This window comes from Nocardia sp. JW2, assembly GCF_051843015.1.
Lineage (GTDB): Bacteria > Actinomycetota > Actinomycetes > Mycobacteriales > Mycobacteriaceae > Nocardia > Nocardia coubleae.
The window spans coordinates 1-57,671 of sequence record NZ_JBPXLK010000012.1 but is presented as its reverse complement, the minus strand read 5'-3'; the positions used below and the strand labels follow the sequence as shown (position 1 = coordinate 57,671).

General features: G+C 68.1%; 51 protein-coding genes, 1 pseudogene and 1 riboswitch (1 of these 53 running past the window's edge). Of the genes and pseudogenes, 34 read left to right on the top strand and 18 right to left on the bottom strand.

Translation table 11 applies throughout. The features are described from left to right. A protein-coding gene (locus tag ACSVDM_RS18275; RefSeq protein ID WP_439266458.1) for a TetR/AcrR family transcriptional regulator crosses the window boundary here: on the bottom strand, positions 1–358 show its 5' portion. 320 nt of this gene lie to the left of the window's left edge; the window shows 358 of its 678 coding nt (coding positions 1–358); it begins with the start codon at positions 356–358; its stop codon lies off the left edge, out of view. Positions 359–506: 148 nt separating this feature from the next. Between ACSVDM_RS18275 and ACSVDM_RS18270 the strand changes: the two genes are divergently transcribed. Next, positions 507–1,769, top strand: a complete 1,263-nt coding sequence (locus tag ACSVDM_RS18270; RefSeq protein WP_439266705.1) for a lipase family protein — start codon at positions 507–509, stop codon at positions 1,767–1,769. On the opposite strand, the gene ACSVDM_RS18265 is transcribed toward ACSVDM_RS18270, so the two are convergent. Together ACSVDM_RS18265 and ACSVDM_RS18260 are read right to left on the bottom strand one after the other, a co-directional pair. Further along, entirely contained in the window at positions 1,770–2,198 is a 429-nt protein-coding gene (locus tag ACSVDM_RS18265; protein WP_439266456.1) for an ATP-binding protein, read from the bottom strand. 251 nt (positions 2,199–2,449) lie between these two features. Beyond that, on the bottom strand, positions 2,450–2,779 hold the full coding sequence (locus tag ACSVDM_RS18260; RefSeq protein WP_439266454.1) for a hypothetical protein: 330 nt from the start codon (positions 2,777–2,779) through the stop codon (positions 2,450–2,452). Positions 2,780–2,855: 76 nt separating this feature from the next. Here ACSVDM_RS18260 and ACSVDM_RS18255 point away from each other — a divergent pair, with 76 nt between their 5' ends. Then, positions 2,856–3,902, top strand: a complete 1,047-nt coding sequence (locus ACSVDM_RS18255; RefSeq protein ID WP_439266452.1) for a fused (3R)-hydroxyacyl-ACP dehydratase subunits HadA/HadB — start codon at positions 2,856–2,858, stop codon at positions 3,900–3,902. A gap of 12 nt (positions 3,903–3,914) precedes the next feature. Here the strand turns inward: ACSVDM_RS18255 and ACSVDM_RS18250 are convergent, their stop codons facing one another. Then, on the bottom strand, positions 3,915–4,343 hold the full coding sequence (locus tag ACSVDM_RS18250; RefSeq protein ID WP_439266450.1) for a hypothetical protein: 429 nt from the start codon (positions 4,341–4,343) through the stop codon (positions 3,915–3,917). A 250-nt stretch (positions 4,344–4,593) separates the two neighbouring features. On the opposite strand from ACSVDM_RS18250, the gene ACSVDM_RS18245 reads away from it, so the two are divergent. Beyond that, positions 4,594–5,328, top strand: coding sequence for a TetR/AcrR family transcriptional regulator (locus tag ACSVDM_RS18245; protein WP_439266704.1), 735 nt, complete (start codon positions 4,594–4,596; stop codon positions 5,326–5,328). 41 nt (positions 5,329–5,369) lie between these two features. Here ACSVDM_RS18245 and ACSVDM_RS18240 read toward each other — a convergent pair whose 3' ends face one another. Beyond that, entirely contained in the window at positions 5,370–5,756 is a 387-nt protein-coding gene (locus tag ACSVDM_RS18240) for a winged helix-turn-helix transcriptional regulator (RefSeq protein WP_439266448.1), read from the bottom strand. Positions 5,757–6,251: 495 nt separating this feature from the next. Here ACSVDM_RS18240 and ACSVDM_RS18235 point away from each other — a divergent pair, with 495 nt between their 5' ends. The 3 genes from ACSVDM_RS18235 (at position 6,252) to ACSVDM_RS18225 (ending at position 7,959) form a co-directional block, all read left to right on the top strand. Next, positions 6,252–6,572 carry a hypothetical protein gene (locus ACSVDM_RS18235; protein ID WP_439266446.1) on the top strand — a complete coding sequence of 107 codons (321 nt, stop codon included), beginning with the start codon at positions 6,252–6,254 and terminating at the stop codon, positions 6,570–6,572. Between the two features lie 64 nt (positions 6,573–6,636). After that, positions 6,637–7,083 carry a PaaI family thioesterase gene (locus ACSVDM_RS18230; protein ID WP_439266444.1) on the top strand — a complete coding sequence of 149 codons (447 nt, stop codon included), beginning with the start codon at positions 6,637–6,639 and terminating at the stop codon, positions 7,081–7,083. 66 nt (positions 7,084–7,149) lie between these two features. After that, positions 7,150–7,959: an alpha/beta fold hydrolase gene (locus ACSVDM_RS18225; protein WP_439266442.1), complete on the top strand. Its 810-nt coding sequence runs from the start codon at positions 7,150–7,152 to the stop codon at positions 7,957–7,959. Here the strand turns inward: ACSVDM_RS18225 and ACSVDM_RS18220 are convergent. Then, a complete protein-coding gene (locus tag ACSVDM_RS18220; RefSeq protein WP_439266441.1) occupies positions 7,956–8,441 on the bottom strand; it encodes a MarR family winged helix-turn-helix transcriptional regulator in 486 nt (161 codons plus the stop codon). The genes ACSVDM_RS18225 and ACSVDM_RS18220 overlap by 4 nt on opposite strands. 62 nt (positions 8,442–8,503) lie before the next feature. On the opposite strand from ACSVDM_RS18220, the gene ACSVDM_RS18215 reads away from it, so the two are divergent. Next, entirely contained in the window at positions 8,504–9,013 is a 510-nt protein-coding gene (locus ACSVDM_RS18215; RefSeq protein WP_439266439.1) for an SgcJ/EcaC family oxidoreductase, read from the top strand. A 22-nt stretch (positions 9,014–9,035) separates the two neighbouring features. On the opposite strand, the gene ACSVDM_RS18210 is transcribed toward ACSVDM_RS18215, so the two are convergent. Both ACSVDM_RS18210 and ACSVDM_RS18205 read right to left on the bottom strand, forming a co-directional pair. Beyond that, a complete protein-coding gene (locus ACSVDM_RS18210) occupies positions 9,036–9,719 on the bottom strand; it encodes a response regulator (RefSeq protein WP_439266437.1) in 684 nt (227 codons plus the stop codon). After that, a complete protein-coding gene (locus ACSVDM_RS18205; RefSeq protein WP_439266435.1) occupies positions 9,716–10,942 on the bottom strand; it encodes a sensor histidine kinase in 1,227 nt (408 codons plus the stop codon). Before ACSVDM_RS18205 ends, ACSVDM_RS18210 begins: the two co-directional genes overlap by 4 nt. A gap of 260 nt (positions 10,943–11,202) precedes the next feature. On the opposite strand from ACSVDM_RS18205, the gene ACSVDM_RS18200 reads away from it, so the two are divergent. Further along, positions 11,203–12,678, top strand: a complete 1,476-nt coding sequence (locus tag ACSVDM_RS18200) for an MFS transporter (protein WP_439266434.1) — start codon at positions 11,203–11,205, stop codon at positions 12,676–12,678. A 27-nt stretch (positions 12,679–12,705) separates the two neighbouring features. Continuing rightward, positions 12,706–13,899, top strand: coding sequence for an FAD-dependent monooxygenase (locus tag ACSVDM_RS18195; protein ID WP_439266432.1), 1,194 nt, complete (start codon positions 12,706–12,708; stop codon positions 13,897–13,899). 81 nt (positions 13,900–13,980) lie between these two features. Here ACSVDM_RS18195 and ACSVDM_RS18190 read toward each other — a convergent pair whose 3' ends face one another. After that, positions 13,981–14,910: an oxidoreductase gene (locus tag ACSVDM_RS18190; RefSeq protein WP_439266430.1), complete on the bottom strand. Its 930-nt coding sequence runs from the start codon at positions 14,908–14,910 to the stop codon at positions 13,981–13,983. 62 nt (positions 14,911–14,972) lie between these two features. On the opposite strand from ACSVDM_RS18190, the gene ACSVDM_RS18185 reads away from it, so the two are divergent. From ACSVDM_RS18185 to ACSVDM_RS18175, 3 genes are all read left to right on the top strand, one after another. Further along, the gene (locus tag ACSVDM_RS18185) at positions 14,973–15,560 is read left to right on the top strand and encodes a TetR/AcrR family transcriptional regulator (RefSeq protein WP_439266428.1); all 588 of its coding nucleotides are present in this window, start codon (positions 14,973–14,975) and stop codon (positions 15,558–15,560) included. Between the two features lie 160 nt (positions 15,561–15,720). Further along, the gene (locus tag ACSVDM_RS18180) at positions 15,721–17,055 is read left to right on the top strand and encodes an MFS transporter (RefSeq protein WP_439266702.1); all 1,335 of its coding nucleotides are present in this window, start codon (positions 15,721–15,723) and stop codon (positions 17,053–17,055) included. A 17-nt stretch (positions 17,056–17,072) separates the two neighbouring features. Further along, complete coding sequence (locus ACSVDM_RS18175) at positions 17,073–17,594, top strand: VOC family protein (protein ID WP_439266427.1); 522 nt, start codon at positions 17,073–17,075, stop codon at positions 17,592–17,594. A gap of 36 nt (positions 17,595–17,630) precedes the next feature. On the opposite strand, the gene ACSVDM_RS18170 is transcribed toward ACSVDM_RS18175, so the two are convergent. Beyond that, entirely contained in the window at positions 17,631–18,518 is an 888-nt protein-coding gene (locus ACSVDM_RS18170; RefSeq protein ID WP_439266425.1) for a M48 family metalloprotease, read from the bottom strand. A 90-nt stretch (positions 18,519–18,608) separates the two neighbouring features. Continuing rightward, a riboswitch (guanidine-III (ykkC-III) riboswitch) is annotated at positions 18,609–18,675 on the top strand. A 10-nt stretch (positions 18,676–18,685) separates the two neighbouring features. Between ACSVDM_RS18170 and ACSVDM_RS18165 the strand changes: the two genes are divergently transcribed. The 5 genes from ACSVDM_RS18165 (at position 18,686) to ACSVDM_RS18145 (ending at position 25,567) form a co-directional block, all read left to right on the top strand. Beyond that, on the top strand, positions 18,686–19,000 hold the full coding sequence (locus tag ACSVDM_RS18165) for a DMT family transporter (protein ID WP_439266423.1): 315 nt from the start codon (positions 18,686–18,688) through the stop codon (positions 18,998–19,000). 233 nt (positions 19,001–19,233) lie between these two features. Then, positions 19,234–21,792 (top strand): hypothetical protein, encoded by a 2,559-nt coding sequence (locus ACSVDM_RS18160; RefSeq protein WP_439266421.1) that lies wholly within the window; start codon positions 19,234–19,236, stop codon positions 21,790–21,792. A 28-nt stretch (positions 21,793–21,820) separates the two neighbouring features. After that, the gene (locus tag ACSVDM_RS18155; RefSeq protein ID WP_439266419.1) at positions 21,821–22,267 is read left to right on the top strand and encodes a hypothetical protein; all 447 of its coding nucleotides are present in this window, start codon (positions 21,821–21,823) and stop codon (positions 22,265–22,267) included. Positions 22,268–22,283: 16 nt separating this feature from the next. Then, on the top strand, positions 22,284–24,854 hold the full coding sequence (locus tag ACSVDM_RS18150) for an Hsp70 family protein (protein ID WP_439266417.1): 2,571 nt from the start codon (positions 22,284–22,286) through the stop codon (positions 24,852–24,854). An 11-nt stretch (positions 24,855–24,865) separates the two neighbouring features. Next, complete coding sequence (locus tag ACSVDM_RS18145) at positions 24,866–25,567, top strand: hypothetical protein (RefSeq protein ID WP_439266415.1); 702 nt, start codon at positions 24,866–24,868, stop codon at positions 25,565–25,567. Between the two features lie 13 nt (positions 25,568–25,580). Here the strand turns inward: ACSVDM_RS18145 and ACSVDM_RS18140 are convergent, their stop codons facing one another. After that, the gene (locus tag ACSVDM_RS18140; protein ID WP_439266413.1) at positions 25,581–26,861 is read right to left on the bottom strand and encodes a DoxX family protein; all 1,281 of its coding nucleotides are present in this window, start codon (positions 26,859–26,861) and stop codon (positions 25,581–25,583) included. After that, a complete protein-coding gene (locus ACSVDM_RS18135; RefSeq protein ID WP_439266411.1) occupies positions 26,858–27,370 on the bottom strand; it encodes a M15 family metallopeptidase in 513 nt (170 codons plus the stop codon). The genes ACSVDM_RS18140 and ACSVDM_RS18135 overlap by 4 nt, the downstream gene beginning before the upstream one ends. 154 nt (positions 27,371–27,524) lie before the next feature. Here ACSVDM_RS18135 and ACSVDM_RS18130 point away from each other — a divergent pair, with 154 nt between their 5' ends. Both ACSVDM_RS18130 and ACSVDM_RS18125 read left to right on the top strand, forming a co-directional pair. Then, entirely contained in the window at positions 27,525–28,199 is a 675-nt protein-coding gene (locus ACSVDM_RS18130; protein WP_439266410.1) for a response regulator transcription factor, read from the top strand. Further along, positions 28,192–29,265 (top strand): sensor histidine kinase, encoded by a 1,074-nt coding sequence (locus ACSVDM_RS18125; RefSeq protein WP_439266408.1) that lies wholly within the window; start codon positions 28,192–28,194, stop codon positions 29,263–29,265. Before ACSVDM_RS18130 ends, ACSVDM_RS18125 begins: the two co-directional genes overlap by 8 nt. 16 nt (positions 29,266–29,281) lie before the next feature. On the opposite strand, the gene ACSVDM_RS18120 is transcribed toward ACSVDM_RS18125, so the two are convergent. Continuing rightward, entirely contained in the window at positions 29,282–29,884 is a 603-nt protein-coding gene (locus tag ACSVDM_RS18120) for a TetR/AcrR family transcriptional regulator (protein WP_439266406.1), read from the bottom strand. 105 nt (positions 29,885–29,989) lie between these two features. Then, complete coding sequence (locus tag ACSVDM_RS18115; protein ID WP_439266405.1) at positions 29,990–30,382, bottom strand: DoxX family protein; 393 nt, start codon at positions 30,380–30,382, stop codon at positions 29,990–29,992. 181 nt (positions 30,383–30,563) lie between these two features. Here ACSVDM_RS18115 and ACSVDM_RS18110 point away from each other — a divergent pair, with 181 nt between their 5' ends. Next, positions 30,564–31,643 carry an NADP-dependent oxidoreductase gene (locus ACSVDM_RS18110; protein ID WP_439266403.1) on the top strand — a complete coding sequence of 360 codons (1,080 nt, stop codon included), beginning with the start codon at positions 30,564–30,566 and terminating at the stop codon, positions 31,641–31,643. Positions 31,644–31,760: 117 nt separating this feature from the next. Further along, positions 31,761–32,579, top strand: coding sequence for an RNA polymerase sigma-70 factor (locus ACSVDM_RS18105; RefSeq protein WP_439266699.1), 819 nt, complete (start codon positions 31,761–31,763; stop codon positions 32,577–32,579). A 145-nt stretch (positions 32,580–32,724) separates the two neighbouring features. On the opposite strand, the gene ACSVDM_RS18100 is transcribed toward ACSVDM_RS18105, so the two are convergent. After that, positions 32,725–33,438 carry a helix-turn-helix domain-containing protein gene (locus ACSVDM_RS18100; RefSeq protein WP_439266401.1) on the bottom strand — a complete coding sequence of 238 codons (714 nt, stop codon included), beginning with the start codon at positions 33,436–33,438 and terminating at the stop codon, positions 32,725–32,727. 189 nt (positions 33,439–33,627) lie between these two features. Between ACSVDM_RS18100 and ACSVDM_RS18095 the strand changes: the two genes are divergently transcribed. Continuing rightward, positions 33,628–34,449 (top strand): alpha/beta fold hydrolase, encoded by an 822-nt coding sequence (locus tag ACSVDM_RS18095; RefSeq protein ID WP_439266399.1) that lies wholly within the window; start codon positions 33,628–33,630, stop codon positions 34,447–34,449. 91 nt (positions 34,450–34,540) lie between these two features. Here the strand turns inward: ACSVDM_RS18095 and ACSVDM_RS18090 are convergent. Beyond that, a pseudogene (locus ACSVDM_RS18090) lies at positions 34,541–34,630 on the bottom strand (peptidase inhibitor family I36 protein); the annotation flags it as partial. A gap of 181 nt (positions 34,631–34,811) precedes the next feature. Here ACSVDM_RS18090 and ACSVDM_RS18085 point away from each other — a divergent pair. Next, positions 34,812–35,153, top strand: coding sequence for a carbohydrate-binding module family 14 protein (locus ACSVDM_RS18085; protein WP_439266398.1), 342 nt, complete (start codon positions 34,812–34,814; stop codon positions 35,151–35,153). Here ACSVDM_RS18085 and ACSVDM_RS18080 read toward each other — a convergent pair. Continuing rightward, a complete protein-coding gene (locus ACSVDM_RS18080) occupies positions 35,120–35,902 on the bottom strand; it encodes an ABC transporter ATP-binding protein (protein WP_439266397.1) in 783 nt (260 codons plus the stop codon). The genes ACSVDM_RS18085 and ACSVDM_RS18080 overlap by 34 nt on opposite strands. Further along, entirely contained in the window at positions 35,899–36,570 is a 672-nt protein-coding gene (locus ACSVDM_RS18075) for a FadR/GntR family transcriptional regulator (protein WP_439266396.1), read from the bottom strand. The genes ACSVDM_RS18080 and ACSVDM_RS18075 overlap by 4 nt, the downstream gene beginning before the upstream one ends. A 262-nt stretch (positions 36,571–36,832) precedes the next feature. Here ACSVDM_RS18075 and ACSVDM_RS18070 point away from each other — a divergent pair, with 262 nt between their 5' ends. From ACSVDM_RS18070 to ACSVDM_RS18020, 11 genes are all read left to right on the top strand, one after another. Continuing rightward, entirely contained in the window at positions 36,833–38,479 is a 1,647-nt protein-coding gene (locus ACSVDM_RS18070; protein ID WP_439266696.1) for a 2-isopropylmalate synthase, read from the top strand. A gap of 118 nt (positions 38,480–38,597) precedes the next feature. Continuing rightward, positions 38,598–39,521 carry a LysR family transcriptional regulator gene (locus ACSVDM_RS18065; RefSeq protein ID WP_067498605.1) on the top strand — a complete coding sequence of 308 codons (924 nt, stop codon included), beginning with the start codon at positions 38,598–38,600 and terminating at the stop codon, positions 39,519–39,521. A gap of 87 nt (positions 39,522–39,608) precedes the next feature. After that, positions 39,609–41,273 (top strand): AMP-dependent synthetase/ligase, encoded by a 1,665-nt coding sequence (locus ACSVDM_RS18060; protein ID WP_439266394.1) that lies wholly within the window; start codon positions 39,609–39,611, stop codon positions 41,271–41,273. A gap of 142 nt (positions 41,274–41,415) precedes the next feature. Next, positions 41,416–42,666 (top strand): NAD(P)/FAD-dependent oxidoreductase, encoded by a 1,251-nt coding sequence (locus tag ACSVDM_RS18055; protein ID WP_439266392.1) that lies wholly within the window; start codon positions 41,416–41,418, stop codon positions 42,664–42,666. Further along, entirely contained in the window at positions 42,663–43,271 is a 609-nt protein-coding gene (locus ACSVDM_RS18050; protein ID WP_439266391.1) for an SGNH/GDSL hydrolase family protein, read from the top strand. Before ACSVDM_RS18055 ends, ACSVDM_RS18050 begins: the two co-directional genes overlap by 4 nt. Positions 43,272–43,284: 13 nt before the next feature. Beyond that, positions 43,285–49,944, top strand: a complete 6,660-nt coding sequence (locus ACSVDM_RS18045) for an SDR family NAD(P)-dependent oxidoreductase (protein WP_439266390.1) — start codon at positions 43,285–43,287, stop codon at positions 49,942–49,944. 317 nt (positions 49,945–50,261) lie between these two features. Beyond that, positions 50,262–52,244, top strand: a complete 1,983-nt coding sequence (locus ACSVDM_RS18040; RefSeq protein WP_439266388.1) for a beta-ketoacyl synthase — start codon at positions 50,262–50,264, stop codon at positions 52,242–52,244. Continuing rightward, the gene (locus tag ACSVDM_RS18035; protein ID WP_439266386.1) at positions 52,244–53,812 is read left to right on the top strand and encodes a PfaD family polyunsaturated fatty acid/polyketide biosynthesis protein; all 1,569 of its coding nucleotides are present in this window, start codon (positions 52,244–52,246) and stop codon (positions 53,810–53,812) included. Before ACSVDM_RS18040 ends, ACSVDM_RS18035 begins: the two co-directional genes overlap by 1 nt. Further along, on the top strand, positions 53,809–55,503 hold the full coding sequence (gene accD / locus ACSVDM_RS18030; protein WP_439266385.1) for an acetyl-CoA carboxylase, carboxyltransferase subunit beta: 1,695 nt from the start codon (positions 53,809–53,811) through the stop codon (positions 55,501–55,503). Before ACSVDM_RS18035 ends, accD begins: the two co-directional genes overlap by 4 nt. A gap of 80 nt (positions 55,504–55,583) precedes the next feature. Continuing rightward, positions 55,584–56,120, top strand: coding sequence for an acetyl-CoA carboxylase biotin carboxyl carrier protein (locus ACSVDM_RS18025; RefSeq protein WP_439266384.1), 537 nt, complete (start codon positions 55,584–55,586; stop codon positions 56,118–56,120). Continuing rightward, complete coding sequence (locus tag ACSVDM_RS18020) at positions 56,117–57,481, top strand: acetyl-CoA carboxylase biotin carboxylase subunit (protein WP_439266383.1); 1,365 nt, start codon at positions 56,117–56,119, stop codon at positions 57,479–57,481. Before ACSVDM_RS18025 ends, ACSVDM_RS18020 begins: the two co-directional genes overlap by 4 nt. The last annotated feature ends 190 nt before the right edge of the window (positions 57,482–57,671 follow it).

The window sequence follows — 57,671 nt, the reverse complement described above, 5'->3', positions numbered from 1 at the left end:
CGATGGCGACGCGGGGGTCGTCGACCAGCGCGTGCGCGAAGGCGCTGAGGGTCTCGACGACGACGGCATCGCGATCGCCCTGCGCGCGAGCGAGCGCGGCGGCGACGTCGGCTTGCAATCGCTCGCTGACCTGCTGCAGCAGGGCGAGGTAGCAGGCCTCCTTGCTGTCGAACAGCTCGTAGAACGCCTTGTTGCCGACCAGCGCGGTCTGGCAGATCTGCTCGATGGAGGTGTTGGGGTATCCGTTGGCGGCGATCAGCTCGAACGCGGCGTGCAGGATCTGCTCGCGCCTGCGGGCTCGGCGCTGCTCGGCGTCGAGGCCCTGGATTCGCCGTGGCCGCTTTTCGATCGATGTCACGCAGATCAGCGTATCGAATGCGAAATTGCAACAAGAACTCTTGTTAACAACAAGATGGCGTGTTGTAATCGGCGTCACCTACCGAAGTGAGGATTCGATGAAGAACCCGAGAGTTGCGCGGAGATGGGCGGTGGCCCCGCTGGCAGCGATGTGTCTGGCGGTATCGGGCACCACGGTCGCCGCGGCCGATCCGTATCCGAGTTTTCCGCCGGATCAGAATCAGCTGCCGCAATTGCCCACCGAGCCCCAGCTCTACGATCTGTTGCCGATTCCGGTCCCCGCTGAGGACCCGTGGTACGACGACCCGGCGGACCTGAGTTCTTACGCCCCGGGGCAGATCATCCGTTCCCGCACGGTGCAGACCCGGCTGCTCGGTCTACCCTTCCCTGTCCACACCGAACAGCTGCTGTACCGCAGCAACGATGTGCACGACAATCCGATCGCCACGGCAACTTCGGTGATCATTCCCGGTATTCCCTGGTCGGGCAGCCCGCGTCCGGTGCTGTCGTTCCAGGAGGCGATCGACTCGACCGACTCGTCGTGCAATCCGTCCTACACGCTGCGAACCGGGACGATGAAAGAGGCCGCGCTCGCGGTCTATTGGCTGGCCCAGGGTTTCGCGATCAACGTCCCGGACTTCGACGGCAAGTTCAACACCTTCAACACCTACGACGAAGGCAAGATGGTGCTCGACAGCCTGCGCGCCATGAAGAATTCGGCGCTGGGGCTGGCCGATTCCGGCATCGCGCTCTACGGCTACTCCGGTGGTGGCTCGGGGTCGATCCGCGCCGCCGAACTGCGCCGGACCTACGCGCCCGACGTGCGGCTGCTCGGTACCGCCGTCGGCGGCTTCCCTGCTGATCTGCGGGCCCAGGCCCGTTTCGCCGTGGCGGCACAGCCCGGGCTCACCGGTATCAGCAACTTCACCATGTGGCTCGGATTCGCCGCGCTGTCACGGGAATTCCCCGATGCGTTCGACGCCGAGGAGCTGCTGACCCCGGAGGGTCAAGCGATTGTCGCGGACATGGGCAAACGCTGTGTCTACACGATCGCGGCGGCCGGCGCGTACCGGCCGATCAGTGCCTACTTCAAGCCGGGAAAATCGCTCGACGCCACCCCCGAGGTCATGCGGATTCTCGCGGAACAGAGTCTCGGCCACCACATTCCGGACAGCCCGATCTTCTGGTGGCACGGCATCTGGGACGAGCTGATCCCCGCCGACGTCGTTCTACCGACGGTCCAGGACTACTGGAACCGCGGCGCCGACCTGCGGTTCTACACCATGCCCCTGCCCGAACACCTCGTCAACGCCACGGCGGGCTGGCCACCGGCGGTGGCCTGGACCAGTGCCGTACTACGCGGACTTCCCCCCGGCGACCGCTTCAAGGCCGACATCCCGCTGCCCAGATGATCACGCCGCCGGGCGGATGTCGTTGGCGAAGGTGAGTTCGGCCTGGATGGTTTTGTGCCCGTCGTAGCGGCTACAAGACCAGGTGTCGGCGAGGTTGCCGACCAGGAGAAGTCCGAGACCGCCGGTGTGGTCGGGGGCGCGCGGGTGCGGTTCACCGGGGCCGGTGTCGTCTACTTCGATGCGCACACGGTCGCGCACGTGGTCCAGCGATAGCCGGGCACGCCGGGGCGGGAGCCCGTGGCGGCGGGCGTTGCTCGCGAGTTCGTCGAATACCTGGATCGTGTCCGCGGCTGAGGTTTCGGGTAATGGTGCGAGGAATTCGCGCACCATTACCCGCGTGCTCGCGGGTGTGAGGGAGTCCAAGTCGACTTCCAGGTCCTCGTGGTGGACCGTGTCGCGGCGCCGGGCTTCCAGTACCGGTCTCGTCATGACCCTTCCTCCTGCCTCGTGGCTCGTTACAGCACGGCTACCCGGCTGGGGCATTGCGAAACGGTGGCTGGCCGAAACGAATTCCACCAGAAGAATTTTGAATCGACGAGTATGGCCTGACCGGCTCCGGAGATAGATCCGGACGGGCGATGACCAGCGAATGTCGGGGTTCTCACTTCTATGTGCGTCCGGTCGAGCCAACCTCTTAGCTTCGAGGGTATGACCGAAAAGGTGATTCCCAGATTGATGGCTCAGTCGATCGAGCCGGTGGGCGACTTCTTGGGGTGCGCGACTTCCTCGTGACCGATCCTGGTGGGAACACCATTCAGGTCGCACAGCCGATCGGTCCGGATCAGCGGCATCGCCCGTTGCCGAAGGAGACATTCGATCGGGCCGTCCACATGGGGTCGCTCTTCGCTGATTCCAAGCAGGATCCGGCGCTGGCGCGGGAACTGTTGGCTCGCGCCAGCGGAATCGGGACCGATGGGCCGGAGCTGGGTGATGCGCGTCGGCGAATAGCGGAGCTCGAAGGAGGCCTGTGACTCGTCACCGGTTGAACGTGGCGGGGCTGTCTTCGGCATATTCGCTCCGAAAGCTGTCGACACTCCGGGCTCCGGTGGCACCGCCGACGCGGCAGCGGACACTACTCTGCTCGCTATGGCGATGACCAGCGCGAAGATCGGGGGAGCGGCGGTCGTCGCCCTCCACCCGTCGACAATGGTGGGGTGCACCTATCGCTGCGACGACCGGTATGTCGTGGGGCGAGAAGAGATCCGGCAATTCGCGCGCGCGGTCCAGGACAGTCATCCGGTGCATCGGTCGGAAGCCGCCGGCATGGAGTTCGGTTACGGTGGGCTGATCGCGCCACTCACCTTCTTCGCGATTCCCGCGTTTCGGGCGCAACGAGCGATGTTCGACACGGTGGCCGGTGGATACGATCTGAGCCGGATCATGCAGACCGATCAGGTTGTCAACTACCACAAGCCGATTCGTCCTGGTGACGCATTGACCTGCGATGTGGGTTTCGAGTCGTTTCGCGGAGCCTTCGGCAGCGAACTCTTCGAATTCAAGACCGAGATCACGGACCAGTACGACTGCCCGCTGATCACTTCGCGGACAAGTTTCGTCGGACGAGCCGAGGCCGGCGCCCCGAGGTCTCACTCGGCCGATGACCTTGTGATGCGCGGTTTTCACCACAGACCGTCGGGTGCTGGACTCCGTCCACGGGTACACAGAGGATCTGATCCTCGGCCGAAATCGGAGGGCGCATGCGGCGGCCGAACGCGTCGCTTCGAGTCCGTCGCGGAGGGTGAGAAGCTACCACCGCGGGTCTTTTCTCTCACGCTCGGAGATCTGGTCAATTATGCCGGTGTGGCGGGTGATCCGAATCCGATCCACTGGCACCCGCAAGCCGCGCGAGCGGTGAACCTGGACGCTCCGGTTGCTCACGGCATGCTGACCGTCGGTCTGGGAGCGGGTTATCTCACCTCGTGGCTGGGTGATCCCGGCGCTGTCCTCGAATACGCGGTCCGGTTCACCAGCCCGGTCTATGTGACCAGCGCCGGAGCGCGCGTCGAGTTCTCGGGGACCGTGAGGTCGGTCGATCCTCGGCAGCGGACAGCGGTCGTGGCGATCGTCGCCACGTGCCAGGGGCGGAAGATCTTCGGACGAGCAACGGCGAAGGTCCGACTCTCGTCGACCTGACAACCGGATCGACTACGCGGTCTGTTGCGGCGGAGGAGTGAGATCGCTCGGCGGACTGGATGGTTGAATCGCCATGCCCGGCCAGGAAATCCCGCGAACTCCACCCTGGCCGCGAGCCACGCGGATCCCTTCGGCGGTGATCCGAGGGCGATAGACCGTGGTCCGGTGACCGAATGCCGGGTCGAGATCGACGGAGTCGAACAGACCCATCCTCGTCAACCACTGCGACGCGCGAACTACCTCGCTCTCGGTGAGGGACTCGCCCGGCCAACCGACCGACGCCCCGACGACGAAGGCGCCGAGGGCTCGCCCGGCGTTGTCGGAAAGGTCTTCGTTGTGTGCCCATTTCAGCACCGCCTCACGCACAGCCCACTGCCGGTCGGAGTAACCGGGCGTCGTCCGCGCCGTACTGTCCATCCGCAGCATCGCGGGCTTGTCCATCACGTCACTCCTCAATTCCCGAACCGAGTGGCTCGTGCCCGCGACCTCTGATCGCCGTCAATACTCCTGAGCGCTGCCGTTTACAAGATAAACATATGGCGGTTTATCTTGTAAACCGGTGTATCGACTACCGCGTGACGGGGTACGTTGAGTCGAGCCGGAACATCCCGGTATCCTGGGGTTATAGTGGCGTGCTGGAAGACCAGGGCCCGAGGATTTTGACAGGAGCTCCGCCCTGAGCGAGGACACGATCGACTCGGGCGCCGAGCTGCGCGACAACAGTCCACGCGACGGAGGTACTCGGCGCGCCCCGCGACTGGACCGGGTACTGATCCTGGAATCCGCGATCGCGCTGATCGATGAGGAAGGCCTGGGGCACCTCACGATGCGCCGCCTCGGTTCCTGGCTCGGCGTGGAAGCGATGGCCCTGTACCGATACGTGTCCGGGCGTGACGACCTGCTGGCCGGGGTGGTCGATCACCTCGTCGACCAGCTCTACGAACAGAATCTGATGGAGCCCGACGGTGCGGGTGGCAGCTGGCAGGGTTATCTGCAGCGCCTCGCGCACGGCGTGCGCCGCGTCGCCATCGAGCACCCCGAGGTGTTCCCGTTGATGGCATCGAGCCCGCCCCAGGCGCCGTGGCTGTGTCCGCCGTTGCGCAGCCTGAACTGGATGGAGTCCTTCCTCGACACCATGCTTCGCTACGGGTTCGACGACCGTCAGGCGGTGCAGGCCTACCGGTCCTTCGCCACGTTCCTGCTTGGCCACCTCCTGCTCGAGGTGGCGACCAAGGGGGTCGAGCTGAGCCCGATCACCACCGCCGAGCCCGGGCAGCACGAATCCTCGGATCTGGCCGACTACCCGAACGTGCACCGCCTGCAGCGCCACCTGGCGGCCGACCGCGCGGCCGACGAGTTCGAAGAATCCCTCGAGGCGTTACTCGACCGCCTCGAAGCGATGCGCCGCGCCCGACCACGCCCCTGAGCGGCGGGCTCGACGCGGCCGGTGGTCACCGCCGACGGCGATCAGAGCAACCCGTCGTGGCTGGGTGGTTGGCCCGATTCGAATTCCTCGGCTCCGAGCCGGCGGGCCCAGCTGTGTGACCATGCCTTCAGCGGGGCGAGCGCGTAGAGCAGTTCCACGCCGATCGGGGTGAGGGCGTATTTGCCCGCGTCGGTGGTGTAGACGACTTCGACGGTGACGAGTTCGCGCAGTCTCGTGCTCAGCACGCTCGAGGAAATGTCGGGCAACGCGCGGCGGAGGTCGCGAAATCCGAGCGGCTCGGTTCGCAGCTGCCACAGCACCAGGATCGCCCAGCGGCGGCCGAGAAGATCGAACGCGGCCATGAGGGGCTGGCCCGTAGCAGAACCCCGAACCGCGACTCCAGGGCGGGGGACTCTTGCGTCACTCATCCACAAGACCCTAGTGTGGTTTGAAAATCGAACCACCACGACCGGGGTGATGCGCCGGAGTCGCCACGAAGGAGTAACAGATGGCCCGAACTGTCCCGGTAGTCGCGTTGGATTCGATGCAGCGAGACCGAGGTGTCCTGTCGGCAGTAGCTGCGGCCGTGGGCGGACGACGGATCACCTTGGCCCGCGCCGACCCGAGGCGTCTGACGCTCTCGCCGTCACGCTCGTGGCGAGCGGGGTGCGTGCACTACGGGGTGATGATCCCGGATCTCCCTGCGCCGCACCGCTTCCTGGCCACCATGATCGTCATCGGCAAGTCCGGAACACGGGCATGGGACGACGACAATGCCGTGGTTCATACCGCCCGCGACACCGTCACCGTCGCCCATGGCAGTGCCGCGAGCGAGCACGACCCGTTCCGGGTCTATTCGGCGCGCGACGACTGCGATCTCCGCGACGACGGTGGATACCTGCGATTTGGCGACGAGTTGACGCGTGATCCGCTCACCCCAGATGCTGCGCGCCCAGCCGCTTCCGCCGTCCCGCAAGATTCCCCTCGACTTCTTCACCTACCGCATCATTCCCGTAGACGAAGACACTCGGCTGATCCTGGTTGCCACCGGCGTAGCCGGTCGACCGGGGTGGTTGGCCGCCTATTGGCGCAGCGACATCGCCGTCGAGATCACCGGCACCGTCGACACCGAATGGCTCTACGCGGGCATGGGCTATATCGGCGGATTCCGCTACCACGGCCGCATCGCCGAGCACCGCGTGGCCGGCCTCGCCTACCTCGAATACTCCGACCGACGCCGCTGACCGAGCCTGCTGATCGAGCCCGCTGATCGACACACGTCCCGCCGCGATGAAGGATCGAACGCTGATGAGCCACCCAACCGACCTGTCCACCATGACCGGCCTCGAGGCCGTGCGTGCCTTGGCTGCCGTCACCGACGAACGCCCCTCGATCGCCCGGTTGATGGGCATCACGATCCATGCCGTCGACAGTGGCGAAGTTGCTGGATCGGTCACTCCCCAGCCGGATTTCGCCAACGCCCTCGGAACCGTGCACGGCGGGATCTGCGCAACGCTTCTCGACGCTGTCATGGGATGCGCGGTGCACACGATGCTTGCCCCCGGAGTCGGCTACACAACCCTCGAACTGAAGGTCAACTACTTGCGGACCGTGGCCACCGACGCGGGTCCCCTCACCGCCACCGGTTCGGTGATCCACGCGGGCCGCACGACCGCCACCGCCGAAGGGCGCGTCCACGACGACAAGGGGCATCTGGTGGCGCACGCCACCACGACCTGCCTCATCCTCAGTTGAATCAGATTGCCCCTCTACACATTCCACGCCAGCCGGAAACGGGCCGACGCTTCCCGAAGGACGATCATGAACGCAAACCGACCACCGCTGGTTCTGCTGCACGGGCTCACGATGTCGGAACGCGCCTGGGCCGAGGTTGTGCCGCTGTTGGTGCCGCACCACCACGTCATCACCCCCACGCTGCTTGGCCATCGCGACGGACCGAAGCCGACACAGCGGCCCACGCGGGTGAGCCATCTGGTGGACGACATCGAAGCGCTGCTGGATACCCTCGGCCTTCACCAGGTGCATCTGGCCGGGAACTCCCTCGGCGGATGGATCGCCATCGAACTGGCACGACGGGGCCGGGCCCGCAGTGTATGTGCCCTGTCTCCGGCCGGGTTCTGGGAACCGCGCCGCGCCAGTCAGACTCACGGGACCTCGATGATCGCTCGCGAAGCGGCAACCGCTCGTCTCGGCAGGCCCCTGGCACCGCTCGGCCTGCGGTCACCCCTGATCCGGCGGCTCGCACTGCGCAATATCGCGACTCGCGGCGATCGCATCAGCAGCGCACAAGCTCTCGACATCGTCCATGACCTGACCGAATGCCCGGTCACCACCGACCTGCTCAGCACCGACGAGTACATCGCACCGCTGCCGGATCTTCCGTGCCCCATGACGGTGGCCTGGGCCGAACACGATCGCCTGCTGCCGCTCGCGGTGAACACCCCCATCGCCCGGCTGCGCCTGTCCGAACAAACTCACTTCCGGGTCCTCCGAGGCGTCGGTCACGTCCCCATGATCGACGATCCCGAACTGGTCGCGCGGACCATCCTCGCCACCACGGCCGGCCATCCGCACCCCGAGGATTCACAGGCCGAGGGTCTCGGCCACTAACTCGATGCGGATCGTTCGTTCCGGGTGCGTTCGGCGACCAGGTCGGTCTGCTCCTGATGGACGCGCAGAGCCGTTGCGAGAAAGTCGAGAACGAGGCGTAGTTGGTCGCTGTCGTAACGCCGGAGCGCCGCCGCACCGGCCCGGCCCACGGGTTCGAAGATGAGCTCCGCCATGCGCCGCGCGTCCGCGGTCGGCTCGATGAGCACGCGCCGCCGATTGTCCGGATCCTGTGCGCGCGAGACATATCCGGCCCGTTCGAGCCGGTCGATGACGGTGGTGGTGGCGGCCGGGCTGAGCCGCAGCGCGGAACTCAGCTCACCCGCGGAGAGGGGTCCGCGGCCCAACACGATGTCGAGGCACCGCATATCGGTGCGATTGAGCCGCAAGTGCGCGGCGACCGCCTCGTCGAAGGTGTCGAAGCTGCGCTGCAGCAGTCGCAGCTGCTGTCCGATCTCACCGATGAGCTCATCATCTTTCGACATTCGAAACTTCCTGTTATCGTTTATTTCGACGATCGAAACGATAACACCGAGGGGCTCGATCCATGAACCAGACCCGGCACACCACCGACGACATCGCCATCGCGGAGGTCTTCCAGCAGCTCGAGCGGACCTGGACCGCCAATGACGCCGAAGCTTTCGGCGCGCTCTTCACCGAGGACTCCGATTACGTCTCCTACGACGGCACCCGTGCCATCGGCCGTGAACAGCATCAGCGCAACCACGACCGGCTGTTCCGTGGAGTCCTGGCCGGATCAGCTCTGACCGGTGAACTGGAGTCCATCCGCTACATCACCCCGGATGTGGCCATCGTGTACGGCACCGCCTCGGTGCTGATGCCGTGGCGCTCACGCGTGCCGAAGCGGCGGCTCTCCCGTCAGACCATCGTGCTGCTGCGCACCGAAAACGGCTGGAAGATAACGGCGATTCACAACGGCCGGGTCCGCCCGGTCACCGTGCCGGAACCGAATTCGTTCCCGTCCAAGATGTCTCAGCTCATGGCGCGGATCGCCCGCACGCTCGGGATCGCCCCCGACCCGCGGTCGAAGCCCTGACCCTGCTGCGGGCAACCGGCGGTCACGGCAGGCCGCGGTCGTTGGCGTGGTTGACCAGTCCGGTCTGGTGGGCGATGACGACGAGTTGTGCGCGATCGCGAGCGTGCAGTTTGTTCATGGCACGCTGCACGTGGGCGCGGACGGTGAACGGGCTGACGAACAGCTGTTCGGCAATCTCGTTGTTGGACAGTCCTTGTGCGACAAGCGTCGTCATTTCGCGTTCTCGCGGGGTGAGTACGTCGAGTTTCTCGGAGGTGTGCGTCGCGCCGTCGGGTGGGGTTGCGAGGAAGCGGGCGATCAAGGTTCGCGTCGCGGCGGGGGAGAGGAGGGTTTCGCCGTCCGCGATGGTGCGCACGGCGCTGAGCAATTCCGCTGCGCCGATGCCCTTTCCGATGAAGCCGCTCGCGCCCGCGCGTAGTGCCTGTGCGACATTTTCGTCGGTCTCATAGGTGGTGAGGACGAGGACCCGGCTGTCGCGCAGGTGCGGGTCCGCGCAGATCTGTGTGGTGGCGGTGATGCCGTCGGTCTCGGGCATCCGGATGTCCATGACGATCACATCGGGGTGCAGTTCACGGGTGAGTCGCACCGCTTGTGCGCCGTCGGCGGCCTCGCCGACCACGCTGATGTCGTCGGCGGTGTCGAGGAGCGTACGGAACGCCTGGCGGAGCAGGGCCTGGTCGTCGGCGAGGAGCACTCGAATTGTCATGGGGTACCACCGTTCTCCGTGTCGCCGGTCGTGTTCGCCGATGTGAGTGGCAAGTGGGCGGAGACGATGAAGCCACCCGCCGGGCTGTTCTCGGTGAAGAGCTGACCCCCGACCGCCTTGGCGCGTTCTCGCATACCGATGAGCCCGTAGCCCGATGGCCGGTCCGACCCCGTGAAGCTCGGCCTGTTCGCTGCTCGCGAGCCGGGTCCGTCGTCGGCGACGGTGATGCCGAGCAGGTCCTGGCCCCAGGACAGGCGGACTCGAGCGTGGCTGGTTCCGGCGTGTTTGCCTACGTTGGTCAGGGCCTCCTGGATGATCCGGAAGGCAGTGAGATCCACGCCTGGCGGTAGCGGTACGGGCGTGCCGTCGTTGTCCGTCGTCACTCGCAGCCCCGCACGGTCGAACGACGCGAGCAGCCGGGGGAGTTGGGCCAGGCCGGGTGACGGTTCGGCGGGAGTGTTCGCGTCCCCGGCCTGGCGTAGCAGTCCGACCGTGGCGCGTAGGTCGTCGAGGGCGTTTCTCGTGGTCTCGATGATGTTGTTCAGGTTCGACCGGGTCTGTTCCGGCTGGGAGTCGAACACGTGCGCGGCGACAACAGCTTGGGCGTTGGCGAGGGTGATCTGGTGTGCGACGGCATCGTGGAGCTCGCGGGCGATGCGCACGCGTTCCTCGGCGACGCTGCGCCGCGCTTCGCTCTCCCGGCTCTCCTCGGCGCGCAGTGCCCGCTCTTCCATGGCGGCCAGGTAGGCGCGCCGGTTCCGCGTCGCGTTGCCGAGCGCCCCGGCGATCAGCGGGAGCGCCGCCACCGACAGCAGCCTGCTGCCGTCCTGCCAGGACAGCCCGTCGAGAAGTGGGGTAGCCGCGACCAGCAATGCCACGGCGGGAAGCAGCACCGCGATCGTCACCCTCAGCTCGGTGTGCAATGCCAGTGCGTAGGCGGCGATCGCGACGGGCACCACGATCAGCGGTGTCGACAGCAGGCCCAACGGTGCGACCAACATCCCGCACGCAGTGGTTACCGCGAGCACGGCAACGGGTGCCCGATGCCGCACGACCAGCGCCGCACACGAGACACCCGCAACGATGTAGGTGGCGATCGGTGGCCATCCGAGGGTGTTGTCGGGGTGAAAGATCCCGCCGGACAGGCACAGCAGGAACGCCGTCGCGAGGACGAGCGCCTCGCGCCACCACACCGGTCGTCGTGCCACCTGCTGGGTGGTCATCACCGGATCGGGGGACGCTGCTGGTTCGGCAACACCTCGCCCAAGATACGCGTGGCGAGGGTCCCGCAACCGCAAGGCGCACGACTCGGTTCCTACGCACCAGGAGTGCGCGGTCGTCTGGTGCGACAGCACCAGCGGCAATCGATGACGAGAGACGATGCCCGCCGACGGCTCCGCTGGAACGGTTGTAACCAGAAAGTCCCTGGGCGGTGCGAATCCCGCTCAGTCGGGGAATCAAGTCTGGTGAGGAGCCGAAGTCGATGCAGCAGAACACAACCGACGGTGTGAACGTCGGTCTTCACACGAGGTGGAGTGCGCGACTACTCGGCCTCGTGGCGATCCTGGCCCTGGTGAACTTCGTGGTGGATTCGGCGATCGGCGCACCGCTGATCGTCCTGCCCGAGATGCTCGACCATTTCGGCACCGACCAGGCGGCGTGGCTCAATGCCACCGCGATGCTGGCGGGCGTGATGTGGGCCCCGTTGCTCGGTAAGAGCGCCGACATATACGGAAAACGCCGAGTCCTGGTGCTGACCTTGCTCATCAGTTGTGTCGGTGCGCTGATCTGCGCGGTCGCCCCGACAATGTGGATATTCGTGATCGGTCGCATGTTGCAGGGAGCCGCGTTGGCCGCCATGTTCCTGTCGGTCGCGATCGTGCGAACCGTCTGCACGCCGCGTCTGGCCATGATCATCGTCGGCATCGTGACCACCGGAACCGCGATCCTCAATGTCGCCTCCCGGTTCCTCGTCGAGAAGCTGGCGACGGAGTTCGGCTTTCAGATCCTGTTTCTCATCTCGGCCGCTGTCGCGGTGGCGATGGCTGTGTGCGTGCGTTTCCTTGTTCCCGAATCGCTCGTGAAGACGCCGGGCCGGCTCGACATCTCGGGTGCGCTGCTGCTCGGCGGTGGTCTGCTCGGAGTGCTCGGCTACATCAGCATGGGTCCCGATCTCGGGTGGTCCGCTATCGGACCGCTTGCCCTGCTCCTCGGCGGGGCCGTGGCGTTGGTCAGCTGGTTCACGGTCTCGAGCCGGAAGGCTGATCCGCTGATCGACGTCGGAAACCTCGGCAAGCCACTGCTTCTCACGCTTCTGGTCGTCTTCCTCGGTGCCGGTTCCTACCAGAGCATGCTGCAACTCATCCCGCTCATCAGTGATGTCTCGGCGGACCAGAACTTGGGCTACGGACTCGGCGGTCGCGGGTCGGTGGCGTTGCTTCTCGCGGCACCCGCTGTCGGCGTCATGCTCGGCGGGCCGGTAGCCGGCTGGTTGGGTACGCGAATCGGGCCTGCCCGAACTCTGGCCGGGGCGGTCATGCTCGGAACCGTTGCCACCATCGGGATGTTCCTCGGTGCGTCCCAGGTGGTCGCGGCGCTGTGCTTCGCGTTCCTGCTCGGGGTCACGGTCGCGGCGTTGGGTGCGTCGGGCTTCAACACGGCGGGCGACTTGGCCTCGGCGCAACGGCAGGGCGTCGTGTCCAGCCTGGTCATGGTGATGGTCTCGACCGGGGCCGTGGTGTTCAACTTCGTCGGCGCGGCTGTGCTCGCATCGACCACTGTCGTCGCGAACGGCGAGACGGTGAACTCGGCCACCGGTGTATTCAGCTATATCGCGATTGCCACCGCGGCCTTCGCGATCGCCGCGGTCGTGGTCGTCCTTCTTGTGCGAACCACGCTCCCGCGGCGTCGGATGCCCGCGCCGAAACTCGAGCCCCAGGCTGTCGAAACGCACGCGTGACCCTTTCCAGCAGATATAGGAGTTGACATGAAATCCAGAGGAACTGTGCTGGTTTCCGGCGCGAGCATCGCGGGTCCCGCGTCGGCGTTCTGGTTGCACAAGTATGGATTCGAGGTGACGGTGGTCGAGAAGTCCGCCGGTGTGCGCGGCGGCGGATACCCGATCGACCTGCGTGGCACCGCCGTCGAAGTCGCGCACCGGATGGGCATTCTGCCGCAGCTACAGCGAGCCCATATCGACACACAGCGGGTCACCTTCCTCGAGGCCGACGGCAGTCGGGCCGCTGTCGTTCATCCACAGGCGGTGGCCGGGGGAGTCGACGGACACGACCTCGAAGTCCCGAGGGAGACGCTGACGAGCGTCCTGTACACGGCAGTCCGTGACAACGTGGAGTTCGTCTTCGACGATTCCGTCGACGCCCTCACCGAACACGAGCACGGTGTGGACGTCACCTTCCACAGCGGCGTCCAACGCAGTTTCGATCTTGTTGTCGGCGCCGACGGATTGCACTCACGCACCAGGACTCTCGCCTTCGGCCCCGAACAGAACTATCTGCGTTACCTCGGCTACTGCTTCGCGATCTGCACCATGCCCAATACCTTCGGGCTCGCACGCGAAGCGGTCATCTGGAACACCCCCGGACGCGCCGCCGCTCTCTACGCCGTGGGAAACAGCGACGACGTACACGCCCTCCTGACCTTCGCCCACCCCGAACCACCCCACGAAGCCTTCCGGGACAGTGAGACTCGACGTGCACTGATATCCACGCTCTTCGGCGACGACGGCTGGAAGGTGCCGGACATCGTCGAGGCCGTGTGTGGTTCCCCGGATCCGTTCTTCGACACGGTGAGTCAGATCCACATGCCGCAATGGTCGGCTGGGCGTGTGGCCCTCGTCGGCGATGCCGCCTACGCACCGTCGTTCCTGACCGGGCAGGGGTCGAGCCTCGCGCTCGTCGGCGCCTACATGCTCGCCGAATCCCTGGCCGCACACGAGGACCACACCACGGCCTTCACCGCCTACGAGCGTGCCAGCCGCCCATTCGTCGAACTCAACCAGTCACAGATCTCCACCGGCGAAGCGGCACTGTTTCCCACCACGGCCGAAGCCCTGCAAGCCCGCAACCATCGACTCCGCGACCTGACCATGTCGGCCCCGGCCACCGGTCGACCGGCCCACACAGCTCTGACGCTGCCCGAGGTCAGACGGATGGCCTCGTGACCACCGATGTCCGCAGCCGACGGGGCTCGAAGTTGTCCAGCCGCAACACTTCTCATTCGACGTACTGATGCGCCGGCATCGTCATGATCCAGAGACGTCTGTGGTCGGGGCCGGTGACGGCGACACGGAGGTGAAGGGGAAGTACGTGCCGGTGAGCTGTTCGGAGGCGCGCCAAATTCGCACGGCGGAGTCCGGATCCTTGGCCACGGGGGATATCTCGCCCACCGCTGCCGGACCGCGAACACCGCCGAAGCGGCTCGGACCGACGAAACTGCCGCCGGGGATGTCACCGACGGCCACCAGCAGTGTGGGCAGCGCACCGGAGTCGGGGCCTTGGGCGAGCATGGGCGTGAAGATGGCCGACAGGGCGTCGATGAGCCGGTTACCGCTGGTGATCCGGAAGCCGGTGGAGGCCCAGCCGGGATGCGCGGTGGTCGCGATGACCGACGAGCCGACCGCGCTCAGGCGGCGTTGTAGTTCGGCGGTGAACAGCAGGACCGACAACTTCGACGCACCGTAGGCGCCGAACGGCTTGTAGGGGCGTTGCGCCCACTGCAGGTCGTCGAAATCGAGCTGCGCGGAGCGGTAGGCGGTCGAGGAGGTGGACACGACGCGGTCGGTGATCCGGTCGAGCAACAGGTTCGTCAACGCGAAGGGCGCCAGGTGGTTCACCCCGAACTGGAGTTCGAAACCGTCGGCGGTGTGCTGTAGCGAATCGGTCATGGTTCCGGCGTTGTTGACGAGCACGTCCACCGTGCTGTCGATGCCGTCGGCGAACTGCCGGACCGATGCCAGCGAGCTGAAGTCGAGCGGACGAACTTCCACCCTCCCACTCATTTCGGCGGCGACGGCACGGCCCTTTTCCTGGTCGCGGACAGCGAGTATGAGCCGTGCGCCCTTGGCGGCAAGGACAGCCGCCGCGGCACGGCCGATCCCGCTGGTGGCGCCGGTGACGATGACGGTGCGGCCGGTCTGATCCGGAGTCCGAGAAGGAGAGGTAAGTGTGAGCATGGAGCCAATGTATCCACTGGAAACAATCTAGTCAACGGAAACATTTTTGATAGGCTGCCCGAATGACCTCCGACCGCCCCTACCACCACGGCAACCTGCGGCAGGCCGTACTGGAGCAGGCGACGCCGGTGGTGCGTGACCGAGGAGCCTCGGAGCTGTCACTGCGCGAGCTGGCCGCCGCCGTCGGTGTTTCGCACGCCGCTGTGCGCCGGCACTTCCCTGACCGTCGGCAGCTTCACGACGCACTGGCCGTCGAAGGGTTCGCCTTGCTCGGCACGCGACTGCGGGACGCGGTCGACGCCGCGCCCGACTACCGCGCCCGGATTCGCTCGCTCGCCCGGGCCTACCTCGACTTCGTGACGTCCGAGGCGAACCTGGCCGAGCTGATGTTCGCCCACAAACACGGCGAAGGTGGCGAGGCCGTGAGCACGGCCGCGGAGTCGGCCTTCGCGCCGATGTTGCTGGTGTTCGAGCAGGGCCTGGCCGACGAGCCGCCGGGCACGAGCCCGCAGCGGACCGCACTGATCTTCCTCGCCACCTTGCAGGGGCTGGCCGGGCTCGTGAACTGCGGCATGATCACCGCCGACCAGCTCGGCGGACTGATCGATGAGGCTGTCGCGCAATTCCCGCAGGGGCGCGACGGGCGATAACGCGGAAGGCGCGCAATGGCTTTGCGCTGCCGGAGTTACCGAAGATTCCGCTCAGTGGTCGGCGGTATTGCCTGTCGTCGGGTCGCGCTGGAAACGTCGCGGTGACCGCGATGTCGAACGAGGATCTCGCGGCCGAACCGAAGGAGTCTCGGTGCCCACGCTGCCACCCGAGAAGGCGAGTCCGTCTGCGCCACAGGCGTTTATCCCGACCGACGCGAGAGCGCGCCGCCGTGCGGCGTTGTCGAGCCTGCTCGGTACGACGATCGAGTACTACGACTTCTTGCTGTACGGGACGATGGCGGCGGTGGTGTTCGGGCCGTTGTTCTTTCCCGGCTCGAATCCGGCGTTGAGCACGATCGCCTCGTTCGGCACCCTCGCCGCCGGGTATGTCGCACGTCCGCTCGGCGGCGTGATCTTCGGCCATTTCGGTGACCGCGTCGGCCGCAAGTCGATGTTGCTGATCACCATGCTGATGATGGGTATCGCCAGCGCGGCGATCGGCCTGCTGCCGACCTATCACACCATCGGCGTCGCGGCGCCGGTCCTGCTCGTGCTGCTGCGCGTGGTGCAAGGGGTGGCCGTCGGCGGGGAATGGGGTGGCGCCGCGCTGATGGTCGTCGAGCATGCCGATGCGCGCAATCGCGGTCGCTGGGCCGGAATCATGCAGCTGGGAACGCCTCTCGGTTTTCTGCTGTCCACCGGGGCGGTCGCCGCGGTGACCCAGCTTCCCGAACCACAGTTCTCGACCTGGGGGTGGCGGGTGCCGTTCCTGCTGAGCGCGGCCCTGCTCGTGCTCGGGATGTATGTGCGGCTGCGGGTCGCCGAGAGCCCGGTTTTCGCCGCCGCCGCGCCGCCGCGTGACTCGATTCCCGCGGCGCAGGTGCTGCGCCGCCCACGCCTGCTCGTCCCCGCCGTGTTCGCCGGTCTCGCGCCGTTCGCGCTGACCGCCCTGACGAGTTCGCACATCATCGCCTACGCCACCGGCATCGGTTACGCGGTCGGCGAGGTGATGCGATCGCTGCTGCTGGTGGTCGTGGTCTCGATCGTCGCCATTCCCGCGAGCGCGGCCCTGTCGGATCGGTGGGGCAGGCGGCGAACGATGATGACGGGCGCGATCGGGGCCGTCATCTACGCCTTCCCCCTGTACAGCCTGATCAACAGCGATTCGTGGTGGATCATGACGGGCGCGCTGATGTTCGCGCAGCTGCTGCAGAACCTGATGTACGCGCCGCTGACCCCGATGCTGTCGGAAATGTTCCCCACCGGTGTGCGATACACCGGTGTGTCCATCGCCTATCAGACCGCGGCGCTCATCGGCGCGGGCTTCACCCCGCTGATCGCGAGCAGCCTGCTTGTCGCCTTCGACGGGTCGAGCGTCGCGCTGAGCGGAATCATCGTGGTCACCGCCGCCCTGAGCCTGATCGCCCTGGTCGCTACGGTGGAGGTCACGGGCCGGGATCTGCGTGTCGACGCCGACGACCGCCCACAGTCGTAGGCCAGGAGGTCATCGCTATGCGGGGAATCAACCACATCGTCTTGTTCGTCGCGGAGCTGGAGCGCAGCATCGCCTTCTACGAAAGCGTCCTCGGCTTCGAGCGACTCGCCGAGGGATTCCCGGGCGGCGCCTTCCTGCGTCACCCCGGCTCGGCCAACGATCACGATCTCGGGCTGTTCCAGGCCAGGCGGCCGGCGGCGGGACCGCCGGGATCGGTCGGGCTCTACCACGTCGCCTGGGAGGTCGACACCTTGCGCGAGCTCGCCGATATCCGCGGTCGCCTGCTCGCGGCGAACGCACTGACCGGGGCGAGCGACCACGGGTCGACCAAAGCGCTCTACGCGCGCGACCCCGACGGCATCGAGTTCGAGGTGTGCTGGCTGGTGCCCGACGAACACGTCGAGGACGCCCTCGCACCCGGAACCTCGTTGACCGCACCCTTGGACCTCGACGCCCAAATCGCGCGGTACGGCGCCGACACACCGGGCGGTCTCCGCACCGACCCGCAGGTATGGGCCCGCATCGCGGCACGGCGGTGAATACCTCCCGTTGATGCGTCCCGGCGGTCGAAGCGATCAGGCCGCGGCGGTTCGACGAATCACTTGCAGCCGTTGCCTGATCGGCGGATGCGTGTCGAGCCATCGAGCGCGGGCCGCGAGCAGTGCGGATGTGTGAGCTGTCTCGTGCGGCAGCCACCTGCGGAGCGCACCGTGGAGTTCGCGGCCGTACCCGAGGTGAACAGCCATCCGGTCCGCGGCGAACTCTCCGCGCCGTGCGCGCGCCGCAGCGGTCAGGGGTTCCAGGACGAGTAGTGCGATCAGCACCGCGACGGCGGGCTCGCCGATTCGTGGTGTGAGGAAGAATGCCACGGCCACCAGGAGTGCCGTCGCGATCGCCGCTCGCGCGAGACATCGGAGAGTGCCGGGCCCACGTGCCGCGCGGGCCGGGATCCCGCCGATACCCCTGACCACGCGGCCGGGGACCGAGAACCAGGCGTCGAGCAGTCGCACACGTGGATCGAGCATGAGATGGTGGCTGAGTTCGTGGGCGAGCACTGCGGCCAGCTGCCGTGGGCGAAGCGATTCGATCGCCCAGCTCGTCACCGCGACCATGCGCGCGGGTGCCGCGAACGCGTTGAACGTGGCCGACTGCTGCACCCACAGCGAGTAGGGCCAGCCGTCCACCCCCGCCTTCCGGGTGACCTCGGCCCAAGCGGTCGCGAGAATATCGGGCTCCGATCCGACGGGCTTGCGGAATCCATAGGCTGCCGCCGCTCGGCCCCGATTCGGATGGAACCACAGTGCGCTGGCCATGCCGCAGCCGAACCCGGTCCACAACACGAGCATGATGATCGCCGCCCACAGGCCGATGCCGACGATCACGACGTAGACCAGGACACCGTTGAGCGCCACACTCGGCAGCGTCAGCGCGAGTCCACCGGCGGTTTCCCGAATCCTCCCCACCTGTCGAAGTTTACGGCTACCCACCGACATCTTTGCTGGTGAGACGAACCACCATCGCTTGCCGGTCGATAGCCGGCGTGCCATGGTGGAAGTGAGCCCGGCGATCGGGCTTCCGGACGAGGGGTGCCGTACCCGGAGTGCGACAAGACGGCCCGAGGAGGGCTGCGATGTCGTGGATTCTGCTTGTCGTGTCGGGATTCCTGGAAGCTGTGTGGGCGACCGCACTTGGCAAATCCGAAGGCTTCACCCGGCTCGTGCCGTCGGTGCTGTTCTTCGTCGCTCTGCTGGCGAGTATGGCCGGCTTGGCGATCGCGATGCGCGAACTTCCGGTAGGTACCGCATACGCGGTCTGGGTGGGCATCGGCGCGGTCCTCACCGTCGCCTTCGCCATGGCCACCGGTGAAGAGCCGGTGACGATATTCAAGCTCCTGTTTCTCACGATGATCGTGACGGGCGTCGTCGGGCTAAAACTCGCCCACTGAACCAGACCGCGTCCGTCCGTGGCATTCGTTCGTGCCTCGGGGGCAGCGCCCGGCTCGGACTTGACGAAGTTCCTCGCGTCGTCGATCGTGAAAGCTGAAGGCTGTTCGGCCGCAACATGGTTGAGCATTGTCTTCCGAGTTGCCCGGTATCGGGAGGATGCCGGGGCTCGTTCGGGAAAGGGGATCGCCGTGGCTGCGGATCGATCAGGGGCGGCCGACCGGAGTGCTTCGCGGTGAAATGGCCCTGGTCGTCGGGTGACAAGGAGCGCGGCAACGCGGACAAGCACGCGCCGGCCGGCCCCGTACAACCGGCCGGCCCCGCACAACCGCCCGTCGGCGAGCCACTGAGCATCGCCGATCAGGCGCGAGCCCGGCTGACGATGATCGAAACATTCCTCGGTCGCCCCGGCACGCCCATCACTCCGGAGCTGCGGCAGCGACTGCATGACGACCTCGTCGAAGCCGCCTCGACCTTGCCCGATGCGACGATCCGCCTGCTGCCTACCGTCGAGAAGCGTTGCGGGCTCACCGACGACACGGTGCAACTGATATTCCGTGCCTGGCTACGTCGCCCTGATGCCGATGCCTTCGCCGAAACCTGGTCCGTTGCCGCCGGATTGATGAAGGCAGTCACCGGAGTGTCGCAGCCGTCGTCGCTGTGCGTGTGGTTCGGAAACGCTGTGCGGGCCGAAGATCCCGACGTGTCACCGGAGTTTCGTGCCCTTGCCACCGCGCACCTGACCGAACTGGTCGACGCGCAGTTCGAAAAGTACGCATTCAGCGGTGGTTCCAGCGTGGAGTGGCAGGTGATGTACGCGCTCGGCCCGGGCACGCGCGCGGAGTGGTATCGCCGATTCGGTGACCGCGCCACCGCGCGTGGCGACAAGGCAGGTGCCCGACGACGCTACGCGCTCGCGGAACGGTTCGGTGGCGACAGCGCTGCGCAGCCGTCGCGGTCGCAGACCCGTCCGGGGCACTCGACACCGTCCCGGCGGGCGGATCACCAGCCGCCGCAGGCAACACCGGCGCGGCTCGGATTCGAGATGGGTTCCGCTCCGGTGACGGTCTCGCCGCCGCGCAAGGAACCGCCGACTCCCGCGCGACCGCCCGCCCCTGAGCCTGCGGCTTCGCCGACACCCTCGCGCCAGACCCCTGTCGACGTGAGCAGGAAACTCCTGCTGGCGGCGTCGGATGTCATGCACGGCCGTTCGGGCGCACCACGATTGGCTGACAGCCCGCCGCAGTCGGTCGAGCAGCCGCTGCGGATGGCGGTTCGTTTCGTCACCGCGTTGTCCCGGCTGCGCGAGGGCGACCAGGCCGCCGCCGAGGCCGAATTGCGCGAAATCATCCGCGAACCCGCCGAATCGCCGGCCGACGAGGACATGCACGCGAACGCCCATCTCGTACTCGGGCTCCTCCTGCAGGATTCGCGGCTGTTGGCGGCGGGGGTACGACAGCTTCGCGATCGGCACGGCGACCGATGGGTGAGCGTGTCGATGGTCGATCAGGAGGCGATATCGACCGTGCGCGCCCGAGCCGCCGCGAGGGAGACGGCGGAGACGATCGCGCCCGAAGCCTCCGACCTCGATCCTGTCCAGCTCCGGCACGCCTGCGTGAATCTCGCCGAAGCCGCACGGGCGGCACTGATTTCGCGAGCGGAGGAAGTAGACGCTTCGCTCGAGCGGGTCCGCCGGATCATCGGGGTCGCCCGCGGTGGGCAGGCCGCGGAGTTGGCGCGCGTCGCCGACCGGATCGGCGACATCGCGGCAGGCAGCGACCCGTCGGCACCGCCGCCGTCGGTCCGGCTGGCACTGACCGCCTTACGGGGGGACGGCGGGATCCTGCCGTGGACGCAGCCTGCCATGCGACTGTGGGAGAAATACGATCCCGGCGATCTGGTATCGGTCCATCATCGCGCGATCGCCGAGCACGCCAAGGCCTACTCCCTCGAACTCGAGGGCGATCACACCGCCTTCCTCCATTGGGACGCCGCGTTGCGGCACTGGGCGACGCTGTACGACAGCGCCGAGTTCTGGGAATCGATGCGCCGACATCTCGGCGAGGTGATGTCGGATGTGACACCGCGGGAACTGGAGCGGGCAATCGAACGAGTCCGCGCGGACCTGCCCGAACAGCTGCTCGAACCGCATGCCACGCGGATCCGAACGCTGTGGCAGAAGCAGCCTGCGCGGGCGCGAGCGCATATGCAGACGATCCGCACGGCGCCGTTCCCGGAGACGGTCAAGGCGGCCACGCGATCGAGAGTGGGCTACGAGGCCGAGGTGGCGGTGCGGCGCCTGGCCAAGGCGGGAAGTGAAGGGCAAGCCCTGGATCTGGTCGCCGCGTGGTTGCGCGTCGATCCGGACAGCGTCCAATTGGCCGAAGCCGCCCTCGATATCGGCATCGACCATATTCAAGCCAGACAGAACATGTCGTCGCAGCTGTACCCGGCTCGGTTGTTGCTGGACCGGATCACGGAGATGACCGCCCCGATCAACGACACGCTCGGACTCACCCGTTCCCGGACCACCCCCACCACCCAGCAGTGGTCGGGGACGGTATCGGCGGCGGACCGTTCGGCCTACGCGGCGAAGCTGGCCCGACACGAATTCTGGTTCGGCACTTGCCTGATGTTCATCGCCTTCGACCAGCGCCACCAGATGTCGGCGCTTCGGCTGTGCGGTGAAGCGGCCGGGCACTTCCGGTGGGCTATCGGCCTCGGGCTGCCCGACCTACCGCCCTACGACTCGGTGCGTGAACTGCTGGCGACCGCGTCGATCGGGGAGCGTTGACGATGGAACTCACCGGAGAGCGACGGTCATGACGAACCCATGGCAATGGACCGGGTCGAACCCCTACTACTCCACGGCTTTTCAGATCCTGGATCTCGACCCCACAGCGGGCCCGTCGGCGGCCCGCGCCCGTATCGCGGCGCGGCGCAAGCGGATCGCCTTCGACGCGGGCAGGTTTCCCCTGTTCGGCGCGGTGCTCACCGTGGCGCAGGTCAATGCCGCCGATGAGCAACTGGGGTTGCCGGAAACCCGGCTGGCGGCGGAATTGCTCACCCACCGGCCCGTGCCCGCCGAATCCGAGGTGGCCGAGCTCGCCGAACTACAGCAGCTCGCGGACGAACTGGACGCAGCGGTCGCCCGTGATGCCGAGGCCGCAGCCGAGGCGGTACCCGGCGCCGTGCCGGGGCTGAACTACCAGGTCCTGCCCAAGCTGCTGCCACCCGCTCTCGGCCCCGAACTGCACGCACTGCGCTGAAACAGGAGAACACCGAATGACGCTGGTCGCCGGAATCGACCTCGGCACGACGAACTGCTGCGTGGCCATTCCGGCCGACGCCGACATCCCGAACAAACAAGCGCTGATCGACCGACGCCGGTTGCGGCAGTTCGGGTCAGCGCTGATCGTCGCCAATCCCGACCTGTCGCTGACCACACCGTCGGCGATCTGGATCTCACCGGACGGCACCGTGCTGGTCGGTGCGCTCGCCAAACGCAAAGCGCGCCATCCCGGTTCACCGCCCGCGATGTTCTTCAAGCGCAATATGGGCACCGATCAGCCGGTCACCGCGGGGCATGCGACCATCACACCGGTGCAGGCCTCGGTGCACCTGCTGCGTCATCTCAAAACAATGGCGCAGGACGTGCTCGGTGTGCCGATCGACCGTGCCGTGATCACGGTGCCCGCATACTTCGAGACCAGCGCGAAGACACAGACCGGATTGGCGGGTGCCGAGGCCGGGCTGGAGGTGGTCGAGACGCTGATGGAACCGGTCGCGGCAGCGCTGGCGCACATGCACGAGTACCGCATGAAGGACTCCGAGGGACGCCGGTTTCTCATCTACGACCTCGGCGGTGGCACCTTCGATACCTCGGTGGTGAGCTGGGACCCGGACGGCGGCTTCAGCAGTCGATCCTTCGACGGCAACCGCTACCTCGGCGGGTACGACTTCGATCAGGCCATCGTCGACTGGATGATCGCCCAACTGCCCGGCTACGACCTCGGTTTCCGGCCGGACCAGCCACGCGACGCCGAATTGCTCGCGCGATTGCTGAGTCTGGCCGAGGCGGCGAAGCACGAGCTGAGCCGCGAGACGGAGACCGAGATCATCAGCCAGGACCTGGAAGATCGGTCCGGAAATCCGATGACTATCAACCTGCCCCTCAGCAGGCCCGAATTCGATCGGATGATCGAAGATCATCTCCGGGCGACCCTCGACCATTGCGCCGAAGCATTGGCCAAGGCCCGGTTGAGTGACGCCGCGCTCGACGAGATCGTGCTCGTCGGCGGCTCGTCGAGAATCCCGCTGGTCGCGACGTTGCTGGAACAACGCTTCGGTATCCCACCGCGCCTGTTCCATCCGGAACTCGTCGTCGCGGTCGGCGCGGCTCTCAAGGCGGCGAGCCGCGCTACCCGTAGCTCGGTTCTGGAATTGGAACCGCTGGTGCCGCAAGGCGATTCGGTCGATATCGCCGGCCGGGTGCGGTGTCCCGACGAGCTGGGTCAACCGGTGGTCGTGCTGGTGGAGACCGCCGACGGCGCACCGCTCGAACAGCGGGTCAACGGTGACGGGGCTTTCCTGTTCATCGACGTTCCGCTGGTCGCCGAGGGCGAGAGCTCCTTCACCGTGCGAGTGCTTGCCGCCGGGCAACAGGTCGACACTGGACACCTCACCGTGACAGCACACGATGAGACGCCGGCACTCGATCTGGCGGGAGATGTGCTCGCACACGACTTCTCGGTGGAGCTGGTGGACGGTCGGCTGGCGCGAATCGTGAAGGCGGGCACCAAGATCCCACACCGCGTCAGCCAGCATCTGGAGACCGCGCGAGCGGGTACCGCTTTGCGGGTACGGCTCTACGAGGGCCGCATACCGATCGGTTCGGTGCAGATCCACGACCTGCCCGAGGATGTGGCTCCGGGAACCGCTGTAGAACTGTCCCTGGAATTCGCGGTCGGGTGGACCATTCACGCGTCGGTGCGGCTGCCGCAGCTGGACCGGACGGCCACCGCCGTCATCGACATCCCGGTCCGTCAGGTCGCGTCGTGGACAGAGATCCGGTCGAGGACCGCACGGGCGCACGCCGCGTGGCGCCAGGTGCGTCCCGAGGTGCATAAGTCCGAGTCGGCGAAGGCGGGACCGGATCTCGAACAGCGGTTGGTCGCTGTGGAAGGGCTGATCGTCGGCGCGAAGGACCAGGCGAAAGCGCACCACATGCTGCTCGAAGCCGAGACGATCTTGCAGACCTTGCAGGAGAGCGAGGGCCCCGAGGCGTATCTGGAGCCGCCGCTGGCCAATTTCGAGGACAGAATGGGTACGCTCACCAATCTGGTGGTCTGGCTCGAACGTGACCTTCCCGGTGAGGCGCAGCCGTTCCGGTACCGTCAGGACGGGGTGGCGGCCGAGGCACGGGCCGCCTACGAGGCCGGTGATTTCACCGCGTGGCGCAGGGCGAACGAGAAGCTCGACGATCTGGTCCGCGAGGTCGTGCGGACCCCGCTGATCCGGGAAATCCTGGCCGTCGGTGCGTCGCCGACGGAATACCGCGCCTGGCTGACGGGTGAGATCGAGACAGCCGATCAACTGATCCGCCGCAAGTACGACACCCTGCTGAACGATCCACGTCTGGCGTCGGCGGAGAAGTCGAAGCTGCCAACGGAGCGCGACCTCTTCCTCGGTGAGCTGCAGCTGATCGCCGCGACCGTGCGGGAGGTCGACCTGTCCCGCCCCGCCGCCCGCGAGCATCTGCACACCATCTACACCGGCCGCCTGCAGCCGCTGCACGCGCGCGTCGAGCGGTGGGGCCGGGAAACCGGGATTCGCCGGCACCCTGGTGTGGCGTGAGCAGCCCCGTAGTGCTGGTGATCGGGCTCCTCGGCTTGGCGCTGGCGGTGTGGCTGGTCTGGCTGATCGTCCGGAGCAGCCGAGAGCGGCGCCGTCAGCGCGTGGTCGATCAGCTGCTGTCGGTGGCGGCGTCGGGGGATACCGCGCGGCTGCGCGAAATCGTCGAAACCGGTGCGTTCATCAATACTGTGGCAGCGCAGGGAAACAGCGCGCTGCATCTGGCGTACTACACCGGCCAGCAGGAAGCGATCGAGAATCTGCGGGCTTACGGCGCAGACGCCAATTTGCGCAACAACGAGGGGCTCACTCCGGCCGAGATGAGCTCGCTGGCCCAAATCGAGAACCTGCTGCGCGAAGGTGTCTGGTATCTCAATCGCGACGGCAGCTGGCGCGATAGGGGTCAGGGGTACCGGGTGTACACCCGGCTCGGCCAGTTTCCGGAACGGATCTACAATCCGGCAGTCGTGCGTCAGGTATTGCGGCGCGAACAGCGCAGGGAACTGCTGATCCTGGCGATCAAGCTCGGCCGGACCGGCTCCGAGGAAAAGCTGGCTGAAGCGCTGCAAGCCTTCGGTGACAAGCACATGGCCGAGGACTACCTCAACTGCGGCTCGCGATTCCTGCACGACGCAGCCGAGCAGTGGGCCAGGGCGAACAACTACCGCATCTTCAGTCGGTCGGGTTGGGCCAACGTCGGCTGGGGACGGTTCTGAATGGACACATCAGCTAGCGGAAGTACGGATAGTTCTGCACCCAGTGGAATCCGCGACTGCGCAAGGTGAAGCTGTCGAGGTCCAGGCGTTCCAAGGTGACGACGAGCGGGCGGTCGTGCAGTTCCCCGCGCAGTATCAGGAGGTCGGGGGTGGGTCTCTGGGTGGACACAGTCGCGAATGGTCCTGTGGCTCGGGCGAGTTCGAGCTGCCCGCCGGGGGAGAGCTCGGCTTCCACCGGAACGAATTCACCATCCATCCGCTGAATGGTGGCCGATCCCGGGCGTTCGAAAATCAGTCGTTGCCAACGGGTTCCGTCGGTGGTGAGCGGTAGTGCGACCTGTCCGTCGACGGAGAATTCCCGCACGTCCCAGATCCCGTACAGCTCGGACTTGGGGATACCCGCCCCGTGCTGTTCCTGCCACACCACCCATCGGTCGTACCCGCTGGCCAGTGCGACCCAGAGTCCCAGACCCGCCACGACCCCTTTCGCGATGCGGTTCTTCCGTTCTTCGGCGAAGAGCGACGGTAGCGACAGCGGCGCGCAACCACCCTGCAGCACGAAGACATCCACAAGCCGCCGCAGATAGGGCGCGAGCAGCACCAGGCTGATCAACAGCAAATGCGCGGCGAGCAACTTCTCCGGGATGTCGAACGTCATGTTCAGCAGCAGGATTTGCGCCGTACTGAGCACGCACAACAGCGCACCGAGCACCATCGTTCGGGAGAAGAACAGCAGTAGACCCGCCACGACTTCCACAGCACCGAGCGACATCTCGTATGCGGGGGAACTGCCCACCTGCAACCACAGCACCGAGGCCGGGCTCAGATCGCCGTACGGTTGCAGCAGCTGTGCCAACGACGGCCCGGGCATCTGGGTCGGGATCAGCTTCGCGAACCCGAACCCCACCATCTGCGCACCGAGGCACAACCGCAGGAACAGAGAGAACCAGGCGGTGAGCCGGGGATATGCCGTGCGGCGATCGAATGCCGTCCACACCGCGGCGACAACCACCGCGAGGACCAGCAGACACAGCACCAGCACCCACACCGCCGCCTGATCACCGGCACCGGAATCCTTGTGCTGCACCGCGTCGACGCCGAAGAACGTCCGGCCTACCCACCCGGTGACGGGGTCGGTCAGCGACATGTCCCACGGGCTCACATAAAGGCGCACCCAGCGCCCGAGGATGCCGAGCAACGCGAACGGAATATAGGTGTTCAGCAGGCAGAACAGAACGAAATAGACCACGCAGAACCGAAACGCGACGAGCGTGGCGGGCCGGGGAGTGGTCACCGCTGCATCCTCGGGTCCTCGGTGGGATCGGCGAACCGTGCCGGGCACCCGTTTTCCGCGGCGTCGCGGCGCAGTTCGTAATGCCAGGGTTCGTTGTCGTAGATCTGGCACAGCCCATAGGCGGCGCCGTGGGCGGACAACCACGCCGTCGCCGCGCTGTGCCCGATGTCGACCGCGTCACCCGACACGTGCGCGGAGGTTTCCGCGGTAGCCACCCAGCGGGCGGCCTCGGCCTCGGACCCGTACTTGCCGACCGCCTCGTGCAGCAGCCGTGTCTGGTGTTCCGCGGACCGCCAGCCACTGGTGACCACGAATTCGACCCCCTCGCTACCCGCGTCGACGGCGGCCCGACGGAGCGCATCGAGCAATGCGGGGTCCAGATTGGCAACCGAGGACGACTGGTCGTCGAAGACCCCCGCACCGGGCGAACCGGGGTCGCCACGGGGAATATCGATCGACAACGCGACGGAGGAGAGCCGGTCCGGCGATTGGTGGACAAAGAACGCCACAGCGCCTGCCGCGGTAAGAGCGGCGACAGCAGTCGCTAGAATTCCCCGGATATTTCTCTGATTCATGCGGTCAGTCAAGACAATGCGGCGTTGCACGCACGTATGCGATTTTCGATACGCCGACGATATGTTCCCGCTGGAAGAATCGAGAGCGATGCGTGTACTGATCGTCGAGGACGAACCCTATCTGGCCGAAGCAATCCGCGACGGCCTGCGCCTGGAAGCCATCGCCGCCGACATCGCGGGCGACGGCGACACGGCACTGATGCTGCTCGATCTCAACACCTACGACATCGCCGTCCTCGACCGTGACGTCCCCGGTCCCTCCGGCGACGAGATCGCCGAACACATCGTCGCCGCGGGCAGCGGGCTGCCGATCCTGATGCTCACCGCCGCCGATCGCCTCGACGACAAGGCGACCGGTTTCGAGCTCGGCGCCGACGACTATCTCACCAAACCGTTCGACCTGCGCGAATTGGTCCTGCGCCTGCGCGCCCTCGACCGCAGGCGCGCCCACAGCCGGCCACCCGTCCGCGAGATCGCCGGGCTGCGTCTCGACCCGTTCCGTCGCGAGGTCTACCGCGACGGCCGCTATGTCGCGCTGACGCGCAAACAGTTCGCGGTGCTCGAGGTGCTCGTCGCGGCCGACGGCGGTGTGGTGAGCGCGGAGGAACTCCTGGAACGCGCCTGGGACGAGAACGCGGACCCGTTCACCAATGCCGTCCGCATCACCGTCTCGGCGCTGCGCAAACGTCTCGGCGAACCATGGATCATCGCGACCGTTCCCGGTGTCGGCTACCGCATCAGTACGGGAGGTGACGGTGGATAGGGCACCCGGGCTGAGTGTCCGCCTCAAGCTCACCCTCAGTTACGCCGGTTTCGTCATGCTCGCGGGCACCTTGTTACTCGTCGCCGTCCTGGTCTTCTATCTGTACTACCTGCCTGCCGGATGGATCGACACCTCCGGCAACTTCTGGATCAACCGGGGGCTGCTGCTCCGCTCGTTCGCGCCGTTCATGGCCGCCGTCCTGCTCTTCCTGATGGTCTTCGGCCTGGTCGGCGGCTGGTTTCTGGCCGGACGAATGCTCGCTCCGCTGACCCGGATCACCGCCGCTGCCCGCCTGGCCGCCAACGGCTCCCTGTCGCACCGCATCCGGCTCGCCGGCACCGCCGACGAATTCCGTGAACTGGCCGACACTTTCGACGCCATGCTCGCCCGGCTGGAAGCCCACGTCACCGAGAACCAGCGGTTCGCCGCCAACGCCTCCCACGAACTACGGACCCCCTTGGCGATCACCCGGACCATGCTCGAGGTGGCCCGTGACGATCCCCCCGACGACCCGGGTGACCTGATCGAACGCCTCCAGACCGTCAACAGCCGGGCCGTCGATCTCACCGAAGCCCTGCTCGTGCTCAGTCGAGCCGATCAGCGGTCGTTCACACCCGAGCCCGTCGACCTGTCCCTGCTCGCCGAAGAGGCCACCGAGACGCTGATCCCCTTCGCCGAAAAGCACGGCATCACCCTCGAAACCGCAGGCGAGCCGACTCCCACCGTCGGCTCGCACGCCCTGCTCCTGCAGCTGACGACGAACCTCGTTCACAACGCGATAGTCCACAACCTACCCGGCGGCACCGCGTGGACAACCACCCGCCGCCTGCCCGACTCGGTGGTCCTCACTGTCGAGAACACGGGCGAAACCCTCACTCCACGAACGGTTTCCACACTCGTCGAACCGTTCCAGCGTGGGTCCGAACGCATTCGCACCCACGATGCCGGCGTGGGCCTTGGGCTGGCCATCGTCGACAGCATCACCCGAGCCCACGCGGGCACTCTTACTCTCACCCCGCGTCCGGGCGGTGGGTTGTGCGTGTCGGTGCAGCTGCCGGCTCGTTAGATCGCCGGGAGGTCGGTCACGATGAGGGAGCCCGAAATGCGCGCAGCGTGACGTCGACGAGGGAATCGGCGTATTCGGCGGTGAGCGGCCCGGACCTGTGTAGCCACCGCTGGAACAACGGGGCGTAGAGCACCTCCAGGACCAGGTCGAGATCCGCGCCGGGGTCGAGTTGGCCTGCCCGCTGTGCGCTGCGCAAGCGGTCCTTCTTCGCTTCGTCCACCGGGCGCGCGAGCTTCTCGCGGAACTGGGCAGCGAGCTCGGGGTCGTTGACGATCTCGACCTCGAGGGCGCGGATCGGACGCTCGAAGTCCGGGTCGGCGAACTCCGCGGCCGTGGCCCGCATGACCACCTTCAGATCGGCCTCGATGTCCCCGGTGTCGGGCAGCTCCACCTGCGGCCCTTCCTCTGTTGTGCTGAGGGCGAGGAACGAATCGAAGATGACGGCTCCCTTGGACGGCCACCACCGGTAGATCGTCTGTTTGCCCACCCCGGCACGTGCCGCGATGGCCTCGATGGAGACCTTCGTGTAGCCGACCTCGGAGATCAATGCGCGGGTGGCCGCGAGGATGGCTTGGCGCGAACGCTCGCTGCGCCGCGAACTTCCCTTGGCGTCGGTCATGAGGGCAGCTTATCAATCAACCGAGACGAGACGGTTCGGTTGGTAAGGGGGACGGCCAGGTCGCCCGCCGACCCGAGACTGTGCTCGGGTCGGCCGCCGCGCGTCTCAGCCGGTGAAGGATTCGGGGCCGAAGCGACCCCAGGCCACGAACGCGGCGGCGGCGAGGTAGACGAAATTCAGGGCGACGTATTTGTATTGCGCGTAGCGGGCATGGGTGATCATCGCGCCGATCATCAACACGACCCAACATGCGGCGGTGACGGGCACCATCACCGGTGCGATATCGAGCACGGCGGGCAGGATCAGTCCGGCCGCTGCGAGGATCTCGAGGACTCCCAGGGTCCTGACGAAACCGCTGCCTGCGTGTTCGGTCCATCCGCCGCCGGACTTCCTGCCGAGTTCGTCGAGTTCGTCCTTGGGCATGAATGTCTTGGTGACCCCGCCGAGCACAGCGAGGGCGGCGAGCAGGCCGGTGGTGATCCAGAGTGCGAGGTTCATGGAGTTCTCCTTCGGATGAGGCGCCAGACGAGCTCGTCGTCAGCGGTCGCGCATCAGACACCGCCGGCTCTGGTGGCGTGACACCGCTGCGGCGTGACGTGATCTGCCTCACTGCGGTGTCACAGCGCGCGGTTGTGCGGTGTCTCGTGCCCGAACCCCCCGTGAACCGAAGGAGCAACCGATGATCGAAGCAAATGGGAACCGAGCAAAGCTGATGAAGGCTGTGCGATACCACTCCTACGGCGGCAGCGGTGTGCTGGTCTACGAGGAGGCGAGCCGACCGGTCGCCGGGCCGGGTGAGGTGGTCGTGCGGGTGGCAGGCACTTCGTACAACGACGCCGATGCCGGGCTCCGAGCAGGTTTTCGACAAGACGTTGTGCCGCTGACGCTTCCGCACATCCCGAATGTCGACATGGCCGGTGTCATCACCGAAGTCGGTGCGGGAGTGACCGGCTGGAGCGTCGGTGACGCGGTCATCGCGGTCTTGCCGGTGACCGCGCCCGGTGCGGCCGCCGAATACGCCGCGGCTCCTGCCGAGGTGCTGGCTTCCGCACCACGGACTGTCGAACTCGCCGACGCCGCGGCCCTGCCTTTGGTCGGACTCACAGCATGGCAATCACTGTTCGAACACGCCGGTCTCGCGGCTGATCAGCACATCTTGATCAATGGTGCTGGCAGTGCGGTGGGTGGGTTCGCGGTCCAGCTCGCCGTGCAAGCCGGGGCCACCGTGACCGCGACGGCCGGCCCGCGCAGCCGCGACCGCACTCGCGCCTATGGCGCGCAGCGGATCATCGACTACACCGAGACCCCTGTCGTGGAGGCGGTGGCCGGTCAGCGGTTCGACGTGGTGCTGAACCTGGCGCCGAGCAGCCCGGAGGAGAACGTGGCGTTGGCGGACCTGGTTGCCGACGGTGGGGCCTACGTCAGCACGGTCACGCCCGTCCCGCGGGATGTCGGTCGCGGGGTGCGGGCAGTGCGGCCATTCGCGTACAGCGATGCCGCTCGGCTCTCGATGCTGGCCGCTCGTGTCGATGCCGGCGAGCTGCGGATCGCCGTGGCTGAGCGGCTGCCGCTGTCGGAACTACCAACCGTTCACCTGCGCGCCGCCGAGCGGATCGCGCACGTGGTCGAGTTGGCCGCACGCGTCGAGGGCCGGGAGCTCGGTTTCGAGGTGGCCGCGCGGCTGCGGGCCGAGGCGGACACCGTCGATGTTCCCGCCGCCGGGGGAGAGATAGTCGGCAAGGTCATCCTGATTCCCTGAGAGACCGAGGAAGAGGACAACGTGGTGCACACTCCACCGAATGACGGGCGGACACCGGAACCCGCGACCGCTGCCTTTGTCGCGCACCGCAATCTGCTGTTCACCGTCGCCTACGAGATGCTCGGATCGGCCGCGGACGCCGAAGACGTTCTGCAGGAGACGTGGCTGCGCTGGAGCAAGGTCGACCTGGGGCAGGTGAGCGACCAGCGGGCCTATCTGGTGCGGATCACGGCCCGGCAGTCGCTCAACCGGCTGCGCACGATCAGCCGTCGCAAGGAATCCTATGTGGGTCCGTGGCTGCCCGAGCCGCTGCTGACCGCGCCCGACGCGGCCGCCGACCTCGAACTCGCCGAAAGCTTGTCGATGGCGACGATGCTCATCCTCGAAACACTGTCACCGACCGAACGCGCGGTGTTCGTGCTTCGCGAGGTGTTCGAGATCGGCTACGACGATATCGCCGCCGCCGTCGGCAAGACTCCCACCGCCGTCCGCCAGATCGCCCACCGCGCCCGCGGACACGTCGATGCCCGCCGCCCCCGAATGACGGTCTCGGCCGACGAAACCCGGGCCGCACTCGAGTCGTTCCGCCGTGCCCTCACCTCCGGTGACCCCCAGGCCCTGCTGGACGTCCTCGCCCCCGAGGTCGTCCTCGTCAGCGACGGCGGTGGGGTCAAGCGCGCGGCATTGCGGCCCGTCGCGGGCGCGGAGAACGCGGTCCGCTACATCCTCGGCGGAGTCGGCAGGACCGAGGCCTCGATCGTCATCGATCCCACTCTGCTCAACGGCAGCCCGGCCCTGGTCTTCCGGTTGGACGGCGAGATCGATGGAGTCATGGCGTTCCGGGTCGACAACGACCGCATCACCGGCCTCTACTTCGTCCGCAACCCACACAAACTGACCCGGATCGAATCGGAGACTTCCTTGACCCTGCGCTGACCCAGACCCACGCAGCAGCGCGATTCGCGAGTCATGTGCGCGCGGTAGCTGCCGTCGATACCGGTACTTCTCGACACCGCCCACGGCAGACGGGATCGCGTCGCGCCCGAACGGAGACCGCGGGCTGCCCTGGCCGGGACAGGAATCAGGTTGTCGGCCAGGCCAGTTCGTCGATCGCGAGCCACGGAGCCTTCGCGACGACGGTCGGGGTCATATCGGTGATCGCCTTGGTGCGACGATGAAAATGCGATTGGTCGACATAGCCTGCCTCGGCGGCGGCGTCCGCGGGCGAGCGCCCTGCCACCAGGAGATGAGCGGCATGGTCGAAGCGGACCAGGTCGGACGCGTGCTTGGGTGAGACTCCGATACTGGACTGGAAGCGGGACCATAGTCGCTGGCGGGTCCAGCCGGTCTCCGCGGCAAGGGTCTCGATGCGGATCCGGCCTCGGCTGCGGACGGTCCGGTCCCAGGCATACGTGATCTCGGGTGCTACACCGGATCCGCGACGCACCCAGCTTCGCAGGAATGCGGCCACGATCGCGAACCGCTCGTTCCACGACGGCGTCGCACGGAGCCGCTCGGTCAAGCCGGCGGTTTCGTTGCCCCACAGGTCCGGCAGCGGTGTCACCGTGCCGCCGATGATGCCGGTGTCGTGGAGAATCGCCGCGGCGACGACGGGGGACATGCGGACCTGCAGGACGTCACCGACTCCAGTGCTGGTGATGCGTAGCGGACCTGCGTGGAGGCCGATGATCGCGTTCCCGACGACCCGGCGTCCGAGAACGTCGTATACGACTCCGTGTTCGCTGAGATCGAGCAGGAGCGTGATCGAGGGATGCGGGATCATGGTGATTTCCACGGCGGCACCCCCGTGGTACCGGAATCCCGCCATCTGGGTTCCCGGCATAGGCACTCGGCCCGGCACAGCGACATCGACCCGACTCCAGTCCCATCGGCTCGCTGCGTCCATGCATCCCAGGCTAACCGGAGTGAAACAGCCTGACATTTGTCCAATACGGCGTGACGGGTCGACTGCGATGCTGGCGGTATGAGCGCATCGAGTCCCACCGAGCCACGCGACGATACGACAACCCGCGGGTTGCACGTCGTCATCGACGGGAACCCGGCCGCACCGCCCCTGCTACTCGTGCACGGCTCGGGCGCAACCGGTTCGATGTGGGCACCCGTGGTGCCGTCGCTCGCCACGAAGTATCGGGTGATCACGATCGACCTGCCGGGATGCGGCCGGTCGGAGTCGGCATCGACGTACGCCGTTGCGCAACAAGCGGATCGGGTGGCGAAGGTGCTGGACGAGCTCGGCGTCCGGAATCTGCGGGTGGTCGGTCACTCCAGCGGCGGGTATGTCGCGACGGCCCTCGTAGAGAATCGTCCCGATCTGGTCGGCGATCTGGTCCTGCTCAGCACGGGCCCGAGTCTGGCAGCGTTGCTCCCCGAGCCAGCGATCATCCGGGCGCTCACCTCTCCGCCGTTCGGTCCGCTCGTGTGGGCGGTGCGCACCGACTCGATGATCCGTCGCGGACTGGCAGCGACCGCGGCGACAACGATCACGGTGCCCGACGGTGCCGTGGCCGACTTACGCGCGATGTCCTATCGAACTTTTCGTGCGATTCTCGCCGCCAACATCGACTACCTCGCCGCACGAACCGTGCCCCAGCGCCTCATCGACGCCGGAAAGCCTCTCCTCGTGATCTTCGGGGATTCCGATCCCCGCTGGGACCCGGAGTCGGCGCACCACTACGAGGCGGTGCCGGGTGCTCAGCTGGAATACCTTCGCGGAGTCGGTCATCTCGCGATGCTCGAAGACCCCGACGCCCTCGCCCGCTCGATCCTCGCCAGCGCGGAGTCCTAGCAGGCTTCCCAGCGCACCGACGAGATGTTGCTGCCGATGGGAGCTCGGTACCCCTGGCGAATTGGTGTCCGGCTACGCCTACAGAGTCCCCGGTGAAGTCGGGGTCAGTGTAGAAGCAGACGTTCTGATCGGTGTTGTTGAACAAACTGTTGACGTCGGCGACTGTGAGGTCGGCGAGGATTCTCTGACAGACCGTCTCGGCGTCGCGTGTCGTGTCCTGGTTTCACCGTCACCCGGTTATGTTCGCCCTGCTCGCGTGTCTCGAAAGTGCATTGATCGTGTCGGCAGCAAGGATGCGACGCACAAACCACAGGTAGCCGACGACGTCCTGATCGCCTCGAAAGAACCCGAAGGAGACGACCGTGCGATTCGCCCATGCTCTCGCCTTGTCGACAGCCGGACTGCTTCTCGGTCCCGCCCTCACGCTCGTCGCCGCGTCGTCTGCTCTCGCGGAGGACACCGGATTCGAGATCGCCACCTTCAGCTGCCCCGAACCCGACGGGCTCTTCCCTTATCCCGGAGACGTCACGAAGTACGTCGAATGCTCGAACAACGTTCCGACCGTGCAGACCTGTCCGAGTGGCCTGAACTGGAATCACAAAGGGCAGTACTGCGATTGGCCTGCCGATGCCGGCGCGGTAGCCGATCACGGAGAGACTGTCATCGGTGCTCAGCGGGCTCGGGCGCTCCAGCGCCCGTCGTAGCGGACTTCGATCGGATGGGCGAAGGCCGTCGAGACGTGGTCGGTGGTGATGACCTCGGTGGCCGGGCCTGCGGCGACGGTGTGACCGTCGGCGATGAGCAGGGCGTGGGTGGTGGTGCTCGGTAGTTCCTCGAGGTGGTGGGTGACCAGGATCGAGGCGACTTCGGGGTGGGTTCGGTCGAGGCTGTCCAGGGTGGTGAGCAGTTGTTCGCGGGCGGCCAGGTCGAGGCCGGTGGACGGTTCGTCGAGGAGCAGGACCCGGGGGTCGCTGATCAGAGCCCGGGCGATGAGGGTGCGGCCGCGCTCACCTTGGGAAAGGGTGGGCCAAAGGTCGTCGGCCTTGCCGGACAGGCCGAGAGTGTCGATGATCCGCTCGGCTCGGGTCAGGTCGCCGGAGCTCGGTGACCAGCGCATCGGTGTGTCGATCGTGCCCGTGATGCCGGTGAGCACGACCTCACGCACCGAGAGGGCGTGCGGCAGCCGATGCCGCGGGTTCACATGCCCGATCGAGCGCCGCAGCCGAGCCAACTCGACCCGCCCGAACTGTTCCCCGAGCACCCGCACGATCCCCGTCGTCGGAAAGGTGACAGCACCGCAGAATCCCAGCAGCGTGCTCTTGCCCGCGCCGTTGGGCCCCAGGAGCGCCCAGTGCTCCCCGGCGCGCACCGTCAGCGAGATCCCGTTGATGATCTTCTTGCCGTCCCGGCGGAAGGTCACATCGTCCAGTTCGATCATGGGGCTGCCGGTCATGTGAAGGCCTCCTTCAAGGCGGAAAGGTGGGCGCGGCTGAATTCTGCTGCTGCGGTTGGTGTTCGGTCCGCGATCGCCTGCGCGAGTTGATCGTGCGCGTGCTGGTCGTCCTGCTCGGAGCGAACCGGACGAAGCGCGAGCATGTCGATCATGGCCAGACGTAGGCGCGGAAGAAGGCTGTCGAAAAGCTGGGTGAGGACATCGTTGTGCGCGGCGACGACGACCGCACGGTGGAAGGCCATGTCGGCATCGACGTGATCGGCGACGGGCCGACCTTCGACGCGGCGTTCCGCCAGAGCTCGCCGGATGGCCCGCAGATCGGCGGGTGTCCGTCGTTCGGCGGCGAGAGCCGCGGCCTCCGCCTCGATGGCGATGCGGGCCTCGATCACCGCGACGATGGTGGCACCACGCAGCACCACATCCCAGTCCTCGGTCACGTCGAGCGCGGTGACGAACACGCCTGCGCCCTGCCTGCTGTCGAGCACGCCTTTGCCCGCGAGTTCCCGGATCGCCTCACGTACGGTCGACCGCCCGACCCCCAACTGGGCTGCGAGCAAGGTCTCGCCCGGTAATCGATGACCCAAGGGCCACTCGCCCGCCCGGATCCGCGCGAGCAGCAGTTCGGCCGCTTGTGCCGCCAGTGGCCGGCGCCTTACCTGGGGTGTCACCCGAGTACCTCTCTACTTGTCTGAGGAGTTGTGGTAGAAGTGTACCCATCATGACCTACACCGCGCTCCTCCTCGGCCGCCACGGCGGGGCCTGACGACCGGCCGCCCCGCCGTGGGGCTCCGTCGTGGCCGGTCTCCGTCGTCTTCGGCCCTGGATAGCCGGGAAGTAGAGCAAGTCATGACTGAATTCCCCACCCTGACAACACCTTCGGGTTCTTTCGCCGATGGTGCGCCCGCATGGAACCGGCAACGTCACTCGGCGATGCCGTCGTATCGATATCGAGATGTCCACCGTCGCGTGAAAGTGCCTGCCGGGCATCGCGACTGGCCGAGCGCGCGGATCACCACCGCGCCACTCTGGGTCCCGGTCGACCTGCGCGACGGCAACCAGGCACTGGCCGAACCGATGGATCCAGCGCGCAAACGCCGGTTCTTCGAACTCCTGGTCACCATGGGCTACAAGGAGATCGAGGTCGGCTACCCGTCCGCGTCGCGAACCGACTTCGACTTCGTACGCCTGCTGGCCGAGTGCCCCATCGCGCCGCCGGATGTGGCCTTGGTCGTGTTCACCCCGGCGCGTCGCGACCTGATCGCACGGACCGTCGAGTCGGTCCGCGGCATCACCAACGACGTGATCATCCACCTGTACACGGCCACGGCGCCGGTCTGGCGCGAGGTGGTTCTCGGCAAGGACAGGAAGCAGCTGCGCGAATTGATCGTCACCGGCGCCCGCGATGTCCTGGAACTGGCAGGCGAGCTGCCGAATGTCCGGTTCCAGTTCTCGCCGGAAGTGTTCAACCTGACCGAACCGGATTTCGCGCTCGAGATCTGCGACGCCGTCACCGAGTTGTGGGAGGCGACCCCGCGCCGCCCGGTCACGCTGAATCTGCCCGCGACCGTGGAGGTGGCCACGCCGAACGTCTACGCCGACCAGATCGAATACATGCACCGCAATCTCGCCCGGCGGGACGCGGTGATCCTGTCGGTGCACCCGCACAACGATCGGGGGACCGGTGTCGCCTGCGCCGAGCTGGCCGTCCTGGCCGGTGCCCAACGGGTGGAGGGCTGCGTCTTCGGCAATGGTGAGCGCACCGGGAATGTCGATATCGCCACCCTGGCGCTGAACCTGCACGCCCAAGGCGTCGACCCGATGATCGACTTCTCCGATATCGACGAGATCCGCCGCACGGTCGAGTACTGCACGCGTCTGCCCGTCCACGAAAGGCACCCGTACGTGGGCGATCTTGTACACACGGCGTTTTCCGGGACCCACCAGGACGCGATCGGCAAAGGCATGGCCGAGCATCGTGAGCGGGCAGCGGCCCTCGGCGTGCACGAGCGCGAATCGGAATGGCGGGTCCCGTATCTGCCGATCGACCCCACCGATCTCGGCCGCTCCTACGATGCCGTGATCCGGGTCAACTCACAGTCCGGCAAGGGCGGCATCGCCTACCTGTTGCACACCGAATACGGTCTCGAGCTGCCGCGCCGCCTGCAGATCGACTTCGCGCAGCGGGTACAGGAGTACACCGACGACACCGGCGCGGAGATCGACGCCGAACAGCTCCGCACCCTGTTCGAGCAGAGCTACACCGCCGCCGAGCATCGGATCACGTTGGTACAGTGGAAGTTCGTCGACGGAACCACCGAAATCGTCCTGGACGCGCACGGCACCGAACACCACTCGACCCACGAGGCGAGCCCGATCGATGCCCTGACCACCGCCCTCGCCGAGACCGCCGACTCCATCGAGATCCTCGGCCTCACCCAGCACGCCGCCGCTGACGGCACGGCGAGCTACGTCGAGTATCGAGCCGCGGGCCGAACCGGATGGGCATTCGGCCTCGACGCCTCGCCCGTCGCCGCGTCGCTCGAGGCGGTGATGAACGCAGCGAACACGGCCCCCTAGGAAGCGGCGCGGCCGGGTTCACCGATCGGCAATGCGCGCGGCGACCGCTGGGCGCTCGCTATTCATCACCGGTTATCCGGCCTCGATAGCGTGGTGGTACTCGGAAGGAGCCGGCGTCATGGAATTCCGACATCTCGTTTCGTTTATCACCATCGCCGAAGAGTTGCATTTCGGTCGCGCAGCGCAGCGCCTCCATCTGACCCAACCAAGTCTCAGTGCCCAGCTGCAGAAGCTGGAGAAATCGCTCGGCGTCCAGCTGGTCGCCCGGAACTCCCACGAGGTCCGGCTGACCCCCGCGGGGCGCGAGTTCGAAAGCCAGGCCCGCCTGATCGTCGCTCAGCTCGACCGCGCCGCCCAGGCGGCCAAGGCCACCGCCGAGGGCAGGGCGGGCAGCCTCAGCATCGGCTACAACCTGCCCGCCAGCAGGCATGTGCTGCCGGAGGCACTCACCAGGATGACCGAACGGCACCCCGACATCGTGGTGTCGCTGTGGGAGAAGCGGACCGGCCCCCAGCTGGCCGCCCTCGCCGACGGTTCCCTCGATGTGGCCCTGGTCTACGGGCATCCCAGTACCGCCGATTTCCGCTATCGCCGCCTGCTGCACCGGGTTCCGCTCGTCGCGGTAGTCGGCCGCCGACATCGGTGGGCCGACCGGCCCGGTGTCCCGTTCGCGGAACTACAGAGTCAGGATTGCGTGCTGTTCGCCCGCGAACAGTGTCCGGCGATGTACGACACCATCCTGCGGTCGGCGGCCGAAACCAGGATCTCGCTCAATGTCACGCATTCGGCCGACGACCCCGGCGCGACCGCGCACATGGTCTCGGTGCGACCACTCGTCGGATTCGCCTCGCTGCCGCGCGCGATTTCGATGGGAATGGGTGTGCCGGGCAGTAGTTCGGTGGCGGTGAAATTGTTCGATCCGGTACCGACCCTTGATTTGCACGCCGTCTGGCGGGCCGACGAACCGAATCCCGCGGTCGCGTTGTTCCTGGAATGCGTGGAATCGGCACAACTCGATGATGTCCGCGCATTGTCGGCCTGAACCCCTCGATAGGACATGACTTTCGTGCGGTAGGAACAGCGAGTGCGGCAGCGACGGGAATGGTTGACGCCGTGAAGAATTCGATTCGTGAACACAGTGTCTGCTACCTCGAACGGATTCGTTCCGGCCGATTCGTCCAGTCTGTACGCGATTGTTTCCGACGCGGCGCGGCGTGATCCGGCCCGCCCGTCACTGTGTGCCGCCGACGGCACCCAGCTGACCACCGGCGAGCTCGACACCCGGGTCCGCGGGCTCGCCTCGGCCCTGCTCGACCGCGGGGTCGCGGCGGGGGACCGGGTGGCCGTGCTCGGCCGCACGAGCATGGAATGGGCGCTGCTCGACTGCGCGGCCATGGCTGTCGGCGCGGTGATCGTGCCGGTGTACCCGACCTCCTCGCCGGCGCAGATCGCACACATCCTGAGCGACAGCGGCAGCCGGTTCCACGCGGCCGAGACCGCCGACGACGCGGCGCGCCTGACCGACGCGGGCGCGAGCGGCGCGGTGTGGTCCTTCGCCGAGATCGGGTCATGGGCCGAGGGCGTCGAGCACGCCGACCTCGACGCGCGGATCGCCGCGGTGGGCGCCGCCGACCTCGCGATGATCGTCTACACCAGCGGCACGACCGGCCTGGCCAAGGGCTGCATGATCAGCCACCGCAACATGTATGTCACCGCCGCGAACACCGCGCGCCAGACCGAGGGCATCTTCGACGGCACGACGGTGCTCGCGCTGCCGCTGTCCCACGTCTTCGGCCAGACGATCCTGTTCGCCTGTCTGTACGGCGGCAGCCGGACCCACCTGCTGCCCGGCGTGCCCGACCTGGTCCCGGCGCTGGCGACGCTGCACCCGACCTTTCTCGCGCTGATTCCGTACGCGCTGGAGAAGATTCGCAAACACGTCCGCGCGCTGCTCACCGAAGGGCAGGAGGACGCGGCCGTCGAGCGCGGCCTTACGCTGCTGGCCGAGGGCGCCGCACCCACCGCCACCGACGACGCCGTCGCGGCCGCGTTCGGGGGGCGGCTGCGCTACGTGATCTCCGGCGGCGCCTCCCTCGACGACACCACCGCGGGCTTCTACGCCGGGTTCGGCGTGGTGATCCTCAACTGCTACGGCCTCACCGAGGCGGCCACCGCGGTCACCGTGAGCGCACCGTCCACCAACCGGCTCGGCACCGTGGGCCGTCCCATCCCGGGCACCGAGGTCGGCATCGGCGCCGACGGCGAAGTCCTCGTCCGCGGCCCGCACGTCTCACCCGGCTATTGGGGTGCGGCCGCCGACCAGCGGCCCGTCGACGCCGACGGCTGGCTGCACACCGGCGACATCGGCGAACTCGACGACGGGCACCTGCGGATCACCGGGCGCAAGAAGGAGATCCTGGTGACCTCCGGCGGCAAGAACGTGGCCCCGACCCCGCTCGAGGACCGGGTGCGGCTGCACCCGCTGGTGAGCAACTGCATGGTCGTCGGTGACGCTCGCCCGTTCGTGACGGCGCTGATCACCCTCGACGCCGAGCGGTACGCGAAGTGGCGCGCCGAGCATCCCGACGACGATCCGGCCGAGACGATCCAGGCCGCCGTGGACGAGGCGAATTCCCTGGTGTCGCGGCCGGAATCCATTCGCGCAATCCGCATCATCGACGGCGATTTCACCGTCGACGCCGGCCTGCTCACCTCGTCGTTGAAATTGCGCCGGGCCGCGATCGCCGAAACCTATTCCGCCGAAATAGATCAGCTCTACATGTCACGCGGGTAACGCGAGGCGAAATTCTCCCACCGGTCTCGCCGACGATAGCCGGGACCGATCGGCCGATGAATTGCGGAACGCCCCAGTGGTTTCCGTATTCCACCGGCGACAGACTCGAAATCGGAATTCGACCACCGAAAGTGATCACATCATGTATGACGTCATCGTCGTCGGAACCCGGGTCGCGGGTTCGCCCCTGGCCATGCTGCTGGCCCGTCAGGGCCACCGCGTGCTCGCCGTGGATCGCGCGAGTTTTCCCAGCGACACCCCCTCCACGCACTACATCCACCAGGCCGGTCTCGGCTTTCTGAAGTCCTGGGGTCTGCTGGACACGGTGGTGGCCACCGGCTGCCCGCCGATCCGGCACCTGAACTTCACCTACACCGACATCGAGATCCCGGGCATGGCCGATCCCTCGGCCGACGGCATCGACGCCGTCTACTGCCCGCGCCGCACCGTCCTGGACAAGATCCTGGTCGACGCGGCGGGCGAGTCCGGCGCCGAGGTGATCGAGGGCTTCACCGTCACCGGCCTGCTGCGCGACGGTGACCGGGTCGCCGGTATCCGTGGCCGCGTCGGCGAGGGTCCCGAGCAGCAATTCCGCGCGAAACTGGTCGTCGGCGCGGACGGTTCGAACTCGATCGTCGCCAAGGAGGTCGGCGCGGCCACCTACGAGGGTTCGCCCGCGGCCTGCTTCGTCTACTACTCGTACTACGAGGGCGTGGACTGGGGCATGCACCACCGCACCGGGTTCGGTGAGCAGCAGTTCGCGTCCTGGCCGACCAACGACGGCCTGGCCCTGGTGGCGGTCATGCGCAAGCGCGACCGGTTCCGTGACTTCCGTACCGATCCCGATGCCGGCGTGCAGGAGATCGTCGAGCAGATCGACCCGGAGATCGGCGCGCGGCTGCGCGAGACCGGCAAGCGCGTCGAGCCGTTCCGGCCGATGCTCTACCCCGACAACTACCGTCGCCAGTCCTTCGGTCCCGGCTGGGCGCTGGTCGGCGACGCGGGCTACCACAAGGACCCGTTCACCGGCTGGGGCATCACCGACGCCTTCAAGTACGGCCGGCTGCTGGCCGACCTGGTGCACGAAAGCCTCTCGGGTGCACGGCCCTTCGAGGAGACGCTGCCGGAGTACCAGCGTGAGCGCGACGCCCAGAGCGCCAGCACCTACGAGCTCACCCAGTCGATCTCCGAGCTCACCCTCACCCCGTACTACGACTCGGTGTTCCGCGCGGCCAGCCGCAGCGAGCACTACTCGAAGAAGTTCTTCGGGCTGATCGCCGGGCTGTACCCGCCGGACAAGTTCTTCGGTGAGGCCGAGCTCACGGCGCTCTACGAGGAAGTGGACTTCCCGGTCGCCGATCGGCACGTGGTGAATACCGGGGTGTCGGCGTGATCGCGGCCGGCCTGACGGCGCTCGGAGACAGCTTCGTGGAGGGCCGTGGCGACCCCGCCGCGGCGGGTGGCTACCGCGGCTGGGTCTCGCGCCTCGGCGGTCAGCTCGGGTTGCGGCCAACCACGATTCGCAACTTCGGCACGCACGGCGCCACCACCGGCGATGTCGTCGCGAGCCAGCTCGCATTGGCGACCTCGGCGGCGCGGGCCGGCCTCTACGGCGTGGTTGTCGGCGTGAACGACCTGGTCAGCGCGTATGACGAGGCTCGTTTCGCCGACAACCTGCACACCATCTTCACCACCTTGCGGGCCGGGGAAGCCACGGTGTTCACCGCGAGTTACCCCGATATCCCCGCCCGCCTGCCCGTGCCGGACGGTTTCCGTGCGCTGCTGCGCGAGCGTTTCGCCGCCGCCAACGATGTCCTCGCCCGGGTCACCGACGACACCGGCGCCCTGCTTCTCGATATCGCCGCCAGGCCCGAATGGGCCAGGCCCGAGGTGTGGACCGCCGACGGTCTGCACCCGAGTCCGGTGGGCCACCGCCTGTTCGCCGCCGCCGCGGCCGAACTGATCGCCTCGGCCACCGCCACCACTGTCGCCGCCTGAGAGGAACCCTTTCGTGACCGTCGAACGACGCCTGGCACGCGACCCGATCGCCATTGTCGGGATGTCGGGTCTGCTGCCCAAGGCACACACCCACCGCGAGTACTGGCAGAACATCATCGACGGCGTCGACTGCACCTCCGAGGTGCCCGCGTCGCGCTGGAGCCTGGACGACTACTACGACCCCGATCGCTCGGCGCCGGACAAGACCTATTCGCGCCGTGGCGCTTTCCTGCCCGATGTCGCGTTCGACCCGCTCGAATTCGGGTTGCCGCCGAACCAGCTCGAGGTCACCAGCACCATGCAGACCCTGAGCCTCGGGGTGGCCCGTGACCTGCTGGCCGATGCCGGCGCGACCGGTTCGCAGTGGTACGACCCCGCGCGCACCGGCGTGGTGCTCGGCACCACCGGCCCGGTGCCGCTGATGCACCCGCTAGCCGCACGCCTGTCGACGCCGGTACTGGCGGAAGCGGGGCGGTCGATGGGACTGTCCGAGAGCGACGTCAGCGAGATCTCGCGCCGGTTCGTCGCCGCGTTCGCGCCGTGGGAGGAGAACTCCTTCCCAGGCCTGCTCGCCAATGTGGTGGCGGGCCGGGTGGCGAACCGGCTCGGGCTCGGTGGCATGAACTGCACCGTCGACGCGGCCTGCGCGGCCTCGCTGGCCGCCATCCGCACCGCGATCGCCGAACTGCAGGACGGTCGCGCCGACATGATGATCACCGGCGGCGTCGACACCGAGAACTCGATCTTCATCTACCTGTGCTTCAGCAAGGTCGGCGCGCTCTCGCCGACCGGCCGGATCAGCCCGTTCTCCGCCGAGGCCGACGGCACCCTGCTCGGCGAGGGCATCACCATGCTCGCCCTGCGCCGCCTCGCCGACGCGCGCCGCGACGGCAACCGGATCTACGCGGTGATCCGCGGTCTCGGCTCCTCCAGCGACGGCCGCTCCAAGAGCATCTACGCGCCGCGCGCGGAGGGCCAGCGGGTCGCGCTGGACCGCGCCTACGCCGACGCGGAATGCTCACCCGCCGACGTCGAACTGATCGAGGCGCACGCCACCGGCACCGCAGTCGGCGACAAGACCGAGCTGACCGCGCTGAAAGGCCTGCTCGCCGAGGCCAGTTCGGAGACCGGTTTCGCGGCGCTCGGCAGCGTGAAGTCCCAGATCGGGCACACCAAGGGTGCCGCGGGCACGGCCGGGGTGATGAAGCTGGCGCTTGCCCTGCACCAGAAGGTGCTGCCCTCGACGATCAATGTCGACGCGCCCAACAGTGAGATCGACGCCGCCCGGACGCCCTTCTATGTGAACACCAGGACCCGCCCGTGGGTGCGCGACCCGCAGCGCCCGGTGCGCCGGGCGGCCGCCTCGGCGATGGGCTTCGGCGGCACCAACTTCCACATCGTGCTGGAGGAAGCCGACCAGACGCGCGGGCAGGTCCTGCACCGGGTGCCGCGTGCGCACCTGTGGCACGCCCCCGATGTCGCCGCGCTGATCGACGTCGTGCGCAGCACCCCCGGCTCCGACGGTGGTGACATTCCGGCCGGGCACGCCAGGATCGGCTTCGTCTCGGTCGACGAGGACACCGCCGCGGACCTGCGCACGCTCGCGGTCGACGAACTGGTCCGCAATCCCGATGCCGCGCAGTGGGATCACCCCGAGGGCGTGTACTTCCGCGCAGCCGCCGTACCGGACCCGAAGGTCGGTGTGCTGTTCGCGGGGCAGGGCAGCCAGTACGTGGACATGGGCCTGGACACCGTGCTGAACAATCCGCCCGTCGGGGCTGCGTTCGACGAGGCCAACGCCGCGTTCGTCGGCGCCGAGCAGCGGCTGGGCGCGGTGGTGTTCCCGTCGCCCGCGTTCACCGAGCAGACCCGCGCCGAGCAGGAATCCGCCCTGCGCCGTACCGAATTCGCGCAGCCCGCCATCGGCGCGCTCGCGGCCGGGCAGTTCCGGGTGCTCACCGAATTCGGGCTCAGGGCCAACGGTTACCTCGGCCACAGCTTCGGTGAGCTGACCGCGCTGTGGGCCTCCGGCGCGCTGAGCACCGAGGACTTCTTCGGTCTGGCCAGGGCGCGGGGCGCGGCGATGACGGTCGCCGACGGCGCGGAGGCGGGCACGATGGTGGCCGTCAACGCGGCCCGCGACGAGGTCGCCGAGATGATCGCCGATCTCGACGACGTGTGGATCTGCAATCACAACGCGCCCGACCAGATCGTGGTCGGTGGTGGACCCGAGGGCATCGCCGCCTTCACCGCGCGCAGCGCCGAGAAGGGCTGGGCTACCCGGGATCTGCCGGTGGCGGCTGCCTTCCACACCCCGTATGTGGCGCACGCGGTCACCGAATTCGGTGCCGCCGTCGAGGAAGTCGACATCGTCGAGCCCGATGCGCGGGTCTATGCCGACACCGCGGGCGCGTCCTACGGCGCCGATGTCGCCGCCAATCGGGCCACCCTGACCGAGCAGCTGAGCCGGCCGGTCGAGTTCGTCGACGCGCTGCGGGCCATGCACGCCGACGGCTGCACGATCTTCGTCGAGTGCGGTCCGAAACAGGTGCTGACCTCACTGGTCCGGCGAACCCTCGGCGAGGACGTGATCGCCTTCGCCACCGATTCCGGACCCATCGGCAACGGAGACGTGGCACTCAAGCGGGCGGCTGTCCGTCTCGCCGTCCTCGGTGTCGCGATGTCGGGTATCAATCGCTACGCCGCCCCCGCCACCGCGCCGACCACTCCGGCGGCCGGCCGGATGACTGTGATCCTTTCAGCCCCTGAATACGTTCCCGCCGCCCGCCGCGCCGCCTACGCCGAAGCGTTGTCGGGCGACTACCGCGTCCAGTTCGCGGACGATGCGGCAGCGCGCTCGCACGCCGGGTCCGCTTCGGTATCCGTACCCGTTGATTCACCCACCGCGTCCTCTCCGGACGGGTCGGCGCCGGCCGACCTTGCGGGGGCTGTGCCCGTGTCGGCCGTCGCGCAGGCGCACGCCACGGTCGACGGCCGATCCGGCGCGCGGCCACACCAGATCTCCGAACCACCTGCCGTGTCCGAACTTTCGCGCCGATCCTCGGTGCCCCCGCTCGTGGAGGAACAGCTCGTGACCATCCCCGCCGATCCGCTCGATACCGCACTGGTCCAGCATCTGGACACGCACCGGCAGTACCTCGACGGCCAGCTCGACCTGGCCCGCGGACTGGCGGGCGCGCTGAATACCGGTGCCATCGACGACCGTCTGCTGCGCGCCATCGAAGCCGTGAAGGATCACGGAGTCGCCATCAGCGAAAGCCATTCGCGGGCAAGCGAAGTGCTCGTCCAGCTGGCCGAGATCGAAGGGGGAGCCGCCGGTTCGCACTCGGTGACCAGTTACCGGGCGACCCCGCCCGCGGTGAACGCCCCCGCGCCGACCCAGGCCTTGACGGCGGCGCCCACACAGGCCCCGGCGAACGGACACCTACCGGCGCCGGCCCCGCTGTCCAGCGGTACCGCCCCCACGAACACCGTGCCCGGATCGGTGACTCCCGCCGCAAGCGGCACCGCCTACCCGACGGGTCATCAGGCCGGTCAGAACTTCACCGGTGCGAGCGACACCGCACCGCGGGCAGCCGGAACTGTACCGGTGGCCCAGGAGCGCGCAGCGACGTCGTCGGCAGTCGCGCAGACGGCCGCTCGCACAGCGGGTTCCGACGTCCAGAACTCCGCTGGCGATCCTGAGCAGGGTGCGCCGGGGGCGCAGGTGCTGAACGGCGAAGCGATCCGCGCGGCACTGCGGGAAGTGGTCGCCGACAAGACCGGCTATCCGGTCGAGATGGTCGATCCGGCAATGGATCTGGAAGCCGATCTCGGGGTCGATTCGATCAAGCGGGTGCAGGTGATCGGCGCCTTGCAGGAACGATTCCCGTCGCTGCCGAGCCTCGGCCCCGAGCAGCTGGGTACGTTGCGCACCCTCGATCAGATCGCCGATCTGCTCGCCACCGACGCGTCGACCGAGGCGACCAGCGGGTCTGTCGCGGCAGGTGCGGCGAGCGGCACGGCCGCGCCGACCGGTGGTTCGGCGGCGGGCACGGACGAGATTGCCTCAGCGGATGCGGATCTCGCGCATTCCGCCGATGCCCTGCGGCAGGCGCTGCGGGAAGTGGTCGCCGACAAAACCGGATACCCGGTCGAGATGGTCGATCCGGCAATGGATCTGGAAGCGGATCTGGGGGTCGATTCGATCAAGCGGGTCCAGGTGATCGGCGCATTACAGGAACGGTTTCCGACTCTGCCCAGTCTCGGACCCGAACAACTCGGCACGCTGCGTTCGCTGGATCAGATCGTGGCCGAGCTGACCGGGGGTGATGTCCACCCAAAAGCTGAGGCCGCGGCCGAAACGCCGCGGCATGTCGTCGAACTCGTCGGGCTCGCCCCGATCGACCTCGCGGTCGAGCCGTATCGGCCCGCGGGTCGGGCGCTGGTGGTGTGCCTGGACGAGTCCGCCGAAACCGACGTGGAGGCGATCGAGGAAGCGCTGCGCGCGCTCAGCTGGACGGTGCGGCGGGTCGAACCCGGCGACGACACCGGTGCCGCCGACCTGTGCGTGGTCGTCGCGGGTGTCGCCATGGAGTGGGCGCAGGCCGAGCGGATCCTGACCGAGACGATCCTGGTCACCGGCCGCGTGGTGCCCGCCCTGCGCGGTGCGACCGGACGCGCCGGGTTCGTGACGGTCACCCGGCTCGACGGTCATCTGGGCCTGCGCGGGGACGCCGACCCGGTCCACGCCCTGCTCGGCGGACTCGGCGGCGTCGTGAAAACCCTTGCCGCCGAGGAACCCACACTGTTCTGCCGCGCGCTCGACATCGCGCCGGCGGCGACTCCGGCGCGGGTGGCGCAGATCGTGCTCGAGGAGCTGTGCGACGCCGCGATCGACACCATCGAGGTCGGCGTCGACGCCTCGGGCCTGCGCCGCACACCGGTGCCGAGCAGGCACAAGCCCGCCGTCGTCACCGAGAGCGTCAGCACCGCAACGGGTTTCGGGCCGACGCTGCTCACCGAGGACGATCTGCTGCTGGTGACCGGCGGAGCCAGGGGAGTGACGGCGACCTGCGTCCTCACGCTCGCCCGGCACAGCGCGGCGCGCTTCCTGCTGCTCGGCCGCACCACGCTCGGTGCGGAGCCCGCCTGGGCGGCCGGTGTCCCCGACACCGACCTCAAGCCCGCCGCGGTGCGCGCGCTGGCGGAAACCGGCGTGCGGCCCAAGGACATCGAGCGGGCATGCGCTGACATCCGCGCCGTCCGCGAGATCCGCTCGACCCTGGCGACGCTCGGCGACCGCGCCGACTACCTGGCCGTCGACGCCACCGACGCGACGGCACTCGCCGAGGCCGTCGCGCCTTGGCGCGACCGGATCACCGGTGTCGTCCACGGCGCCGGGGTCCTGGCGGACTCGATGATCCCCGACAAGACCGCCGACTCGATCGCTCGCGTGTTGCGTCCGAAGCTCGGTGGTCTGGCTGCCGTCCTCGCCGCGGTCGGCGAGCCGAAGGACCTGGTCTTGTTCACCTCTGTGGCGGGTCTGTTCGGCAATGCGGGCCAGGCGGATTACGCCGCCGCCAACGAGGCACTGTGCCGGTTCGCGGTGAGCTGGCGGCGCAGGCATCCCGGGCACCGCGTCACTGCGATCGACTGGGGCGCCTGGGACGGCGGCATGGTGACCGCCGACCTGCGCGAGCACTTCCGGGCGCGCGGCATCCCGCTGCTGGCCCCGGCTGCGGGCGCGGCCGCCTTCACCACCCAGTTCACCGAGGACCGCCGGCCCGAGCCGATCCTGCTGGTCGGCGCCGCCACCGCCCTGTCGACCGGCGAACACGTGCCCGCCACGGTACGGGCCCGTCGCGACATCGCGGGCTTGGTCGACGAACCCGTGATCGAGGCACACCGCATCGGTGACCACATCGTGCTGCCCGCCACCTTCGGCCTCGGCGCGATGATCCACCTCGCCGAGCGAACCAGGCCGGGCCGCACCGTGGTCGGCGTCCGTGACTACCAGGTGCTCAAGGGGCTCGTCTTCGATCACCCGGTCACCGCGCTGGAGATCGAGCTCGTCCCGATCGACGACCTCGACGGCCGTACGGCGGTGCGCGCCACCGTCTTCGACGACAAGCTCGCCCACTTCCGGGCGACCCTAATGCTGGCCGCGAACCCGGACGGCGGTGCCAGGCAAACGATTCCCGCCGGACCGGGCACCCCCGCTGACCGGATCTACCGCGACGCCATCCAGTTCCACGGTCCCGCGCTGCAGGGTCTGCGCGCGATCCGTGCCGAGAGCGACAGCGCGATCGTCCTGGATTGCCACCTGCCCACCGACCCCGTCGCCGCGGGCGCCTACGCGGGCCACCTGCACGACCCGGTCGCCGCCGACCTGATCCTGCAGGGCCCGCCCGTCCTCGGTCACCGACTGCTCGGCACGGCCTGCCTGCCCCTCGGCGTCGGCCGCATCGACTACCACCACCCGCTTCCGGCCACCGAACCGTTCGTCCTGGTGGTCGACAACCCACGCGCGAGCAGACTCGAAGCCCGCATCGACGCCACCGCACTGTCCACCGACGGCACAGTGCTGCAACGCTTCTCGGACGTCACCGTCCTCACGACGCCCGACCTGACGGACAAGTTCCAGACCTCGGTGAGGAAGTGGACCCGATGACAGCCCTCGACTTCGACGGCATCGCCTTCGACCCGACCGGCGCGCCCCCCGCCCAACCCGCCCTGACGGCGCCGCAGCACACCGCACCACCCGCCCGAACAGCGCCCGACTCCGCACCTGCCCGACCGGCGCCCGACTCCGCGCCCCACCGGCCTGCCCCCGAATCCGCGAGCCGGACGACTGACCCCGCCTCGGCAGTGGAGCCCGCCTCGGCAGTGCAGCCCGCCGGGCACGCGATTGTGCCCGATGGGCGCGCAGTGGAATTCACTCGGCAGACGCGGGATGGCGACCAATTCGCAGGGCAACGTGCCACACATGTGGGAGCGCCCGCGACTGCTGAGGCGAGTGAGGGGAGCGCCGCCGCACCTCGCGCCGCCATCGCCGAACTCCGCACCGGCGTCGTCACCGCCCACCGCGCCGCCCTCGCCGCGCAAGTCGCCCTACAGCGTGCGCTGTGGAAGCGGGCGGTGGGAACGCCCCTGTCCAGCAATGCCGTTCGAGTCCGCGCGACGGCCTCCATCGCCGTTCGGGAGGACCATGGCACGGCACCGGTGGGCGTCACGGCACCGGTCGGCGATCGAGCATCCCGTGCGTTCGTCGCCGCCAGGGAGGGCGCGTTCAAGCCACTGGCTCGCACCACGCGCACCGAGTTGGACCGCGCGGCCCTCGAGTCGCTCACCGCGGGCGCGGTCGCGGAGGTGTTCGGGCCGGCCTATCGGCGCGACGGCGTCGAGGTCGTGGCCCGGCTGGCAGGTGGAGAACCGTTGGCGCTCATCTCGATCGAGGCGATCGAGCTCTACGGCGGTACGGGTGACGGCCGGGTCGTCGCCCGGTACGACGGCGCGCCCGACGCCGCCGCCCGTCAGGCTGCCGAGGTGTTCGCGCTGTTCACCGGCATGCACCTGTGCCTGTCGGGGAGCACATTGACCGCGGCAACCGAGCCACTTCGAGCGCCGAGCTCTCCTGCGCGTCCCGTGGGCCAGGGGTGCTCGACCGGTTCTGCTGTCGCCGGACGCGTCGCGGCCCACCGCACCTTGGAGCTCATCGTGAGCGCCCTGGATCTCGTACCCCGCCCGCACATCACGGGCACGGCGAGTTTCTCCGCAGGGGAGCCCGGTCTGTCCGTCGAGGTCACCGTCACCGAGGCACCCGGCGCGGGCGTCGGTCCCGGCGAGGCCGTTCCGAACTTGCTGCTCAACGAATTCCATATGGCCCACCTGGCCCGCGGCGACCAGGCGATCGCCATGGGCCCCGAGTTCTCGGAGTACACCGGGGTCCGCGCGACCCGACTGCCTACCGGCGGCCTGCTGCTGGTTGACCGCGTGCGCGAATTCGACGGTGCGCGAGGCACTCTCGACCACGCCGCGTACACCACCGAATACGACTCGCCCGCCGACTCCTGGTATTACGCCGACACCGCCAACGAATCCATGCCGCATTTCGTGTACATGGAGACCTCGCTGCAGGCGGCCCTGCTCATGGGCTACTACGCGGGACCGACGCTGACCCAGCCCGGTACAACTCTCAGCCTGCGCAATCTCGGCGGCACGGCGACGGTCCTGCGGCAGGTCGACCTGCGCGACCGCACCATCGAACAGTCCTCGCGGCTGCTGTCGACGACGATCCTGCCCGGCTCCTCCCTGCAGACCTTCGACTACACGCTCAGCGTCGACGGCACGCCGTTCTACACCGGCGAGACCATGTTCGGCTACTTCAGCGACGAGGCCCTCGCCAACCAGACCGGGCTCGACGCCGGGCGCCCCGCACCGTCCTGGCTGGACGAGAACCCCACCGCCGAGGTTCGGACGATCGACGTGGCCGCCCGCCGCGCCGATCCGATCGCGCCCCTGTGCTCGCGCCGCACCCTGGCCCTCATCGATCAGGTCGACGTGGTGGACGGCGGCGGGAAACACGGTGCGGGATACCTGCATTCGCTGCGGCCCATCGACCCGGCCGACTGGTTCTTCGCCCGCCACTTCCACCTCGACCCGGTTATCCCCGGTTCACTCGGTGTCGAATCGGTGATCCACGCCGTCCAGGAATGGCTGCTGGACGCGGGTCACGCCGCGGACATGGCCGACCCGGTATTCCGCATCCCCGCCGACATTCCCTTCAGCTGGCGCTACCGCGGCCAGTTCCTGCCCACCGACGGCACCGTGGAACTCGAAGCCCACGTCAAGACGCTGCATCGCGGACTACACGGGGTGACGGCGGTGGTGGACGGCTCGCTGTGGAAGCCGGGGCTGCGCATCTACGAAGTGACCGACCTGGCCGTCGAACTCGTCGATCGGAGAGCGTGATGACCACGATGCGCACCGTGGCGGTCGCCACGACCACCGAGGCCATCACGGCCCTGCTGCTCGACCTGGACTCGCCGGTCTGGATCGTCCGCGCCGACGGACAGGTCGGCGCCACCGCCGACCAGACCGTCGCCGCGCGTGCCGAGGTGCTCGCCGCGGTCGGCCCGCTCCCGCCGGAACGTCTCGGCGACAGCGCGTTCCGCACAGCTCACGGCGTCCGCGCGGCCTACGCCGCGGGCGCGATGGCCAACGGCATCGCCTCGCCCGCCCTGGTGAAAGCCATGGCGCGGCACGGGTACCTGGCCGCCTACGGCGCCGCGGGTGTCGCGCCTGCCACGGTCGACGCGGCACTGGGCGAGCTCGCCGCCGACCTGGGCGCACAGCCGTTCGCCTGCAACCTCATCCACAGTCCGAGCGAACCCGCCCTGGAACGTGCGATCGTCGACGCCTGCCTGCGGCACGGTGTCCGCTGCGTGGAGGCGTCCGCGTTCATGGACCTGACCGCCGAGGTCGTGCGCTATCGAGCCCTCGGCCTCCGCGTCGACCAGCGCGGCGACATCGAGATCGGGCACCGGGTGATCGCCAAGGTCTCCCGGGTCGAAGTCGCCGAACTGTTCCTGCGTCCGGCCCCGGCCCGGCTGCTGCGCGAGCTCGTGGCGGCGGGCCGGATCACCGCCGAGCAGGCCCGTCTCGCCGAGCAGGTGCCGATGGCCGACGACATCACCGCCGAAGCCGACTCCGGCGGCCACACCGACCGCAGGCCGTTGACGGTGCTGTTGCCGGAACTGATCGCGGCCCGGGATCGCCTGGCCGCCACGGTGTCCGGCGCCGATCGCGTCCGGATCGGCGCCGCCGGTGGACTCGGCACCCCCGACGCCGTCGCGGCTGCCTTCGGACTCGGCGCGGCCTACGTGGTGACCGGGTCGGTCAACCAGTCGGCCGTCGAGGCGGCGCAGTGCGGTGCCACCAAGACTCTGCTGGCGCGCGCCGAGTTCGCCGACTGTGCCATGTCGCCCTCGTCGGACATGTTCGAACTCGGGGTGCAGGTGCAGGTGCTGCGCCGGGGCACGATGTTCGCGGCCCGCGCGCAGAAGCTCTACGACACCTACCGCGCCTACCCAGGGCTCGACGCGCTGCCGACCGCGCTGCGCGCCGAGCTGGAAGCCACCCTGTTCCGCAGGCCGCTCGACGAGGTGTGGCAAGAGTGCGTCCGGTACTTCACCGAGCGCGACCCGGCCCAGCTGGCCGGCGCGGAACGGGATCCGAAAGCCGAGATGGCGTTGGTGTTCCGCTGGTATCTCGGCCTGTCCTCGGGCTGGAGCATCCGCGGCGACGCCGACCGGGTCACCGACTACCAGATCTGGTGCGGCCCCGCGATGGGCGCCTTCAATACCTGGACGGCCGGAACCCATCTCGCCGCCCCGGAGAACCGCGCCGTCGCCGAGATCGCGGGCCAGCTCCTGTTCGGCGCCGCCTACCACACCCGCGTCGCCCAGCTGCGCACCGCGGGTGTGCGGCTGCCCGCCGCCTGCGCCCGTTACATCCCACGCCCGCTGGAGGACCGATGACCGTCGTCGACACCACCGCGACCACCGGCACGGCCTGGATGCTGTGCCCGGCCTGCGACACGATGATCTACCGCAAACGCTACGAGCGGGCGAGCCGGGTGTGCCCCGAATGCGACGCCCACGGCATGCTCACCGCCGACCAGCGCGTCGACCAGCTCCTCGACGCCGACTCGGCCAGTCCGATCGCGACCGCGGCGACTGTCACCGACCCGCTCGGCTTCACCGACACCCGCGCCTACCTCGAACGGATCAGGCAGGCGCGCGAGAGCATCGAGCTGTCCGACGCGATCCGCTGCGTGCGCGGCACCGTCGACGGCACACCGATCGTGCTGGCGGTCATGGATTTCCGCTTCCTCGGCGGCAGTCTCGGCAGTGCCGTCGGCGAGGCGGTGACCGCGGCGGCGGAAGCGGCGCTGGCCGACCGGGTGCCGCTGGTGCTCGTGACCGCCTCCGGCGGGGCGCGGATGCAGGAGGGCATCGTCGCGCTCATGCAGATGGCCAAGACCAGCCGGGCGCTGCGCCGCCTCGACGACGCGGGCGTGCTGACCGTCTCCATCATCACCGATCCCACCTACGGCGGTGTCGCGGCGTCGTTCGCCACCGCCACCGACATCATCGTCGCCGAACCCGGTGCGCGACTCGGCTTCGCGGGGCCGCGGGTGATCCAGCAGACCATCGGCCAGACCCTGCCCGAGGGCTTCCAGACCGCGGAATTCCTGCTCGAGCACGGCATCGTCGACATGATCTGCCACCGCTGGGCGCTGCGCACCCGGCTCGCCCGCCTGGTCGCGACAACCGATCCGCCACCGCGCCGCACCGACCCCGGTGACGCCGATGCCGTGATCACCGACCCCGCCGCCCTCACCGTCGCCGAATCCTGGGATCGCGTGCGCGCGGCCCGCAGGCTCGGCAGGCCGACCACCCTGGACTATCTCGCCGGTGCCTTCGACGATTTCGTCGAACTGCACGGCGACCGCATGTCGGCCGACTGCCCCGCCATGATCGCGGGCCTGGCCCGCCTCGACGACCTGCCGGTGGTGGTGCTCGGCACCCAGAAGGGCCACACCGGGCCCGAACTCACCGAACGCAACTACGGGATGCCCACCCCGGCGGGCTATCGCAAGGCCGTCCGTGTGCTGCGCCTGGCCGCCAAGCTCGGCAGGCCGGTCGTCACGCTGGTCGACACGGCGGGCGCCTATCCCGGCATCGAGGCCGAGGAACAGGGCCAGGCGGTGGCCATCGCCGAATCACTGAAACTGCTGGCCGGACTGCCCGTGCCGGTGGTCACCGTGATCACCGGGGAAGGTGGCAGCGGCGGCGCGCTCGCGCTCGCCTTGGCCGATCGGGTCCTGGTGTGCGAGAACGCCATCTACTCGGTGATCAGCCCCGAGGGCTGCGCGGCCATCCTGTGGAAGGACCCGGCCGCCGCGCCCCGTGCCGCCGCCGCCCTGCGGGTGGACGCGGCCGCGCTGCTCGAGCTCGGCATCGCCGACGCGGTCGTCCCCGAACCGGCCGGTGGCGCCGACCGCGATCCCGTCGGCGCGGCGGCGCTGCTGCGGCGGGCGGTGCGCCTAGCCGTCCACGAGCTGGCGGCGTGCCCGAGCACCGACCTGGTTGCCCAGCGGCACAATCGTTTCCGCGCCTACGGCCTGGACCGCGACCTCCCGGAGACCTCGTGGTCGGCTTCCTGATCCGCCATCCGTTGACCGCTTTGCGACAGAGCTTGTGGAGCACCGACCAACCCGCACACCAAGATTCAGGAGCAGAACCGATGACCGAGTCCGTGACCAACGACCCTCCCGTGCGGGCCGTGAGCCCGACCGAAGCGGACCACAGCCTCGCGGTGCTCAGCCGCCACGCCGTGACGGTGGGCGCCATCGGGTCCGCACCGACCTCGGTGACGGTCGCCAACGGTCCGGTGTCCCTGCGCATCACCTGGGGAGAGCGGCCCGCGGCGACCGCCGGCGAGGGTGATCCGGCGGGACAGCTGGTTCTCGTCCCGACCGAACCCGTCGACGGGGGCGCAGCACGGGGGGACAGGCCCGCCGACAACGGCGCCGCATCGACGTTCCCGCTCACCGCCGAGACCGTCGGCGTGTTCTATCGAGCGCCGGAACCCGGTGCCGCGCCGTTCGTTGCGGTGGGCGACCCCGTCCGCGCCGGCCAGCAGGTGGGCATCATCGAGGCGATGAAGCTGATGATCCCGGTCACCGCGACCCGCGAGGGTGTGGTGGCGGAGATCCTCGTCGACAACGGTGACGCCGTGGAGCACGGCCAGGTCCTGATCGTGTTCGAGGCGCTGCGATGACCCGCCCCTTCGGCAAGGTCCTGATCGCCAACCGCGGGGAGATCGCGGTACGGGTCATCCGTACCTGCCGCGAGCTGGGCATCGCCACCGTGGCGGTGCACTCGGCCGCGGACCGTGACTCCGCGGCGGTGCGTCTGGCCGACGAACACGTCCAGATCGGTCCGGCCCCGGCCAAGCGCAGCTACCTGTCGATCCCCGCGATCATCGAGGCGGCCCGCGCGACCGGCGCCGACGCGATCCATCCCGGCTACGGATTCCTCTCGGAGGACCCGGATTTCGCCGAGGTGTGTCAGGCGGAGGGCTTCGTGTTCGTCGGCGCACCGTCGACGGTCATGTCCCGGCTCGGTGACAAGTCGACCGCCCGTGCGCTGATGGCCGACGCGGGCCTGCCCCTGCTGCCCGGCAGCCGCGACGCCATCGACGATCCCGACGCGGCGCGCGCCCTGGCCGACGAGATCGGCTACCCGGTGATCATCAAAGCCGTCGCCGGCGGTGGTGGCCGCGGGATGCGGGTCGTGCGCGACGGCGACGAGTTCGCCACGGCCTGGCAGCACACCAGGGCCGCGGCCGCCGCGGTCTTCGGCGACGGCAGGCTCTATGTCGAGCGCTACCTGGAATCGGCCAGGCACGTGGAGGTGCAGATCCTCGCCGACACCCATGGCACCGTCCGTCACCTGGGTCTGCGTGACTGTTCGCTGCAGCGCAGGCATCAGAAGCTGGTCGAGGAATCGCCGGCGCCGGGCCTGTCGCCTGAACTCGCCGAACGCATCGGCGCCGCGGCCGTCCGCGGCTGCGAGGCAGCCGGTTACGTCGGGGCGGGCACCGTGGAGTTCCTGCTCGCACCCGACGGCCGGTTCTACTTCATGGAGGTCAACTGCCGCCTCCAGGTCGAGCACCCCGTCACCGAGATGGTCACCGGCGTCGACCTGGTCGCGGAGCAGCTGCGCATCGCCGCGGGCGAGCCGCTGACCCTCGGCGAGCGCGCGCCGCACGGTGTCGCCATCGAATGCCGCCTCAATGCCGAAGACCCGGAACGCGCGTTCGCGCCCGCCCCCGGCACGCTCGTCGAGTGCGTACTCCCCGCCGGTCCCTTCGTCCGCGTGGACACCCATGTGGCACCGGGCTATGCCATTCCGCCACATTACGATTCGCTGCTCGCCAAGGTCATCGTCTGGGCGCCGGATCGGCCGACAGCCATCGCCCGCATGCGCCGCGCGCTCGCCGAGACCACGATCGCCGGCCCCGGCGTGGCCACCACCACCGACTTCCTCCACGACATCCTCGACCACCCCGCCTTCCGGGCCGCCACCCACGACACGGCCCTCATCGGCGCCCTGAACGCTCCGTCCGCCGTGCACTGAGCATTGCCGCGCACCGGCCGGACGGGTCTGACCCAACCGGCCGTGTTCCGGCTGGTCTGGGCGGACGTCGTTCAGGCTTTGCCCGGGGAAGTCAGGATCGGGGACGAACCTGAGCCGCACATACTTCCGATACCCCGCGCGCGGCGGCCGCCGCCATGGCAGCTCTTGCTGGAGGAGCCAGGCAGCGGCC

Coding starts and splice junctions, on each gene's coding strand:
- ACSVDM_RS18155 (WP_439266419.1), top strand. CDS start 21,821: ATGACGAACCCATGGCAATGGACCGGGTCGAACCCCTACTACTCCACG.
- ACSVDM_RS18095 (WP_439266399.1), top strand. CDS start 33,628: ATGAGCGCATCGAGTCCCACCGAGCCACGCGACGATACGACAACCCGC.
- ACSVDM_RS18225 (WP_439266442.1), top strand. CDS start 7,150: ATGAACGCAAACCGACCACCGCTGGTTCTGCTGCACGGGCTCACGATG.
- ACSVDM_RS18185 (WP_439266428.1), top strand. CDS start 14,973: ATGACCTCCGACCGCCCCTACCACCACGGCAACCTGCGGCAGGCCGTA.
- ACSVDM_RS18105 (WP_439266699.1), top strand. CDS start 31,761: ATGCTCGGATCGGCCGCGGACGCCGAAGACGTTCTGCAGGAGACGTGG.
- ACSVDM_RS18190 (WP_439266430.1), bottom strand. CDS start 14,910: ATGCTCACACTTACCTCTCCTTCTCGGACTCCGGATCAGACCGGCCGC.
- ACSVDM_RS18220 (WP_439266441.1), bottom strand. CDS start 8,441: ATGTCGAAAGATGATGAGCTCATCGGTGAGATCGGACAGCAGCTGCGA.
- ACSVDM_RS18035 (WP_439266386.1), top strand. CDS start 52,244: ATGACCACGATGCGCACCGTGGCGGTCGCCACGACCACCGAGGCCATC.
- ACSVDM_RS18115 (WP_439266405.1), bottom strand. CDS start 30,382: ATGAACCTCGCACTCTGGATCACCACCGGCCTGCTCGCCGCCCTCGCT.
- ACSVDM_RS18120 (WP_439266406.1), bottom strand. CDS start 29,884: ATGACCGACGCCAAGGGAAGTTCGCGGCGCAGCGAGCGTTCGCGCCAA.
- ACSVDM_RS18265 (WP_439266456.1), bottom strand. CDS start 2,198: ATGACGAGACCGGTACTGGAAGCCCGGCGCCGCGACACGGTCCACCAC.
- ACSVDM_RS18065 (WP_067498605.1), top strand. CDS start 38,598: ATGGAATTCCGACATCTCGTTTCGTTTATCACCATCGCCGAAGAGTTG.
- ACSVDM_RS18255 (WP_439266452.1), top strand. CDS start 2,856: ATGGCGATGACCAGCGCGAAGATCGGGGGAGCGGCGGTCGTCGCCCTC.
- ACSVDM_RS18230 (WP_439266444.1), top strand. CDS start 6,637: ATGAGCCACCCAACCGACCTGTCCACCATGACCGGCCTCGAGGCCGTG.
- ACSVDM_RS18080 (WP_439266397.1), bottom strand. CDS start 35,902: ATGACCGGCAGCCCCATGATCGAACTGGACGATGTGACCTTCCGCCGG.
- ACSVDM_RS18020 (WP_439266383.1), top strand. CDS start 56,117: ATGACCCGCCCCTTCGGCAAGGTCCTGATCGCCAACCGCGGGGAGATC.
- accD (WP_439266385.1), top strand. CDS start 53,809: ATGACCGTCGTCGACACCACCGCGACCACCGGCACGGCCTGGATGCTG.
- ACSVDM_RS18025 (WP_439266384.1), top strand. CDS start 55,584: ATGACCGAGTCCGTGACCAACGACCCTCCCGTGCGGGCCGTGAGCCCG.
- ACSVDM_RS18195 (WP_439266432.1), top strand. CDS start 12,706: ATGAAATCCAGAGGAACTGTGCTGGTTTCCGGCGCGAGCATCGCGGGT.
- ACSVDM_RS18200 (WP_439266434.1), top strand. CDS start 11,203: ATGCAGCAGAACACAACCGACGGTGTGAACGTCGGTCTTCACACGAGG.
- ACSVDM_RS18165 (WP_439266423.1), top strand. CDS start 18,686: ATGTCGTGGATTCTGCTTGTCGTGTCGGGATTCCTGGAAGCTGTGTGG.
- ACSVDM_RS18130 (WP_439266410.1), top strand. CDS start 27,525: ATGCGTGTACTGATCGTCGAGGACGAACCCTATCTGGCCGAAGCAATC.
- ACSVDM_RS18260 (WP_439266454.1), bottom strand. CDS start 2,779: ATGCCGAAGACAGCCCCGCCACGTTCAACCGGTGACGAGTCACAGGCC.
- ACSVDM_RS18055 (WP_439266392.1), top strand. CDS start 41,416: ATGTATGACGTCATCGTCGTCGGAACCCGGGTCGCGGGTTCGCCCCTG.
- ACSVDM_RS18070 (WP_439266696.1), top strand. CDS start 36,833: ATGCCGTCGTATCGATATCGAGATGTCCACCGTCGCGTGAAAGTGCCT.
- ACSVDM_RS18110 (WP_439266403.1), top strand. CDS start 30,564: ATGATCGAAGCAAATGGGAACCGAGCAAAGCTGATGAAGGCTGTGCGA.
- ACSVDM_RS18150 (WP_439266417.1), top strand. CDS start 22,284: ATGACGCTGGTCGCCGGAATCGACCTCGGCACGACGAACTGCTGCGTG.
- ACSVDM_RS18175 (WP_439266427.1), top strand. CDS start 17,073: ATGCGGGGAATCAACCACATCGTCTTGTTCGTCGCGGAGCTGGAGCGC.
- ACSVDM_RS18250 (WP_439266450.1), bottom strand. CDS start 4,343: ATGGACAAGCCCGCGATGCTGCGGATGGACAGTACGGCGCGGACGACG.
- ACSVDM_RS18210 (WP_439266437.1), bottom strand. CDS start 9,719: ATGACAATTCGAGTGCTCCTCGCCGACGACCAGGCCCTGCTCCGCCAG.
- ACSVDM_RS18270 (WP_439266705.1), top strand. CDS start 507: ATGTGTCTGGCGGTATCGGGCACCACGGTCGCCGCGGCCGATCCGTAT.
- ACSVDM_RS18215 (WP_439266439.1), top strand. CDS start 8,504: ATGAACCAGACCCGGCACACCACCGACGACATCGCCATCGCGGAGGTC.
- ACSVDM_RS18205 (WP_439266435.1), bottom strand. CDS start 10,942: ATGACCACCCAGCAGGTGGCACGACGACCGGTGTGGTGGCGCGAGGCG.
- ACSVDM_RS18240 (WP_439266448.1), bottom strand. CDS start 5,756: ATGAGTGACGCAAGAGTCCCCCGCCCTGGAGTCGCGGTTCGGGGTTCT.